Origin of the sequence: Cellulomonas sp. ES6, from assembly GCF_030053835.1 — a bacterium.
Lineage (GTDB): Bacteria > Actinomycetota > Actinomycetes > Actinomycetales > Cellulomonadaceae > Cellulomonas.
Genome location: NZ_CP125655.1, coordinates 1,307,762 through 1,365,432, shown reverse-complemented (window position 1 = coordinate 1,365,432; position 57,671 = coordinate 1,307,762). Strand labels below are relative to the sequence as shown.

Genomic DNA, 57,671 nt, shown 5'->3' with positions numbered 1-57,671 from the left:
CGCCGCGAAGGCCAGCACGCACCCGATGTAGTTCTTGTGCATGAGGAACGGCTCGTTGAGGTACACCGGCGCGGTGCTGCCGTGCGCGAGGTTCACCACGAACTGCGTCAGCGCGGCGAGCGTCACCACGACGGCCCCGGCCACGTAGAGCCCGAGCGCGAGCCGGGCGTGCCCGGCGGCGCCGATCGCCCAGCCGACCAGCAGGGCGCCCCCGACCAGCAGCCAGGAGTGCAGCCACTCGACGGCGTTCGCCACGTAGGGGTTCGCGATGACGGTGAACAGGACGGTGGCCTGGTAGAACGCGGTCGCCCACAGCACGCCGCGCATCGCGCCGGTCAGGGGTCGGCGGGCGAACAGCAGCGCCGGCCAGAACCCCGCGAACAGGACGAGGTCCGACAGGGACAGGGCCCCGCCCACCCGGTTCACCAGCAGCAGGAACGGCATGCCGAGCACCGGGATCGCCAGCGGCTCCCGCAGGGTGAGGCCGACCACCAGGACGAGCACGCCCGCGCCGAGCGTGAGCCAGGGCTGCACGGACGTGAGCAGCACCAGCACGACGCCCAGGGCGGCGAGCCCCGCGGCGAGCGCCACCCGGCGCGTCACCCCCGCGCCGGGGACGCGCTCGAGCACGCCCGGCGGCGGCGGAGCCCCGTGCGGCTCGACCCCGGGGGCGAGCGCGGAGCCGGGCGCCGAGGCGAGCGCCGAGCCGAGCGCCGCCGGGGGACCGGGCGGGGCGGGTGGCGTGGTCGTGGTCATGCGGCGGGCTCCCGCTCGTCGACGGACTCGGGCAGGGGGCGCGCGCCGGGACCCGGCGCAGCGGGCGGGACGGGCGCGGCGGCCCCGGCGGTCCCGCCGCCGCGCGGCGCGCGCAGGTCGCCCAGCGCCTGCTCGGCGCGCACCGGCCCGCCCAGGTAGAGCCGCAGCCGCAGCCGGGCGGCGCGGCCGCGGTCCCCGGGGAGCAGCGCGCGGGGCACGGCCCCGAGGGCGACGGCCGCGCGGGCGGACGCCCACCCGGTGGCGCCGTGGTGCCGGCGCAGGTAGCGCTCCTGGCCGGCGTGGAAGTGCGTCTCCCGGCGGGCCGGGTCGGAGCTGGTCCCGCCGCCGGCGTGCTGGGCGACGACCTCCGGGACGACCGCCGACCGCCACCCGGCGTCGTGCGCCCGGCGCTGCCAGTCGGTCTCCTCGGAGTACAGGAAGTACGACTCGTCGAACCCGCCGACCCGGGCGAGCGCCTCGGCGCGCAGCAGCAGCACGGAGCCGATCACGAAGCCGTCCCCGCGGTCCGGGCCGAGCCCGAGGCCCGCCGCCTGCCGCCAGGCGGCGCGGGGGGTGGGGAACGGCCACCGGACGCGGGCGGGCTCCCCATCCTCGTCGACCTGCGCGGGGCCGACGGCGGCCAGGTCGGGCTCGGCGCGCAGCCGCTCGTGCAGCGCGGCGATCCCGTCCGGGTCCACGCGCGCGTCCGGGTTGAGCAGCAGCACGTCCGCGCCGGGCAGCAGCCGGTGCGCGAGCGCGTGGTTGACGGCGGCCCCGAACCCGAGGTTGGCGCCGGGGTCGAGGTAGCGCGCGCCGGCCGCCTCGGCCACGGCGCGGACGTCGGGGTCCCCGGAGTTGTCGACCACGGTGACGGGCAGCGCGCCGGCGACGGGGGCGAGGGCGCGCCGGAGGAGGTCGGCCGCGCCGTACGCCACGACGACCACCTCGACGCCCCGGTCGGTGCCGGGCTCCGCGCCGGTGGCCCCGGCGTCCGCGGCGGACCCGGCGGGCAGCAGCCCGCGGTACAGGGCCTCGTACCGCTCGGCGATCGCGTCCCACGTGTACTCCGCGGCCCGCCGCAGCCCGGCCTCGCGCAGCCGCGCGGCGTGCTCGGGGTCGTCGAGCACCGTGCGCAGGGCACCGGCGAGGGCGGGGGCGTCGCTGGGCGGGACGAGCACGCCGGCCCCGCCGACGACGTCGCGCAGCGCGCCCGAGTCGGACGCCACGACGGGGACCCCGGCGGCCATCGCCTCGACGGCGACCCGGCCGAACTGCTCCAGCCAGCCGGGCGCGGCGACGGACGGCACGGCGAGCACGCCGATGCCGCGGTAGAACGCGGCGAGCTCCGCCCCGGCGAGGTGCCCGTGGAACGTGACGCGCCCGGCGAGGGCGGGGGAGGACGCCCGGCGCCGCAGGGCGGCCTCGTGCGGGCCGGCGCCGGCGATGGCGACGTGCAGGCCGGGGTCGGCCTCGGCGGCGTCGAGCAGCACGTCGAGGCCCTTGTGCGGCGCGAGGAGGCGGCCGACGTAGCCGGTGCGAGCGGGGGCAGCCGCACCGGCTACGCCGGCGTCCGTGGGCGCCGGGCCGGTCTGCTCGACGCCGAGCCCGATGACGTGCGCGGGGGCGGTCAGCCCCTTGGCGCGCAGCACGTCGCCGGCCTCGGTGTTGCAGACGCTGACGGCGCCGGCGTGGCGCAGGGCCCGGCGCTCCCACCACCGGAACGGCGGCGGGTAGCGCTTGGCGATGTTCTGCGCGGAGTACAGGACGTAGGGGACCCGGGACCGCCGCAGCGCGCGCAGCAGCAGCACCTCCGCCGTCGCGAGGGCGGCGGGCTCCTCGTGGATGTCGAGGACGTCCCACCGCTCGCCGAGGGCGCGCCAGATCGGCCGCGGGTCGTAGAGGAAGACGTTCGGGTGCCGGCCGACGGTGCGGACGCCGACGACGTCCTCGCCGGGCTGCGGGTCCAGGTCGACGTCCCGGCCGCCCTCCTCCCAGCGGCGGGCCGAGAGCGTGCGGACCTCGAGGCCGCGGGCGCGCAGGGCGGCCTCGCGACCGCGCCACGCCGTGACGACGGCGCTGTGGGAGATCCGCAGGACGCGCATGGTGACCATCGTGCCGGTCACCGGAACAAAACGGACAATTGGTGCAAGAGGTTCACCCGACCGGCGTGGGTGAAACACCGGCGACCTCCGCGAGCACGCCGTCGAGCACGCCGCGGGCCCAGCGCCAGTCGCGCGCCTCGGCCCGGCGGCGGCAGCGCGCGCCCACCTGCCGGCGCAGCGTCTCGTCGTCGGCCAGCGCCTCGAGCGCCGCCGCGAGGTCGTCCGGGTCGTCCGGCCGCACGGCCACGCCCGCGTCGCCCAGCACCTCCGGGATCCCGCCGGCCGCCGACGCCACCACGGGCACGCCCGAGGCCATGCCCTCCATGACGGTGAGCGCGAACGGCTCCGCCCACCGCGAGGGGACCACCACGACGTCGGCCTGCCGGTAGAGCTCCGCGACCTCGGCCCGCGCGGTGAACGGCAGCATCCGGACCCGGTCGCCGAGCGCCGCCGCCCGCTCCCGCAGGTCGCGCTCGTAGGGGGAGGGCCGGGCGCCCGCGTCGAAGTTCTGCGAGCCGACGAGCGTCAGCGCCACGTCGTCCCGGCCGAGGCGCTCGACCGCGGAGACCAGCACGTCCGCGCCCTTGTCGGGGATCATCCGGCCGACGAACAGCACGCGCAGCCGCTCGCCGCGCGCGGGGTCGGCCCGCGGGGCGAACCGTGCGGTGTCGACCCCGTTGGGCACCACCCGCAGCCGGTCGCGCAGCCGCGCGGGCAGGTGCGCCGCGGTCTGCTCGGCGAGCGCGGCGCTGACGCAGACGATCGCCGCCGCGCGCCCGAGCACCCGGTCCGCCTCGCGCGGGGAGTACGTGCGCAGCAGCAGGTTGTGCGCGTACAGCACGGCCGCGTGCCGCTCGTGCACCAGCGGCACGAGCTGCGGCGCGTTGTGCGCGAGCACCACGCCGGGGTCCCAGTCGTCCTGCGCCGCGAGGGTCGGGCGCAGCGTCCGGCGGACGCCCGGCCGGGGGAGGCCGAGCCGTCCCGCGGCGGCGTCCAGGTAGCGGTCCGTGCGGCGCGCCGCGGCCTGCGGGTAGCCCACCGCCTCGGCGCTCGGGTAGCGGTCGGGGTAGGTGCCGTCGGCGACCACGACGCGCGGGCGCGGGGTCGTGCCCGCGGGCAGGGCGGCGCACAGCCCGTCGACGACCGTCGGGATGGCCGACCCCGTCCGGGGCGAGAAGTGGTCCCCGGGCGTGAGGACGTGCACCTCCGGGACCCGGGCGGCCGGGACGCCACCCGGAGCCGCGTCCGCCGTCGCGCCTCCCGCCACCGCGCTCACCGCCGCGAGCTCCGCGGCTGCAGGCCCAGCGCCGCCCACACGTCCGCGGCGGGCCCGCGCCAGCGCGGCAGCGTCCACGCCACCGGGATCGTCGCCAGGCATCGGGCCGTCTCGGCGGCGTCCAGGGGCGAGGACAGCACGCCGCGCACCAGCTCGACGCTGACCTTCGTGTGGGGGAACGCGAACCGGACGGACGCCTTCGGGGCGTGCCACGCGATCTGCGCCTGGCCCTGCGCGGAGAACTGCTCGGCGTGCCGGCGCTGCAGGAACAGCTGTTCCGGGACCAGGGCGAACGGCCCGCGGCACGCCAGCTCCGCGAGGATCACGAGGTCGTTGCCGACCGTCGGCCGGATGCCGCGCGTGCTGCGCAGGGCCTCGGTGCGGTGCAGGCCGTAGAAGATGTGGGCGGCCTGCGCCCGCAGGAAGTGCGCCATCCGCTCGTGCGGCGTCGGCTCGTCGCAGGCCAGGTCGGCGTCGTTGAGGTCCTCGGTGACCAGGCCGCCGGCGTCGATGATCTGCGTGCGCGGGTAGACGAGCACCGTCGCGGGGTCGGAGTCGGCGAACACCTCCAGGCACCGGCGCACGAAGGCGGGGCGCCGGATGTCGTCCGCGGCGGCCCACGTGAAGTAGGGCGCCCGCGCGAGCTCGACGAGGTGGTTGAAGTTCCACCGCCCGCCGCGGTTCTCCGCCTGCCGGACGTACCGGATGCGCGGGTCCTCGGCGGCCGCCGCGCGGCAGATCTCCTCGGTGGCGTCGGTGGAGGCGTTATCGGAGATGACGATCTCGATGTCCTCCTCGTCCTGCGCGCGCACGGAGTCGAGGGCGGCGGGCAGGTACTTCTCCCCGTTGTAGACGGGGATCCCCACGGTGGCCCGGGGTGGCATGGCGACCTCCTGGTCGGCGGGAGCGGGTCGGACGGGGTCAGGGGCCGTACGCGGCGAGGCTGACGAGGGAGACCGGCCAGGTCGGTTCCGGCCGCACCGGCTCCCACGCGGGGAGCAGGCCGCCGGTCTGGCCGCCGTAGTTCGCGCTGGGGATGGTGACGTCGCGCTGCTCGGTGGTCGGGACGGTGACGCGCACGGCCGTCGCCTCGACCGGGTCGAACCGCACGACGTGGGTGCGCTCGAGGAACGCGCCCGTGACGCGGCCGACCTCGGTCCAGGCGCCGTCGGCGTCCTCGACCTCGACGACGGCGTCCTTGAGGCCCGCCGTGCAGCACCGGATGCCGGCCGAGCCGACCACCACCCGGTCGAGGGTCGTCGCCTCCGGCAGCGTCGCGGTGACCCACGGGCTGACGTCCGGCTCGCCGTCGGTCGTCGGGCCGGCCCGCCACGGGTCCGCCAGGGCGCCGGCGGCCGTGACGAGGGTCGCGACGTCGCCGGCGGAGGTGGACGACGCGGTGACGTCGGCGTCCGCGAGCAGGTTCGCCCCGCCGTCGAGCGCCGCCACCCGCAGCCCGGCGCCCGCCGGCGCGGACAGGTACTGCGGCGCGCCGGTGACGCGCAGGCGGGTCGACTCCCCGGCGGCGACGTCCACCGTGCGGGTGCCGCCGTACACGTCGGTGACGGTCACGGACGCGTCCTCGTCGGCGAGCAGGGCCACGTCGGTGACGGCGTCCAGCGTCCACACCGCGAGCAGCGGCTCGGCGGCCGGCCCGTCGTCCGCCCCGGGCACCGGTCCGACGGTCATCGCGCGCACCGTCGGGTCCTCCACGTCGGCCTGCTCGGCGGCGGGGCGCCCGGCCAGCAGGTCGCCGACCGTCGCCATCGCCAGCGCGCCCGGCTTCACGAACGAGCCGACCTGCACCAGCGACCAGGTGTTGTTGCCCTCGCCCCAGCCGCCCTCGCTGAAGAAGTACATCCACGCGTCGACGCCGAGCTCGCTCTGCCACAGCGACGTGCGGGCGACGTCGTACGCCTGGCCCCACTCGTTCGCCGGGCCGTCGGACCACCAGCCGGACTCCGTGTTCCACACCGGCACGTCGTCGCCGCACGCCGCGAGCACCTCGCGCAGCTGGGTGATCTGCCCGATCGGGCCCTGCTCGCCCTCCTCGTCCCACGACCGGTTGAAGCCGGTGTACGGGTGGATGCCCACGACGTCCCAGGAGTCGCAGGCACCGGCGTCCACGGCCTGCCGGTACCAGGGCACGACGACGTTCAGCGCGTTCCCGCCGATCACCCGAGCCTGCGGGTCGATCGCGTGCACCGCCGCGGCGAACGGCTCCAGCACCTGCTCGACGTAGGAGGCCCCGTCCCCGAACCCGGTGTTGTTCGGCTCGTTCCACGGCGCCCACAGGTGCACGTCCGGGGCGCCCTCGTGCACCGCCGTCACGATCGCGGTGACCCAGTCGCCCCAGGTGCCGTCCGCCACGGCCTGCTGGGCGCGCTCGTCCGCCTCGCCCACCTGCACGTACAGGTTCACGCCGCGCTCGGCCGCCTCGGTGGCCGCGGCCGCGAGCCCGGCGAACGGGTCGTCCTCGGTCGCGCCCGGGATGGCCGACAGGTTCAGCGCGCCGACGGACGGCGCCGCGTCCTCCGGCACCATGCCCGCGACGTCGAGCTGCACGCGGTGCGTCCCCAGGCCGAGCTCGTCGGCGAGCTGCACGCCGCGCAGCGGGCCGGCGCCGCCCCAGTCCGCGCCGTCCGCGAGGCCGTCCGGGTCGAACGTCGCGCCCGGCGCCCCGACCGCGTACCGCAGGCACGTCGCGGTGCGGACCTCGCCGGTGGCCTTCTCGACCAGCGTCGCGTGCACCTGGTACGGGCCCGGCCGGGCCGCCGGCAGGTCCAGGGGCACCTCGCCGCCGCCCTCGGGGATCGCGACGGTGCCGCTCACGGTCTCGACGGCGGGCTGCGCCCACGGGTCGCCGCTCACCTCGTAGCGGACCTCGTAGTCGTCCGCGACGGTGCCCCACCACGGGTCGAACTGCGCGTGCACGGCCGGGGTCTGCCCGTCCGCGAAGTAGTCGTACGTCGCGTCGGTGGCGAGCCCCGCGCCGTAGCCCAGCTTGTCGGTCGTCCCCGACACCGAGACGTTCCAGGTGATCGGCGCGTCCAGCAGGGTGCGCAGCCCCGTGGCGGACACGCGGCTGAGCTGCACCCCGCCGCTCTCGGCCGGGGAGAGGAAGTAGTAGTCGTCGCCCGCCCGGGTCAGGGGGGTGTGGTCCGCGAGCCGGAACGTCGACCCCTGGCCCTCGCCGGACAGCGCGATGCCGCGCCACATCCCGTCCGGCCCGATCTCGACGACGCGCCAGGTGGGGCCCGACACGAGGAACCCGTCGCCGTCCGGGGCCGGGGCCACGCCGGACGGGTGGTCGAGGGTCTGCGCGCGCCCGTTGCCGGAGTCGGTCGTCATGGTGCCGCCGACCTGCAGCAGCACGCCGCCCTCCGCGTCGTAGCGGGTCAGCGTCGTGTACGAGGACTCGCCGTCGGCGTCGCTCAGCACGAACAGCGAGCCGTCCGGCTGCGGGTAGAACCGCGGGTACCAGTCCCAGGCCAGCTCGGGCCCGTCGGCCACGGTGCCGTCGGCGTGCAGCAGCACCAGTGTGCGCGAGCGCTCGAACGCCACGGCGGCCACCGCGTCGTCGTCGCCCGCGGTGAACGGCAGGACGTCGATGACGCGGCCGTCGCCCGCGTCCGCGAGGTCCCACACCGTCGCCGGCTCGTCGCCCTCGGTCCACGACCCGACCTGCCGGCCGTCCGCGGAGCCGGTCGGGGCGATGACGTCGCCGTCGGGGGAGAGCGTGAACGTGTCCGGCGCGGAGCCCCCGCGCGGCGCCGTCACCGTGACCACGCGCTCGGCGTCGCCGTCCGGGGACCACACGGTCACGACGGCCGCGTCGCCGTCGTCCGCACGGGCCAGCGTCGCCACGTGGTCGCCCACGGCCTCGAGGCCCGCCGGCTCGCCGCCACCCGACGCGACCAGGTCCGGCACCAGCGCGGTCGGCTCCACCGACGGGGCGTCCGCCGCGAGCGCCGCGAACCGCCCCGGGTCCGCGACGCCGCACATCCGCGCGGCCGGGACGCCCGCGGGCGGGGCGTCCTCACCGGTCGCGGACACGGCGGCCTCCCGGTCGCGGGTCAGCGCCACCGTCGTGCCCGTCGCGACGACGGCGCCCGCGACGACGACCGCCGCCACCGCCCAGCGCGCGCGCCCACGGTCCCCGCCCGGCCTCGAGCCCACGGTGCTGGTCACGTCGTCCCCCTCGGAGCCGGCACGTCAGATCACGTCCGCGAAGCCACGTTCCATCTTCGAGAAGACGAGGGCGCCGCCGGCGAACACGACGACGCTGACGACGGCCGTGGCGACCATCTGCCACGGGGCCGGCTGGGCGAGGTCGAGCAGCGCCCAGCGGAAGCCCTCGAGCACCCACGTCAGCGGGTTGATGTCGAACAGCCAGCGGATGCTCTCGCCCACCTCGGACAGCGAGTACGCCAGCGGGCTCGCGTACAGCAGCGTCTGCAGCGCGAACGGCACCACGTACGCCACGTCGCGGAACTTCACCATGAGCGCCGAGCACGCCATGCCGAGACCGGAGCCCAGCAGGATGACCGCCAGCACCCACAGCGGCAGCGTCACGATCGCCCACCCGGGCTGCACGCCGTACACCAGCAGCAGCACCACCATGAGGGCGGACGCCACGAGGAAGTCCACCAGCACGGACAGCACCGACGACAGGGGCACCAGCATCCGGGGGAAGAACACCTTCGACACCAGCGCCTGGTTGTTCACCAGCGACGGCGCCGCCCGGGACACGATGCCGTTGAACAGCGTCCACGCGAGCATCCCGGCGAACGAGAACACGAAGTACGGCACGCCGTCGCTCGACAGGTTCGCGATCTGCCCGAAGACGACCGAGAAGATGCCGGCGCTCAGCAGCGGCTGCAGCACCACCCAGATGACGCCGAGCGCCGTCTGCCGGTAACGCAGCTTGAGGTCCCGGGTGCCGAACCGGGTGAAGACCTCGCGGGCCTCCCACAGCTCGCGGACGGACGGCAGCGGCAGCCGGCCGGGCGGGGTGATGACGATCGCGCGCGTGGCCATCGCGGTCACCGCCTCTCGTAGTCGAAGTCGGCGAGGACGAGGCCGGCGTCGAGCCCCTCGTCGGACACGGCCTGCGGGTAGGGCAGCACGGGGTGGATCTCGAACCGGCCGGCGCCCTCGAACGCGTCGAGCACACCCGAGGAGCACACGAACAGGTCGACGGAGTACTCGCCGGGCTTGAGCCAGGGCTCCTTGATCGTCAGCGCGATCTTCTGCTCCTGCGCCGGGTCCAGCCACAGGCCGCTGACCCGGGAGTCGCACTGCAGGATCGTGGTGCCGTGCCGGTCGTTGATGTGGCAGGACACGAAGTACTTGCCGATGTAGTCCGCGTTGGCGGAGACCAGGAACTCGATGGTCTTCGGCTCGGTGGTCCGGTACAGCGGGCTGGAGATCGTGGCCGACGTGATGCGCAGCTCGCCGGAGCCCGGGCGGCGCTCGATGTCCGTCTGGCTCAGCGCCGCGCGGTCCCGGCTGGTCTGGTACAGCTCGATCGCGTCGTCGACGTCCCCGTGCATCACGAGGTTGCCGTGCTCGAGGAACAGCGCCGACGTGCACAGCGCCTTGACCGTCTGGATCTGGTGCGACACGTACAGCACCGTGCGGCCCTCGGCGGCGACCGTCCGCATCCGCTCGATGCACTTCGCCTGGAACTCCGCGTCGCCGACCGCCAGCACCTCGTCGATCGCCAGGATCTCCGTGTCCAGGTGGGCCGCGACGGCGAACGCCAGCCGCACGTACATGCCGGACGAGTACCGCTTCACGGGGGTGTCGAGGAACTTCTCGACGCCGGAGAACGCCACGATCTCGTCGAACCGGGCCTTGATCTCCGACTTCCGCATGCCGAGCAGCGTCCCGTTGAGGAACACGTTCTCGCGGCCCGTCAGCTCGGGGTGGAACCCGGTGCCGACCTCCAGCAGCGACCCGACGCGGCCGCCCAGCTCGATGCGGCCGCGGGTCGGGGCCGCCACGCGGGTCAGCAGCTTGAGCAGCGTCGACTTGCCCGCGCCGTTGCGACCGAGGATGCCGATGGCCTCGCCCCACGGGACCTCGAACGACACGTCGTCCAGCGCGCGGAACTCCTCGAACTGCTGGCGCTCCATCGGGTGGCGCAGCCGGCGCACCACCGCCTCGGCGGCGGTCGTCGGGGCGTCCCCGCTGGTGGCGATCCGGTAGTGCTTGCCCACCCCGGTGGCGCGGATGGCGGCGTCGGTCATCGGGACTCTCCGTGCTGGGCGGTGGTGGTCTGGGGGGCGGGCGCCGTGCCGGCGGTGGTCCGGGCGGCGGTGGTCCGGCCGGCCGGAGCCCCGCCGCGGTACAGGCGCTCGTAGGCGTCGGCGACGGCGGTGAGCGAGAAGCTGCGGACGCGGTCCAGGCCGCGCGCGGTGAGGTCGGCGCGGCGGTCCGGGCTCTCGAGCAGGTCGGCGAGCGCCGCGCCCAGGCCGTCGAGCTCGGTCAGCACCGCGGCGCGGCCCTCGTCGCTGACGTAGCGGGCGCCGACGTTCGGCGTGGCGACCACGGGCAGCCCGCTGGCCATCGCCTCCGCGTACGGGATGCCGAAGCCCTCGTACGAGGACGGCAGGCAGAACACCCACGCGCGCCGGTAGGCGTCCGCGAGCTCGGCGTCGGACAGCCGCCCCAGCACCCGCACACCCGGCCCCGGGTCCTGCGGCGCGTCGCGGGTGACCATCCACAGCTCGGCGTCCGGCAGCCGGGGCAGCACGTCCCGCTGGAACGCCGCCGCCAGGTCCCGCCCGCGCTTGCGGCCGTGCCAGGTCCCGACGAACAGCACCACCGGGTGGTCGGCGCGCGCGCCGTCGTCCGCGGGGGTGAAGCGCGTCGTGTCGACGCCGTTCGGGACCACCGCGTGGGAGCGCGGCACCCAGCGGCGGGTCTGCGGCGACACGACCACCACCCGGTCGGCGACGTACGACGCGACCACCTCGCTGACGCCGAGCAGCAGCATCCGGAGCTTCTCCTTGGCGCCGCGGATGTGCCGGGCCTCCTCGAAGCACGAGCCGTGGACCGTCCGCACGTGCAGCGGCGCGCGGCGGCGCCACAGCCAGTAGTCGTCGCCGTGCGCGTGCAGGACGTCGAAGCCCGACAGGTCCTGCCGGCGCAGCGCGGTCGCGAACCGGAACGTGCGCAGGGACCCGGACATCGCGACGTGCCGGTGCTCGTACGGGGCACCGGGCACCGGCGGGCAGTCGCTGAACATCGCGACGTGGTGCCCGCGGCGGGCCAGCTCCGCGGCCAGCTCGTGCGCCTGGAAGCCGACGCCGATCTTGCTGCCGGAGGGGAGGTAGTAGGACACCATCGCGATGCGCAGGGGGCGGTCGGCGGTGGTGCCGGTGGTGGGGTCCGTGGTGGCCGCCGTCGTGACGGCGGCCGTCGTGGCGTCCGCGCGGGTGGGCTCAGCCATGCGCGCCCCCCTCCGCGACGGCGGCACGGGCCGGGACCGGCCGGGAGGCGGCGGCCGGCGCGGGGGTGCGGGTCGGCTCGGGGCTGCGCGCGGGCTCGGGGCTCCGGGCGGGCTCCGAGGCTCCGCCGTCCCGGGCTGCGGTCGGCACCGTCTGCCCGGGCGAGGTCCGTCCGGCCGCCGCCGGGTCGGTCAGCCCGTTCCGGAGCGCCTCGAGCCAGCCGTGGCCGTGCTCCAGGTCGGGCTCCAGGTAGTTGCCCTCCGCCCACTCGTTCCACGACTTGACCCACAGCAGCCGCTCGGCGGGGCGGCGGTCCTGCAGCGAGTCGGCGGCCTGCCGGACGTGGTGCGCGAACAGCTCCGGCGTCGACCCGGTGACCGCCAGCCCGCGCGCACCGGAGCGCGGCGTGTTGTCCCAGTTCGGGTACACGCACGGCTGCAGCCGGTCGGACAGCCCGGCGGGCGCCGGCTGGAAGTCGGGGGCGTGCGGGTACACCTCGGGGCGGCCGAGCTTGCGACCCACCCGCATCCGCAGCACGTCGGCCCGCGTCTGCCGCGCCGGGATCCGCATGTACACGCCGGCGTCGAACCCGGCGCCGTCCACGTCGGTGTAGCGCGGGCCGCGGCCCAGCAGGTCCGACACCTCCGCCACCAGGTACAGCCCGGGCAGGCCGGCCGCGCGGGCCATCGCCTGCCAGCGGTCGACGAACGCCGCGGCGTCCGGCAGCTCCTCCGGGCGGAACACGTAGAACACGGGCCGGTCGTCCACCCGCAGGTACCGCTCGTCGCGGAACGCCGGCAGCAGCGTGTCGAAGTGCCGCTGCTCGTCCTCCGGCCCGGGGTAGGTCTGCTCCATCAGGATGCGGTCGCTGGCGCCGTGCCAGATGCCGCTCCACGTCTGGTTGGCCCACGCCAGGCAGAACTTCACCGACGGCGCGCCGGACGCGAGCACCTCGGCGAACGGGCGCTCGAGGATCCGCCGGCCGCCGCCGAACCAGTAGTGCCAGTACACGAACGCCTCGACGCCGTACCGCCGGGCCAGGTCGCTCTGCGCCTCGCGGGCCTCGGGCATCCGCAGGTCGTAGAACCCGAGGTCCGCCGGCAGGTGCGGCTGGACGTGCCCGCGGAACAGCGGCCGGGCCTTCGCCGTGTTCGTCCACTCCGTGAACCCGGGTCCCCACCAGGCGTCGTTCTCGGGCACCGGGTGGAACTGGGGGAGGTAGAACGTCACGGCACGGGCGCGCAGCGCGGTGGGTGACACGGGCGTCGCGGGTGTCGCGGGCACAGCGGTCCCCTCTCTCGGCGTCGGACGGTGACTGGTCGGGGCGGGTGTCCCGGGCCCCCGTGCTGGCGAGTCTATGAGCGCATTTGTCCGATTTGTCCCGTCACCCCGGGTGAACTGCCTGGCATCCGGGTGACACCCCACCCGCACCCGCCGCCCACCCGAGCACCCGCACCCCGCTCGCGGCCCCGCTCACCGCCCCCCGGCTCACCGCCTCCCGCCCCCGCCCCCGCCCCCCCGCCCCTCGTTCCCCTCGGAGGCTCCGAACGTGCTCGGAGGCGTCGGCGTGCTCTCGGAGGTGTCCGCGGACCACCACGATGGCGCGCGCACCCCTCCGATTGCGTTCGGAGCCTCCGAACGTGCCGGGGTGGCGGGCCGCACTGGGGGAGTTGGGGTGGTTCCCGGGTGCCGCGCGCTCTCGCGGGTGCCGCGCGTTCTCGCGGGTGCCGCGCGCTCTCGCAGGTCCCGCGCGCTTTCGGAGAGGTCCGCGTGTGCTCGGAGGTGTCCGCGGACCACCACGATGGCGCGCGCACCCCTCCGAGCACGTTCGGAGCCTCCGAACGCGAGTCTGGCGCGGGGTCAGGTCAGGGCGGACTGGGCCTCGCGGAGGCGGTCGACCAGGCGGCCCTCGGGCAGCTCCACGTCGGCGTACGTCAGGGTGGCGTCCTTCGGCACGTCCCGGACCAGGCGGCACCCCTCCGCGACGCCCACCGGCAGCAGCTGCTCGGTGCGCGTGACGGACGCCTTCTCCGCCTGGCCGTAGTAGTGGTAGCCCCCCAGCGCGTCCAGCACGGTGCCCGCCGGCAGGTCCGTCTTGGCGGTGGTGACGACCTCGACGGTCGGCGCCCCGAGCGGCCGGATGGTCGCGTCGCCGAGCAGGAACGCCCGCGCGATGGTGGTCGGCACCTCGAAGTGGCACAGGTGGTACGGCTGGTAGAACGAGTAGAGCGGCCCGGTGCCGAGCTTGTACAGCTCCAGGTAGTGCCGCTGCTTCGGGTCGTCGTGGGTGGCCAGGATGTAGACGCCGGGCCCGGGGCGCGCCCCGACCACGTAGTCCACCGCCCCGCCGAGCGCCCGCAGCTCGTCCACGTCGTACCGGGTGGTGAGCTCGTCGACGTGCCCGTCGTGGTCCCGGCCGAGCATCCCGCGCCGGTGCACGGACATGCCGGTGGCGTTGGCGACGAGAGCCTGCTCGACGGACACCTTGGTGCCGTCGGCGAACGACGTGACCATGTGCGGGTCCTGCCCCCAGCGCTCCGCGAACGCCTTCTGCGTGGTGGGGGTGCGGTACTCGTCCTGCAGGCCCTTGATGTTGCCGGCCACCAGCGGCGTCAGCCCGAGCCCGGTGACGAACCGGTGCAGGTTCATCTGCACGCCCGGCTGGTCGCCGTCGCAGCCGGTGTAGACGACGCCGGCCTTGTCGGCGAGGCGCGCGAGCTCGGCGCCGACGGTCGCGTCGACCTCCGCGTTCATGAGCACCAGGTGCTTGCCGTGCTCGAAGCAGGCGAGCGCCACGTGGGCCCCGAACTCGACGGCGCCGGTGACGTCCACGACCACGTCGACCGCGTCGGACGCGATCGCGACCCGGTGGTCGGCGGTGACGGCGGGCGTGCCGGACGCGGCGGCCCGGGCCAGCGCGGCGGGGGAGTCGACCTCGACCACGCCGGTCAGGCCGGCCTCGGTGTAGGCACGCACGCCCTGCTCGGGGTGGCGGGCGGCGATCGCGACGACGTCCATGCCGGGCACGGAGTTGACGATCTGGTTGACGAGCCCGCGGCCCATGAACCCCGAGCCGACGAGCGCCACCCGGATCGGGGCGCCGTCGGCCTGCCGGGCGCGCAGCAGCGAGTCGACGACGATCACGGCGCCACCTCGGCCGACGCCGACGCCGGCGCGCCCGCGGACGCGGGCGTTCCGTCCGACCCGACCAGCGGCCACGACGCGTCCTTGTCCGAGATCACGGTGACGGGCACCGGCCACTCGATGCCGAACGCGGCGTCGTCGTACCGGAAGCCCTGCTCGCCCTCGGGCGCGTAGGGGCCGCTGACCTGGTAGACCACCTCGGCGTCGTCGGTGAGCGTCTGGTACCCGTGCGCGACGTACGGCGGGATGAACAGCGCGCGCCGGTTCGCGGCGGACAGCTCGACCATCACGTGCTTCCCGTAGGTGGGCGAGTCGGGCCGGACGTCCACGGCCACGTCGACGATCGCGCCGGCGGTGCAGCGCACGAGCTTGCCCTCGGCGTACGGGGGCACCTGCCGGTGCAGCCCGCGCAGCGTCCCCGCACGGTGGTTGTACGACAGGTTGCACTGCGCGACCGTCGTGTCGAGCCCGTGCGCCTCGAACTCGGTGGTGTCGAACGTCCGGGCGAAGAACCCGCGGTCGTCGCCGCGCGGCTCCAGGTCGACGATCGTCACGCCGTCGACGGCGGTGGGGGTGTACTTCACGGGTTCACCGTCCAGAAGAGCTGGGGGTCGAGCTGCCCGGTCTTGAGCAGGTGCTCGATCTGCGCGAGGCGCGTGTGCCCGCGCCCGGTGAACGTCTCGGTGTCGAGGGCGACCTGCTCGAACACCCGGTGCAGCTGCGCGGCGCCGGCCGCGGCGTCCCAGTCGGTGTCGAAGCCGGGCAGCACCTCGCGGATCTTCGCGAACGACACCCGGTAGGACCGGTTGTCCGCGCTGGGCGCGCCGAACGACACCTCGCACCCGGGGAACTCGGCGCCGACGGTCTCGGCGATCTCCCGCACGGTGTAGTTGTTGGCGTCCGCGCCGACGTTCAGCACCTGGGCGTGGACGGACTCGCGCGGGGCGTCGAGCACGGCGCGGATCGCCTTGGCGATGTCCAGGCCGTGCACGAGCGGCCGCCAGGGCGTGCCGTCCGACGTCATGGCGATGCGGTGCGTCGTCCACGCGAGGCCGGCGAGGTTGTTGAGCACGATGTCGAACCGCTGCCGCGGCGAGGCGCCGAACGCGGTCGCGTTGCGCAGGAACGTCGGGGAGAAGTCGTCGTCCGCGAGCGCGGTGACGTCCCGCTCGACCAGGGCCTTGCACCGGGCGTAGGCGGTCTGCGGGTCGACCGGGCTGGTCTCGTCGACGGTCCCGTCGGCGACGCCGTACACGGAGCACGACGACATGTAGACGAACCGGGACACCCCGGCGCGCTTCGCGGCGGACGCCAGCGCGACGGAGCCGTGGTGGTTGATGTCGTACGTGACCTCGCCGATGCGGTCCCCGATGGGGTCGTTCGACAGCTCGGCCATGTGCACCACGGCGTCGTACCCGGCGAGGTCGTCGGGCGTGACGTGCCGGATGTCCTTGACGAGCGTGTGCGGCGTCTCGTGGACCCCGTTGTAGAGCCAGCCGTTCTTGTAGTAGCCGGTGTCGAGGCCGGTGACCTCGTCCCCGCGGCCCAGCAGCGTCGGGGCGAGCAGGCTCCCGAGGTACCCCTCGGTGCCGGTGACCAGGATGCGCACGCGCTCAGTCCTCCCAGATCTTCCAGGGGGCGCGACCTGCGTCCCACAGTCCGTTCAGCTCCGTCCAGTCACGGAACGTGTCCATGCCCATCCAGAAGCCCTCGTGCTCGTACACGGAGAGCTGGCGGTCGCGGGCGAGCTGCTGCAGCGGTGCGCTCTCGAGCATCACGGTCGGGTCGTCGTCGAGGTACTTGTCGACGAACTCCCGCTCGAACAGGAAGAACCCGCCGTTGACCCAGCCGTCGGCGAGCGTCGGCTTCTCGTTGAACTCCACGACGGTGTCGCCGTCGACGCGCATCTCGCCGTACCGGCTGGACGGGTGGACGCCCGTGAGCGTGCCGAGCAGGCGGTGCTCCTCGTGGTGGCGTAGGGCGGCGGTGATGTCGACGTCCCCGATGCCGTCGCCGTACGTGAGGGCGAACCGCGGGGCGTCGAGGTGGTCGGCGACACGGCGGATGCGGGCGGCGGTCGCCGTCGTCAGGCCGGTCTCGACGAACGTGATCTCCCAGTCCTCCTTCGCGGCGGTGCCGTGGAAGACGGGCTCGGAGCCGGCGCCGTCCGCGCCGAGGTGCAGCGTGAAGTCCGACGTGAGGTGCCGGTAGTCGAGGAAGTACTGCTTGATCAGGTCGCTCTTGTAGCCGAGCGCCAGCACGAAGCGGCGGAACCCGTGCTCGCCGTAGGTCTTCATGATGTGCCAGAGGATCGGGCGGCCGCCGATGTCGACCAGCGGCTTCGGGAGCTTCTCGCTGGCCTCGCGCAGCCGCGTCCCCATGCCGCCGCAGAGGATCACCACCGGGATGTCGGCCGGGTCGGGCTCGCCTGCGGTCATGGCTCCTCCAGGGCGGGGGACGGGGGTGTGGTGGCCGCGTGGACTGCCGGCTCTGGCCCCGAGGCTAGTCGGGGCATTTCCACCCAGACAGGTATGAACGGGTGAAAGTCGGACATTTCGCCCGAACGGTCCTGCGGGCAGCCCGGCACGCGCGGACGAGGCTCAGGACGAGCGGACGGCCAGCGCCGGCTCGATCGCGGCCGCCCGCAGCGCAGGGCGGACCGCGGAGACGGTGCCGACGGCCGCACCCAGAGCAGGCCCGACGACGACCCACCACGCGTCGAGCCCTGCCGTCCACCCGCTCGCGGCCGCGGCAGCGGTGACCGACCACGCGGTCAGGGCCGCGCCCGTGAGGCCGCCGAGGGCTCCTGTCACGGCACCCTCCACCAGGAACACGGCCGCGACGGTGCCGCGCGAGGCGCCGAGCGCGCGCCGCAGGCCGATCTCCGGGGTCCGGGTCAGCACGCCGACGGCCATGGAACCCGAGATGAGCAGCACGGACAGTGCGAGCAGCAGCGCACCGACCCACCCGACGAGACGCCCCAGCCGGCTGGAGACCCCGGCACGGACGGTCGAGGTGTCGAGCACCGGTGACGCGGCGAGCGCGGCTGGGGCGTCGGGTCTGATCGCCAGACGGACCACGTCGGCGACGACGGCCCCCGCCCCCGGGACGCTGCGGATCAGCATCCGCGCCTCCCGGTCGCCGCCGACGCTCCTGACGGCACCGCGGTACGGGATCGCCACGACGCGCTCCAGGTCCGTGCGCCCTTCGTCCAGGAACCCGACGACGTCATGGCGTCGTCCGTCGACCCACACGCTCAGGCCCCGGGGGTCGTCGGTGACGGGCACGTGCAGGGCGGCCGCCGCGCGGACGCCCAGGAGCACGACGGGCTCCTCGTGGTCCAGCCACCGCGCACCCGGCCCGGCGTCCGCCTGCGCCGCCTCGAGGTAGCCCGACGTCATCCCCGAGACGAGCAGGCCTGCGTCCTGCGGGTCCGATCCGGCGACCGGCGCCCGTGTGACGGACGTCGCGCGCAGAGGCGACACGTCGATCCGCAGGCCCGCCCCGACGACGGGCGCCAGGGCCGTCACCCGGGCGGGCGCGTCGGAGGGGAACGTCGTCCCCTCCGCGTCGGTCCCCGACGCGTGGGCGACCGTGACCGTGACCATGTCGAGCGTCGCGGCGGCGAGGTCGGCGTCGACCTGGCGCGCCGCGGCGCGCGACAGCCCCACCGAGGCGAGCAGGGCACCGACGCTGAGAGCGACGGCGACCACGGCCAGGACCGATCGCGAGCGGCGCGCACCCATCTCCACGAGGACGTCGCGCAGCACGTCGCGCGTCCACGTCACGCGACCGCCCCGGACGAGACGACTCATGGACGGGCTCCGGCGGGCGGTGCCGTCGCGCGCAGCCGGCCGTCGGCGACCTCCAGCACACGGTGGGCCCAGGCGGCGACCCGGGCGGAGTGCGTGATGACGACGACCGCCACGCCGTCGTCGGCCTGCTCGCGGAACAGCCGCAGGACGTCGGCGGCGTTCTCGTCGTCGAGGTTCCCGGTCGGCTCGTCCGCGAGCAGCAGCCTCGGTCGGGTGACGACCGCCCGGGCGACGGCGAGCCGCTGCTTCTCGCCCCCGGAGAGCAGCCCGCTGCGCGCCTGGACGTGCGCCCCGAGGCCGACCCGCCGGAGCGCTGCGTCGACCAGGGTCGGCCGGTCCCGGTGCGGCACGCCGGACGCTGCGAGCGCGAGGTCGACGTTCTCGCCCACCGTCCGGTGCCCGAGGACGTGGTGCTCCTGGAAGACGAAGCCGATGGTGCCCGACCGCAGCCGGTCGCGGTCGCCGCGGCGGAGCCGTGACGTGTCGGACCCGAGCAGCCGGTACCGGCCGGAGGTGGGCACGTCGAGCAGACCCAGCAGGTTGAGGAGCGTCGACTTCCCCGCGCCGGACCGCCCGACCACCGCGAGGCGCTCCCCGGCCCGCACCGAGAGCCCCACGTCCCGCAGCACGGGGACCGGTTCGCGCCCGGGGTAGGACTTGGTCACCCCGTCGAGCTCGACGACGGTCATCCGATCTGCACCACGACGAGGTCGCCGACCTCGAGGTCCCGGCCCGAGACGACGGCCCATCCCTGCGCGGTGCCCTCCACGTCCACCTCGACCTTCCGCGGAGCAGCCCCTCCGCTGACGAGGACGTAGGCGCCGTGCTCGTCGTCGCGGATCGCGGTGAGCGGGACTGCGAGGCCCTCCAGCGCCGGCGTGCCCTCGAGGGGCACCAGCAGCACGTCGTCCTCGTGGGCGAACGAGTGGGCTGCGTCCAGCTCGAGCTGGAGGTCGTATCCCGGTGCCTGCCCGGCGTCCGTCGCGGTGGCCCGGAACTCCGAGACGGCGCTCACGGTCGCGACGGCGCGGGCCGTGCCGTCGACGCCGCGCACCTCCACCTCGGTCCCGACGCTGAAGGCGGACGCGTTCGTGACCCCCACGCGCGCCAGGACCTGCGGGACGCCCGCACGGAGCGTCGCGAGCGGGACCCCGCCGTCCGAGAGGTCGGTGCCGAGCGCGGCGATCTGCGTCACGACGGCCCCGCTCTCGGGCACCAGGGCGATCTCCCCGCGCGGCAGCGGCGTCGATGCCGCGAGCACCGCTGCGGCAGCCTCTCGGCGGGCGCGGTCGAGGTCCTGCGCCGCCTGCGTCGTCCCCGCGGTGGGCGACCCGTCCTCGGCGCGGGCAGCGGCGAGGGCCTCCGTCGCCGCCCGCACCTGGTCCTGAGTCCGCGCCGCCGCCTCGACCGCGTCCGCTTCCGGCGGAGGCGGTTCTGCCCCGACCGCGGCGTACAGCGCGTCCACGGCCCGGGCGGTCGCGGTGCCGTAGACGCCGTCGACGGCACCGCCGTAGTGACCCGAGCGGGTCAGCGCGGTCTGGATCTCACGGACGTCGGGACCCTCGTCCCCGGGGACGAGGTCCCGGTAGGGGCCGAACGGCAGCGTCCACGCGATGACGGGCCGGCCCGCGACGTCAGCGAGGGCGGCGCCGGCGTCGACCCGCTGCCCCGGCTCGACCCGCACCGCGGTCACCATGGCCACCGGCTCCGCGGCCGGCGCCGGGACGACGACGTCGGTGCCCAGCCGGACCTCGCCCCGTGTCGCCGCTGTGTCGAGGACCAGCGACCGGTGCTCGACGACGGCGGTGACCTCCGGGCGCGTCGCCCCCGCGTCGACGGCGTCGTCCCAGGGGGAGCGGACGAGTGCGCCCGCGGCGAACGCCAGGACGACCGCACCTGCCGCGGCGCCGGCCCAGACGGCGATCCAGCGACCCCGGCGTCGACCTGCCGCCCCGGCTCGTCCGGCCCGGGGAGTCACGACCCGGCACCGTGGTGGATGACGTCGGCGTTCTCGGCGAGCACCTCCCGCGCGCGCTGCACCGCCGCGTCGAGCTCGGCGCGCTGTGCCACCAGCTCGTCGGCGTGCTCCAGGACGACCGCGGCCTGCAGGCCCGCCTCGATGCCGGCGATCCGCCGGGTGAAGTCGACCTCGTCCTTGCACGTGACGATCTGCAGGGCGATGGTGACCTGCTCCTCGCTGATCTCCCAGGACCCGGCGGTCACGAGCCAGGGCTGCCCCGTCACGGGCTGGAGGCCCGCCGCCCGGTAGCAGGCGCCGAGCTCGCCGAGCAGCGTCTGCACGTCGTCGCGGTCCGGGAGGGAGTTCCAGATCGGCGCGATCTGCTCGTCCCAGGGGCCGTCGCCGACGCCGACCTGCTCGAAGTAGCGGTAGTCCTCCGAGTCGGTGCAGGACGACTCCACCGCGGCGCGCTGGTCGTCGGTCAGCTCGAAGTTCGGGTGGTAGCGGTCTGCGGCGGCGGATCCCGCCGGCACCAGCCCGTTCGCGACCTGGTCCGCGGGCGTCAGCGGCAGCGTGTTCGCGAACCGCTCGGCCTGGTCGACGGTCCACGGACCCCAGGCCATGTCCGAGCGGTACTCCTCGGGGTAGGAGTGCTCGATGCCGTAGTACGGGACCCCGAGCTCCTGGGCGCACCGGGCGACGAGCGCTTCCCGGGCGGCGTCGAACAGGGCCTCCTCCTCGCCGGACGCGATGAACCGCTCGAACGGCAGCGTCACGGCACCGCTCGCGCTGTCGAGCGTCGCGCCGAGGTCGAGACCGGGCGCCGTCGTCGGCGTCGGGGCGGCTCGGTCGCTCGCACCGCAGCCGACGAGGAGGGCGACCACGAGCAGCCCTGCGCCGGCTCCTGCCGCCGGTCGCCGGGTCTGGCGGGGCCTCACCCGCAGCTCGTGTGGACGAAGCCGCTGATCCGGTCGTTGAAGTCGCTCGTCACCGTCCAGGCGCCGTTGCGCAGGTCGGGGTCGCGGTTGAACGTCGAGGACCAGGTCCGGCTGTTGAGCGTGACGTAGGCGCCGTACGGCTGGCCGTTCGTGTCGGCTGCGTGCTCGTAGAAGCGCGTCTGCCGGCACTGCTTGCCGTTGGCGGAGATGTAGCCGGCGTTGCACGACCCGTCGCCGGCCTGGGCGGTGGCGCCGCCGGAGATGAGCAGGAGGGCTGTCGCCAGGGCTGCCAGGAGCGTTCGTCTCGTGTGCCGCACGTCTGTCCTCGAGGTCGATCCGTCGTCGGATGAGAGGCATGCGGCTGGCTGCCTGCGGGCACCGTACGAGGCGCCCCGCGGCGGCCCGTGGGGCCTTGGTCCCGCTCGGTCGCCCGGTTCTCACCCGGACACCCCTCCCGCGCGGACCCGCGGAGGGTGTAGGACTTCCCCGTCCGCCCGAGGAGCGAGCGGACGGACCCGGGGGAGGGGCGATGATCGTCGACGCGCGCACGCTGCGTCCGGGAGCTGTCCGCACGGCCGACGTCTGCGTCGTCGGCTCCGGCCCGGCCGGCGTGACGGTCGCCCTGGGGCTGCTCGCCCGGGGCCTGACCGTCGCGGTGCTGGAGTCCGGGGGCCCGGACCTGGACCCGGAGGCGGATCGGCTGCAGCTCGCCGCGGACGGGCTCGAGTTCGGGACGGTCGACCAGATCAGCGGCACGCGGCGGGTCGGCGGGAACGCGAACCTGTGGAGCGTCGACCTCGGCGGGGGGCGGCGCGGGCTGCGCCTGGTGCCGCTGTCGGACGCGGACCTGGAGGCCCGGCCGTGGCTGCCGGGGAGCGGCTGGCCGATCACGCCGGCCGACCTCGAGCCCGGCTTCCGGCGCGCGCAGGAGCTGTTCGGGCTGCGGCCCGAGGGGTACGCGGCCGACCCGTGGGAGCGCCCGGGTGCCACCCGCCTGCCGCTGGACGAGGCGGTGGTGACGACGGACGTGTTCCAGTTCGCCGACCGGCGGGAGTTCGCGGAACGCCACATCCGGACCGTCGCCGGCGACCCGTCCTGCACGGTGTTCCACCACGCGTACGTCGTGGAGCTGCGCACCGACCCGGGCGCGACGCGCGTCACGGAGGTCCGCACGATGAGCGTGCCGGGGCGCGAGGTGGTGTTCCGGGCGCCGACGGTCGTGCTCGCGGGCGGCGGGCTGGCGACCACCCAGCTCATGCTCGGCTCGACCGGCGTGCGGCGGGCGCTGGAGCGCGCGGGCGGGGCGCGCGGCACCGACCCGCTGGGCCGGAACTTCATGGACCACCCGCTGGTGGACGGCGGCGTGCTGGAGCCGGCGGACCGGTCGCTGGTGGACGAGATGGCGCTGTACGACCTGCGGACCATCGAGGGCGTGCCCGTGATGGGGCACCTGCGCCTCAGCGACGACGCCCTGCGGTCGGAGCCCGTGACGCAGCTGTCGACGATGTTCTTCCCGCGGCACGCCAGCCAGCGCGAGCCGGAGGCCGGCGACGACCGGGGTGCGGCGGCGCGGCGGTCGGCGGTCGCGGTGCGGGACGCGCTGCGGGCGCGCCGGCTGCCGGGCGCGGCGGACCTGTGGGGCGCGATCTCGGGCGGCGGGTCGGTGCTGCGCCAGGCCCTGCACTCCGGCGGGCGGCGCTCGACCTACGTGGGCCACGGCGGGTGGTCGACCTTCCGGCGGCCGTCGCGGCACTTCGACCACCTGCGGGTGCTGCACCAGGCGGAGCAGGCGCCGCACCCGGGCAACCGGGTGACGCTCGGGGACCAGACCGACGCGTTCGGGGTCCGGCGGCTGCGCGTCGACTGGCGGTGGACGCCCGAGGACGCCCGCGCCGCGGCGGGCGCGCACGCGCTGGTCGCCGAGGCGGTCCGGCGTGCGGGGCTGGGGGAGCTGCGCCCGGCGCTCGCGGGTGTGGACCCCGTGGTGCTCGGCTCCTCCACCAACCACTACCTGGGCACGACGCGGATGCACGCCGACCCGGCGCTCGGCGTCGTGGACCCGGACTGCCGGGTGCACGGGCTGGGCAACCTGTACGTGGCGAGCACGTCGGTGTTCCCGACGGGCGGCTTCGCGAACCCGACGCTGACCCTCGTGGCGCTGGCGTCGCGGCTCGCGGAGGAGGTCCTCGCCACGTTCGGGTGAACGACCCGCGTTCCGGCGATGGGGTGAAAAGCCGCAAATCGGACATCCAGGGCGCCCCCAGGCGGGCAGACTGGCCCGGCCAGCCCACCCCGCCGACGCACCGTGAGCGCGCCGCCCGGCGCCACCCGGCCCGGCCCGCCGCGCAGGAGGCCCCCATGCCGACACCTCTCGTCCCCCGCGAGCAGTCCGCCCCGCGGCTGCACCCCGGTCGGGGGCGCGTCGTGCTGCGCCGCGACATGGGGGAGTTCGGGGACCCCGCGCCGCGGCCGCTGCCCCGGCGCGCGGTCGTCGAGCTGGCGCGGCCCGTCCTGCAGCCGCTCGCGGCGCTCGTCGGCGTCGAGACGCTCGACCGGGTGGTGGCGCTGACGTTCGACGACGGCCCCGACCCGCACCACACGCCGCGCCTGCTCGACGTGCTGGGCGAGCGCGGCGCGCACGCCACGTTCTTCGTCCTCAGCGAGGCCGCGGAGCAGCACCCCGACCTCGTGCGGCGCATCGTCGCCGAGGGGCACGAGCTCGCGCTGCACAGCCGCGACCACCGCCGCCGGCTCGCGCAGGTGCCGTACGAGGAGTCCATGCGCGTGGTGGCGGAGTCGCGCGCCGTCGTCGAGCAGATCGCCGGGCGGCCGATCCACCTGTTCCGGCCCCCGTACGGCTCGCACACCGTGCGGCAGCGCCGCGGGTGGGCGCGCCAGGGCCTGCGGGTGGTGCTGTGGTCGTCCTCCGTGGAGGACTGGTACCACGGCGAGCAGGACGAGATGGTGCGCCGGGCGTACGCCTCGCTGCACCCCGGGGCGCTCGTGCTCATGCACGACACCCGGGCCGACCCGGAGACCGCGTCCGACCCGTCGGAGCTGCCCCGCCACGACCGCGCCGCCGTGCTCGACGCGCTGCTGCGGCGGATCGCGGCGGACGGCTACCGCACGCGCACCGCGGGGGAGCTGCTCTCCGAGTACCCGCCCGTGCGGGCGATGATGCGCGACATGATGCGCTGACCAGCGCGTCCACCGACCGGCGCCGGGCCCCTCCCTCCATCAGGGGCCCGGCGTCTGCGCGTGCAGACGCCGATGGGCTCAGGCGCACTCGGCGCAGCGCATTCAGCGCACTCGGCACATTCAGCGCACGCGGCACATCCGGCGCACTCGGCACATCCGGCGCACTCAGGCGGCCAGCGTCGTCCCGCCCGCCGCGCTGAGCGCGACCCGCAGGATCGCGGCGGCCACCACGCTCTGGTCGAACGCCGGCTGCGCCGCGTGCGCCCGGCCGGCGGCGGCGACGCGGGCGTACCGCGCCGGGTCCGCGAGCAGGCCCTCGACGGCGCCGGCCCACGTCCGCGGGCCCGCGGACGGTTCCACGAGCACGCCACCGGGGCCGACCGCCTCGGGCAGCCCGCCGGCGCGCGTCGCGACCACGGGGATGCCGTTGGCCGCGGCCTCGAGCGCCACGCGCCCGAACGTCTCGACCACCCGGGACGGCGCGAGCAGGACCGCGGTGCGCCGGTAGACCTCCGCCATGCGGTCGGTCACCGGGGCGAGCCGCACGTTCGGCAGCGTGCGCAGCCGGGCGAGCAGGGCGTCGCGCTCCTCCGGGTCGAGCGCCCACGCCTCCTGCAGCAGGAACTGCCGGTGCGGCAGCAGCGCGGCGACCGCGAGCGTGGTGTCGATGCCCTTGACGTCCCGGGGGTTGACCATCGTGACGTGCACGGGGTCGTGCCCGGTCGTGCGGCAGTCGCCGAGGTCGATCGGCGGGTAGACCACGGGGGTCTCCAGGCCGAGCGCGTCCCGGACCCGGCCGGCGACGTAGCGGGAGTTGCTGACCACGCGCACCCGCGGGTCGCGCAGCACGGCGGCGAAGCGCGGGTCGGCGGCGCTGCGCCGCGCGAGCTCGTCGACCTCCTGCATCGCGACGATGCGGATCAGCAGGGGGATCCCGCGGCGGTGCACCGGCTCGACCAGGTCGAACGTGGCCACGTCCTGCAGGGCGACCACGTCCCAGTCGCCGTGGTCCAGCCGCCGCTCGACGCCGGCCCGCATCGACCACGGGCCGTAGCGCGTGGTCCGGTACCCCTGGGCGTCGTCCGCCCAGGCGGCCGGGTGGTGCGGCCGCAGCCGCTGCAGGGCGCGGCGGGGCAGCAGCCGTCGTCCGCCGTACTTCGTCGCGACGACCTCCGGCACGTGGCCCGCGCGCACGAGCTCCCGGGCCAGGTGGTGCAGGTCGAGGATGCCGCCGGCGGTCACCTCCGGCAGCACGGGGTGCCGGACGATCAGGGCGATGCGCATCGTGGTCTCCTTCGACCAGGTACTCGCTGCCGGGGTCGCCGTGGGCAGGCTCACGCGGCGTGCTCCAGGGGGAGGGTGGCGTCGAGCTGCTCGACGATGTGGCGCGCGATCTCCAGCGACGCCGTGGCCGCGGGGGACGGCGCGTTGAGGACGTGCACCTGGCGCGCGGTGGTCTGCACGAGGAAGTCGTCGACCAGCCCGCCGTCGCGGCGCAGCGCCTGCGCGCGGACGCCTGCCGGGGCCGGCACGAGGTCCCCGGCGGTGATGCCGGGCACCAGGCGCGACAGGCTCCGGGCGAACGCGTGCGTGGACAGCGAGCGGCCGACCTCGGCCGCACCCGGCACGAGGTTGCGGGCGGCGAGCCGCCAGAGCCCGGGCCAGCCCAGCGCGTCGGCCATGTCGCCCGGCGACACGTCGCGCCAGGTGTAGCCCTCCCGGGCGAGCGCGAGCACGGCGTTCGGGCCGGCGTGGACGTGCCCCTCGATGCCGCGCGTGAGGTGCACGCCGAGGAACGGGAACCGCGGGTCCGGCACGGGGTAGATCAGCCCGCGCACCTGCTCGCCGGCCTCGGGGGTGAGCTCGAAGTACTCCCCGCGGAACGGCACGATCCGCGCTTCCGGCTCCAGCCCGCACGCGCGTGCGATGCGGTCGGCGTGCAGCCCGGCGCAGACGACGAGCGCGTCGACCTCGCGGTCCGCCTTGTCGGTGCGCACCTCGACGCGGCCGCGGGCACCGGGCCGGTCGGGCACGGTGCGCGCGGCGAGCACCTCCTCGCCGAGCACGACGCTGCCGCCCGCCGCCTCCACGTCCGCGGCGAGCGCGCGGCACACGCCGGGGTAGTCGACGATGCCGGTCGACTCGACGCGCAGCGCGCCGACCGCCCGCACGTGCGGCTCGTACTCGCGGGCCTCGGCCGGCGTGAGGCGGCGGGCCGGCACCCCGTTGGCGACGGCGCGGTCCGCGAGCTTCTCGAGGCCGGGCAGCTCGCGCTCGGAGGTGGCGACGACGAGCTTCCCGCAGATCTCGACCGGGACGCCGCGCTCGCGGGCGTAGGCGGTGAGCGACCGGGTGCCCGCGGCGGCCATCGTCGCCTTGAGGCTGCCCGGCGGGTAGTACAGGCCGGAGTGCACGACACCGGAGTTGCGACCGGTCTGGTGCAGGGCCAGCCCGTCCTCCTTATCCAGGACGGTGACCTGGTCGCCGCGCGCGGCGAGGCGGGCGGCGACCGCCAGCCCGACGATGCCGCTGCCGACGACGAGGACGTGGCTCATGCCGTGCTCCTTCCGGGTGGCCCCGTCGGGCCGCTGGCCGCCGCGACCGGGCGGTGGGCGGACCCCCTGTCCGCACCGCGAGGCTAGCCGTCCGCGATGCCCGCTATGTCCGCTTTCGCCGGAATTCACCCTGGAGGCGGTGCCGCCTCCGGGGGACCCCCACCTACGCTCGACGCCATGACCTCCCCGGGCACCGTGAGCGCCGTCGTGTACTCCCGAGACGAGGCCGACCTGCTGCGCGACTGCCTGCCGCGGCTGGCCGGCTTCGACGAGGTGCTCGTCTGCGACATGGGGTCGCGCGACGACACCTCCGCGGTCGCCGCGGAGCACGGGGCGCGCCTGGTGCCGGTCCCGGACGCGCCCGTCGTGGAGCAGGTGCGCCAGCTCGGGCTCGACGCGGCGACCAGCGACTGGGTGCTGTTCGTGGACGCGGACGAGCACCTCCCGGCGGGGTTCCGCGCGGCCCTGCAGCCCGTGCTCGACGGTCCCGACGACGTCGCCGGCGTGCGCCTGCGGTACGACAACGTGGCGTTCGGCCGGCTGCTGGAGCACTCGCTGCGAGGGAGCGCCAAGTTCGCCCTGCTGCGGCGCGGGCGGGCGCACTACGCCGAGCCCGCGCTCGCCCACGTCCCGCCGGTGCTCGACGGCCGCGGCATCGACGCGCCGGAGTCCGTGCCGGCCATCGCCCACCTGAACTTCCGCTCCGTCGCCCAGACGACCGAGAAGATCCTGCGGTACGCCGCGAACAACCCCGGACGGTTCACCCGGTTGGACGACCCCGTGGCCCTGCTGCGCGAGCTGCTGCGGTCCACCGTCTACTCCGGCGTCTGGCGCGACGGCCGCGCGGGGTTCGCCGTCGCCGCGCTGCACACCTTCGGGCACCTGTACGGCTCGCTGCTGGAGGACGAGCGCACCGGCCGGCTGACGCAGGACGTGCCGCGGCGCCGCACGCGGCTGCTGGGCGCCGTCGAGGGCGTCCAGCGCGCCGCCGTCGGGGTCCGGGACGGCGTGCGCGGCGCGGCCCGCGGCGGTTCGCGGGGAGCCCGGTGACGGCGGCCCCCGCGGGGCTGCGGCTCGTGCACGTCACGCGCCTGCCGCCCAGCCCGAGCGGCGTCGCGGCCTACGCCCAGGCGTTCCGCCCCGTGCTGGAGGAGCTCGGGGAGGTGGACGTCGAGCAGCTGCCGCCCGAGCCGGGGGCGTCGCAGTCGGCGGTGCTGGCCGTGCGGCTCGCCCGGCGGCTCGCGCGCCGCGACCCCGCCGACGTCCTCGTGGTCGAGCAGGCCGGGCGGGGGCTCGCCGAGTTCTGGGCGGCCTGGTGGCTGGCCCGGCGCGGGCGGCGCGTCTGGCTGATGGTGCACGACGTGCCGGAGCTCTCCGGCGGCGCCTTCTTCACCACCCTGCTCGACCGTCGCGGGGGGCGCCGCGTCGCCGCGGCCCTCTCGGCCGTGCTCGGGCGGCGGGCGGAGCGGGACCTGCTGCAGCGCGCGGAGCGGGTGCTGTGCCTGTCGCCGGCCGGCGCCCGGGCCCTCGAGCACGCGCACCGGCTCACCCGCCCGGTGCAGGACGTGCCGCACGTCGGTGCCGTCGCCGAGGCGCCGGTCGAGGGGCGGACCGAGGTGCTCGTCCCGGGCTACGTCGCGGACGCGGCCGACGTGCTGCCGCTGGTCCGGGCGGCGGGGGACCTGCCCGCCGGCTGGACGCTCGTCGTCGGGGCGGCCTCGCCGGCCACCGAGGAGCGGCTGCGCCAGGAGGCGGCGGCGCGGGGCGTGCCCGACCGCGTCCGGCTGCTGGGGTTCCTGCCGGAGGCCGACGTCCGGGCCGCGTTCGCGCGCGCCGCCGTCGTCGTGCGGTGGCGGCGCGACGGGTGGGGCGGTGGCGGCGCCTTCGCGGTGAGCGGCCCGCTGGTCGCCGCGCTGGGCCACGGCTGCGCGGTCGTCACCAACGACTCCCGCGGCGCGTCGCACCTGTTCGACGAGGCCCGGGTGGTGGTGGTCGGCGACGGCGAGCCGGGCGAGCGGGCGCTGCTGGCCGCCGTGCAGGCGCTCGTGGCGGACCCGGCGGACCGGCTGGACCGGGCGCAGGCCGGGCGCGACCTGGTGCGCCGGGAGCACGTGCCGGGGGCGATCGCCGCGCGGCTGGGCGGTGCGCGGGACCCGGAGCGCGCGGGCGCGGCCCGCGGGAAGGAGGCCTGAGGTGGGACGACGGGGCGAGCTGGTCTTCAACCGGGTCATCACGCACGTGCCGAGCAACGCGCTGCGCATCGCGACGCTGCGCCGGCTCGGGGCGGACCTCGGCGAGCACGTGTACCTGTTCGGAGGCTCCGAGGTGCTGGAGCCGGGCAACCTCCGGATCGCGGGGCGCTGCCACGTCGGGCGGTTCTGCCAGGTGGACGCGCGCGGCGGCATCGACATCGGGCACGACGTCGTCATCGCCAGCCACGTGCTGCTGGTGACGGCGGACCACGACCTGCGCGACCCCGGGTTCGCGGGGCGGCTCGGCCCGATCGTCATCGGGGACCGGGCGTGGCTGGCGAGCCGGTCCACGGTGGTGCGGGGCGTGACGATCGGCGAGGGCGCCGTGGTGGCGGCCGGCGCGGTGGTCACGCAGGACGTGCCGCCGTGGACGGTCGTCGGGGGCGTGCCGGCGAAGCCGATCGGCGAGCGCCCGCGCGAGCAGCACTACCGGATCGACTACGGGCCCGAGCGGTACTGACCGGGTCCCCCGGGGGCCGGGGGCGGGGCCGAGACGGACGGGGCGCCGGGTCGCGTGGCCCGCGGTGCCACGGCGTGCGGGCCGGACAGGTGCGTGCTTCGATGGGTGAAATGTCATGATTTGACCCAGAGGGGGACCATGCGCGCGTCCGACCGCCACGCCGATCCCGACCCCGTCACCGTCTCCGTGGTGATCGCCGCGCGCGACGCCGCCGCCACCCTCCCGGACCAGCTCCGCGCCCTCGCGGCCCAGCGCGCCGAGCGGTCCTGGGAGGTCATCGTGGCCGACAACGGCTCCACCGACGGCACCCGCGACGTCGTCGAGGACGCACGCTCCTGGCTGCCGCAGGCACGCCTCGTGGACGCCTCCGGGACGCCGGGCGCGGGAGCGGCGCGCAACGCGGCGGCCGAGGTGGCGCGCGGCGGCACGCTGCTGTTCTGCGACGCGGACGACGTCGTCGCCCCCGGGTGGATCGACGCCCTCGGCGCCGCGGTCGACCGCACGGGCGTGGTCGCCGGGCGCCTCGAGTGGCACCGCCTCAACGACCGGTCGGCCCGCCGGTCGCGCGCCCTGCCGCAGGTCGAGGGGCTCCAGTACACCGAGCCGCTGCCGTGGCTCCCGTGCGCGGCGGCGAGCAACCTCGGCATCGGCCGCGAGCTGTTCCACCGCATCGGGCGCTTCGACCCCCGCGCGCGGTGGCTGCAGGACACCGACCTGTGCTGGCGGGCGCAGCTCGCCGGCAGCCGGCTGGAGTTCGAGCCGGCGGCGGTCGTGCACATGCGGCTGCGGCACGGGCTGCGCGACACCTGGGACCAGGGCCGGCACAGCGGCATGGGGCAGCGCTGGCTGGCGGCGCGCTACGGCGACGTCCGCGAGGCGCTCGCGGTGCACCACGAGCCCGCGCCGCCGGCGGACGTCACCGCGCCGGTCGTCCCGGCGCCCCGGCGGCAGCTGCTGCGCAGCAGGCCGGTCCGCGTCGCGCGCCGCGCCGGGACGGTCGCGGGGGAGCTCGCGCGCGTGCGGTCGAGGGGCGACGTGGCGCGCCTGTCCTGGTCGACGGGGTTCGGGCTCGGGTACGCGCTCGGCGGGCTGCCGGACCCCGAGCCGTTCCCGCCCGCGGAGGTCGCGGGGCTCGCGGCCGACGGCCGGGGTGGCCCGGACGGCCTGGCTGGCACTGACGGCCCGGGTGGCCCCGATGCTCCGGGTGGCACCGGCGGCCCGGGCGCCGCGGCTGCACCGGAGCCGTCCGGGACGCGGGAGCGCCACCCGGACGAGTGACCCGCCTCGACCGCGCCTGTCCGGTTTGGGAGGGTATGAGCCCATCCCCGGTGCCCGTGCCGGGAGCCGTGCCGCCGGAGGTGAGCGTGCCCGAAGCCGTGCCGGGGCGCGTCGACGTCTCCGTGGTGGTCGTGGCCCGCGGCGCGGAGCCGGGTCTCCCGGAGACGCTGCGGGGCGTGCTCGCGTCGCTCGACGTCGCGGCCCGCGGACCCGACGGATCCGCAGGCGCCGGTGCGGTCGCGCCCGCGGTGCGGCTGCGGGGCCACCGCCTCGGCGGCGAGGTCGTGCTGGTCGTCGGGGACGTCGCCGCGCTGCCGCCGGGCCTGGGCATGGACCGTCGGGTCCGGGTCGTCGCCGCGCCCGGCGTGGGGCCCGCGCGGGCCCGCAACCTCGGCGTCGCGGCCTCCCGGGGGCGGTACCTGCTCTTCACGTTGGCGGAGGTGCGGGTCCCCGCCGCCTGGGTGTCCGCGCTGACGGCGCCGCTGCGCGCCGGGCGGGCCGACCTCGTCGCGGGCGCCGTCCACCCCCCGGGTCGCGCGCCGTCCGCCGCGCGCGCGGACCGCCTGCTGGGCGTGGTGGCCGACCCGCCGCCGCCGGGTGCCTGGCCGGCCGCCGCCGGCGCGGCGACGCGGGCGGTGCTGGAGTCGGTCGGGTTCGACGAGGGGCTGCGGGCGGACGAGGAGGGCGCGGCCGTCGTGTTCCGCCGCGACGCCGTGGGGGCGGGCTTCCGCGAGGCGCCGGTCGCCGGGCAGCCGGTGCTCCTCGCACGCGACCCCGCCCGCGCGGGCCGGCGGTCGGTCGCGGCCCGTGCCCGGACCCGCGGCCGGGTCGACGCCTACGTGGCGCGGCACCTCGGCCGCGGCGCACCCGCGCTGCTCCCCGCGGTGGTCGCCGTCGTGCGGCACGGCCTCGCGGTGCTGCTGCTCACCGCCCGGCGTGCGCCGGCTGAGCGCCTGCTGCCCGCCCGCGCGGCCCGCGCCCGCGCGACGGCGCTGCTGCGGCTGCGGCGTGCGCCCGACCGTGTCGCGCCGCGGTCCGCCGCCGGCGACGTGCCCGGCGGCGCCGGTGCGCCCCGGGCGGCGTCCCCGGTCGCCCTGGTCACGCGCCCCCGGCCCGCGCCGAGGAGGCCCGGCCGGGGCCGGTCGTCCCGCGGGTCGTGCCGGTCGTCCCCGCCCGCGGGCCCCGCGGGACGGCGGGCGACTTCTGGGGCCGCGGACGCGGCGGGCGCGCTGCCCCGGCCGCGCTGCCGGACCGCACGGCGTCCTGACGCGCGCCGCCCGTCCCGGCGAGCCCCGCAGCGGGACGACCCCGCCGGGTGCGCCCGTCAGAGCAGGGGCGCGTCGTCGGCCGGGGCGGCGCCCGTCGACGCGGCGGAACCGGGAGACGACACCGGGCCGGGGGGCGGCGGCGGTGCCCACGGCCGCACGCGCACCGGCACGGGCGGAGGCGTGCGCGGCGCGGCGGGAGGGCGCCAGCCGGGTGCGCCGGGCGACGGGGGGCCCGCCCACCGGGCGTCGTCGGCGGAGGGGACCGGGGGGATGGACGCGGCCGGTGCCGCCGGTGCGGTGGACCCACCCGGCGCTGCGGGCGTCCCGAACCCGCCGAGGGTCGCCGAGGTGGCGGCCGGACCGGTGTCCGGACCCGGGGCGGCCGGGCCCGGTGCGGTGGGTCCGACGGCCGAGCCCGGTGCGGCAAGGCCGACCGACGAGCCCCCTGCGCCGTGGCCGACCGCCGAGCCGAGCGCCGCAGCGCCCGCGGGCGGTGCCGCGACGGCGAGCGCGACCGCCGGACCTGCCGTGGCGGGCACGGGGAACGACCACGCCGCGGAGCGGGGGCGCGAGTGCCGCGGGCGACGCTCCGCGGGCGAGTGGGCGGCGGCGCCGAGCTCGGCGAGCGAGGGCCGCGGCTGCCGCGAGCCGGCGAGCAGCCGGGCGCGCACGGGGATCTCGACGCCGCGGTACAGGCCGAACGCCAGCGCGGCGGACACGACGAGCACCAGCGGGATCGTCCCAGGCCCGCGCAGCGGGGTCACGAGCACCATCTTGATGACGAGCTCGTGCAGCAGGTAGAAGGAGAACGACAGCGCCCCCGCGACGACGACAGCGGGGTGCCGCGCCCAGCGGTTGCCGCCGTGGATGTCGCCCCACGCGCAGCGGGCGGCCAGCGGCGCGAAGACGACGGCGAGCGCGGCGGTCAGCACCGTGGGGTGCACGGTGACGGCGGCCGCGCCGAGGATGCCCACGGCGAGCAGGCCGAGCAGCACCGGTGCGGGTACCCGGGGCCGCCACCCCTCCTGCACCGCCATCGCGGTGACCATGCCGAGCACGAACTCCGGGAGCCGCGCCGGCGGCAGGTGGAACAGCAGCGGGATCGTCGCGGGCCACAGCACGCCCACGAGCGGGGGGACGGCCAGCGCGCCGACCGCGACGGCCGTGCGGGTGCGGGGGCGCAGGCGCCGCAGGCCCCACAGCAGCAGCGGGAACGCCACGTAGAACGCGATCTCGCACGACAGCGACCACGTGACGCCGTTGACCGCGAAGACGAGTTGGGCGTCCGGCGACCAGGCCTGCAGCAGCAGCAGGCCGACCAGCGCGGTGGTGGGGTCGAGCACCTGCTCCAGCAGGACCACGGCGATCGCGAGGCCGAGCAGCCAGGTGACGACGTGGTTCGGGAGGATGCGCGCGAGCCGCCGGCGGTAGAACGTGCCGACGGTGGTGCCGGGCCGGGCGGTCCACGTCAGGACGAACCCGGACAGGACGAAGAACAGCCCGACCCCCGTGAACCCGGCGCTGGAGCCGCGCACCACCTGCAGGTTCCAGGAGTTGATGTGGTACAGCATCACGAGCAGCGCGCCGACGGCCCGCAGGCCGTTGAGGCTCCACAGCACGGGCAGCAGCGTGGCGGCGCCGTCGGGCGCGGCCGGTGCCGGACCGGCGGGGGCCGGGGGTGCCGCCGGTGGCGCGCCGGGCGCGGGTGCGGTTCCCGTCATGTCGTCTCCCGGTGGGTCGGCGGCAGGGGTGGCCGGTGCTGTCCCGGGCGGGCCCGGGGGCGGGTGCGGCGCGGGTGGGTGCACGCCGTCGGCGGGCCCGGCGGGCCGGGCTGGTGAACCGGGTCCTGCCCGACCGGGTCCGTTGAAGGCGAAACCTCCTGGGCAAATTAGGACAAACTGGGTGAGATCGTGTCAAGGATCTGCTCCCGGGTGAGCCTGTCGGTGGGCGCTCGTAGAGTGGTGCACCCACCCCGGATCCCCTGGATCCGGGGTTCTCGTGCTGTGCGCCCCCGTGGCGGAAGGAACCCATGAACGTCGCCGGTCTGCTGCCCGTCCTGCTCACCGACCCCGCGGTGGCGCGCGCCGTCGAGCTGGTGCCCGCCCGCGGCGCGGTCGACGTCGTGGGGCCGGCCGGCGTGCGGCCGCCGCTGCTCGCCGCCCTCGCCGGCGCCCGCGCGACGGCCGGCGAGGCGGTGCCGCCGTCGGACCGCCCCCGCTCGGCGGCCGGCCGGCCCCTCGTCGTCGTGACGGCGACCGGGCGCGACGCCGACGAGACGGCAGCCGCGCTGCGCTGCTACCTGCCCGACGACGACGTGGCCGTGCTGCCGTCCTGGGAGACGCTGCCGCACGAGCGGCTGTCCCCGCGGGCCGACACCGTGGCCCGGCGGCTCGCGGTGTTCCGCCGGCTGGCGCACCCCGAGCCGGAGCCCGGCCACGCGGGGGCGATCCGGGTGCTCGTGATGCCGGTGCGCGCGCTGCTGCAGCCCGTCGTCGACGGCCTGGGCGAGCTCGAGCCCGTCGCGCTGGCGCCCGGCGACCGCGCCGACCTCACCGACGTCGCCGAGCGGCTCGTCGCGGCGGCGTACAGCCGGGTCGACATGGTGGAGCGCCGCGGCGAGTTCGCGGTCCGCGGCGGCATCCTCGACGTGTTCCCGCCGACCGAGGACCACCCGCTGCGCATCGAGCTGTGGGGCGACACGGTCGAGGAGATCCGCTGGTTCTCCGTCGCCGACCAGCGCAGCCTCGAGATCGCGGACCACGGGCTGTGGGCACCGCCCTGCCGGGAGATCCTGCTGACCGACGACGTGCGCGAGCGCGCCGCCTCCCTCGTCGAGCGGCTGCCGGGTGCCGTGGACATGCTCGACAAGCTCGCCCAGGGCATCGCCGTCGAGGGGATGGAGTCGCTCGCCCCCGCCCTGGTGGACCGCATGGTCCCGGTGCTCGACCTGGTGCCCGACGACGCGCTGCTCGTGCTGGCCGACCCCGAGCGCGTCCGCCGGCGGGCGCACGACCTGGTCGCCACCACGGAGGAGTTCCTCCAGGCGGCGTGGACGTCGGCCGCGGCCGGTGCGGCGACGCCGCTGGACCTGTCCGCCGCGTCGTTCGCCTCGTTCGCGGAGGTCCGGGCGCTCGCCGCCGTGCGCGGGCTCGGCTGGTGGACCCTCAGCCCGTTCACGCTCGACGCCGACGCCGCGGAGGGGGACCCGGACGGGCTGCGCGCCGCGGACGGCGTCGAGACGCTCGTCGTCGCCGCCCGCGACGTCGAGCGCTACCGCGGCGAGGTCGACCGCGCCGTCGCGGACGTGCGGCGGCTCCAGCAGGACGGCTGGCGCCTGGTCCTGGCGACCGAGGGGCACGGCCCCGCGCAGCGCATGACGGAGCAGCTGCGCGCCGCCGACGTCCCCGCGCGCCTGGTGCCGGCGCTCGAGGCCGAGCCCGAGGGCGGCGTCGTGCTGGTCACCCCGGCGCAGGTCGGCCCCGGCTTCGTGGCCGAGGGGCTGCGCCTGGCGGTGTTCTCCGAGTCCGACCTCACCGGCCGCCCCGGGGCGAGCACGCGCGACATGCGCCGCATGCCCAGCCGCCGGCGCAACGTCGTCGACCCGCTGCAGCTGCGGCCCGGCGACTTCGTCGTGCACGAGCAGCACGGCGTCGGCCGGTTCGTCGAGCTGGTGTCCCGGACCATCGGCTCGGGCGCGGCCGCGGCGACCCGCGAGTACATGGTCATCGAGTACGCGTCGTCGAAGCGGGGCCAGCCGGGGGACCGGCTGTTCGTGCCGACCGACCAGCTCGACCAGGTGACCAAGTACGTCGGCGGCGAGGCCCCGAGCCTCAACAAGATGGGCGGCTCCGACTGGGCGAAGACCAAGGGGCGCGCCCGCAAGGCGGTCAAGGAGATCGCCGGGGAGCTCATCCGGCTCTACAGCGCCCGCATGGCGACCCCGGGCCACGCGTTCGGCCCGGACACCCCGTGGCAGCGCGAGCTGGAGGACGCGTTCGCGTACGTGGAGACCCCGGACCAGCTCGCGACGATCGACGAGGTCAAGCAGGACATGGAGAAGCCGATCCCCATGGACCGGCTGATCTGCGGCGACGTCGGCTACGGCAAGACGGAGATCGCGGTGCGCGCGGCGTTCAAGGCCGTGCAGGACGGCAAGCAGGTGGCGGTGCTCGTGCCCACCACGCTGCTGGTCCAGCAGCACCTCGACACGTTCACCGAGCGGTACGCGGGCTTCCCGGTGACGGTCAAGGCGCTGTCGCGGTTCCAGACGAAGGCGGAGTCCGAGGCGGTCGTCGACGGCCTGCGCGACGGCTCGGTCGACATCGTGATCGGCACGCACCGGCTCATCACCGGCGAGATCCGGTTCAAGGACCTCGGCCTGGTCGTCATCGACGAGGAGCAGCGCTTCGGCGTCGAGCACAAGGAGACGCTCAAGGCCCTGCGGACCAACGTCGACGTGCTCGCGATGTCCGCGACCCCGATCCCGCGGACCCTGGAGATGGCGGTCACGGGCATCCGCGAGATGTCGACGCTCGCCACGCCGCCGGAGGAGCGCCACCCGGTGCTGACCTTCGTCGGCGCGTACGAGGAGAAGCAGATCGCCGCCGCCGTCCGCCGCGAGCTGCTGCGCGAGGGCCAGGTGTTCTACGTCCACAACAAGGTCGAGTCCATCGAGCGCACGGCGTCCCGGCTGAACGAGCTCGTCCCGGAGGCCCGCGTCGCCGTCGCGCACGGGAAGATGAACGAGCACCAGCTCGAGCAGGTGATCGTCGACTTCTGGGAGAAGAGGTTCGACGTCCTGGTCTGCACGACGATCGTCGAGACCGGCCTGGACATCTCCAACGCGAACACCCTCATCCTGGAGCGCGCCGACCGGCTCGGGCTGTCGCAGCTCCACCAGCTCCGCGGGCGCGTGGGCCGCGGGCGCGAGCGCGCGTACGCGTACTTCCTGTACCCGCCGGAGAAGCCCCTGACGGAGACCGCCCACGACCGGCTCGCGACGATCGCCGCGAACACGGACCTCGGCGCGGGCATGGCCGTGGCGATGAAGGACCTCGAGATCCGCGGCGCGGGCAACCTGCTGGGCGGCGAGCAGTCGGGCCACATCGAGGGCGTCGGGTTCGACCTGTACATCCGCATGGTCGGCGAGGCCGTGGCGTCCTACCGCGGCGACCAGCCGGAGGAGCTGCCGGACGTCACCGTGGAGCTGCCGGTGGACGCGCACATCCCGCACGACTACATCGCGCACGAGCGGCTGCGGCTCGAGGCGTACCGCAAGCTCGCGGCGGCGGCCGACGAGGCGGCGCTGACGGAGATCTCCGAGGAGCTGGTGGACCGGTACGGCCCGATCCCCGAGCCGGTGACGAACCTCTTCGCGGTCGCGCGGTTCCGGCTGCACGCCCGCGCGGCCGGCCTGAGCGACGTCACCGCGCAGGGCAGGTTCGTGCGGTTCGCGCCGGTGGAGCTGCCGGAGTCCGCGCAGCTGCGGCTCAAGCGCCTCTACCCGGGCTCGGTGCTCAAGCCGGCCCTGCGCACGGTGCTGGTGCCGTTCCCGACGACCGCGCGCATCGGCGGCAAGCCGCTGCACGGCGAGGCGGTGCTGACCTGGGCGCGCCAGCTCATCGACGCGGTGGTGCTCGGGGACGTGGCCGCGGCGGCGGGTGTCGGCACGGCCGGGCGCTGACCGGCGCGCCCGGGCCGCCCGGGGCCGTCCGCGCGCGTGGCGTCCCGGGCTGCCAGGCGCGGCCTCTACGATGGCCCGGTCGGGCGAGGGTGCGACCAGGAGAAGGCAAGGTGAGCGTGCGGTGACGCGGAGGTCCAGCAGGCGGTTGCTGACGGTGACGGGCGCCGCGGCGCTGGTGGCGGCGCTCGCCGCGTGTAGCGGGGGTCAGCCCGGCGCGGCGGCGGTGGTCGGTGACCGCGTCGTGTCGGCGGCCGACGTCGACAGCGCCACGCGCGAGCTCGCCGACGTGCTCCAGGGCGTGACGCAGTCCGCGATCGTGGGCGTCCTCGTGCAGGAGCCGCTCGTCGTGGGTGCGGCGAAGGACGCGGGCGTGGGCGTGTCGCCGGAGCAGGCGGGCGAGGCGCTCCAGCAGCAGGTCGCCGCGGCCGGCGGCACCGAGGACCGCGAGTTCTCCGAGCCCGCCGTCGACGTGATGCGCTACGTGCTCTCGCTGCAGGCGCTCCAGGGCGCCTCGGACGCCGACGCGCGGCTGACGGCGCTCCAGGAGGACCTGTCGTCGCTCGACTTCACGATCAACCCGCGCTACGGCACGCGGACCGACGAGGGCACGATCGGGTCCACCACCTACCCGTGGCTCGTCGCCCAGGACGCCGCGGCGGACGCGACGCCGTGACCGCCGCGCCCGGCACCTCGCGGCCGGGCGGGCCCGGCGACGGGCACCCGGGTGCCGGGGGCGACGCCGGGGCCGGGGACCCGCTGCGCCGGCTCGTCGCCGTCATGGACCGGCTGCGCTCGCCGGGCGGCTGCCCGTGGGACGCCGAGCAGACGCACGCGTCGCTGGTGCCGTACGTGCTGGAGGAGGCCTACGAGGTCGCCGAGGCCGTGGAGCGCGGCGACCGGGCGAACCTGCGCGAGGAGCTGGGGGACCTGCTGCTGCAGGTGGTCTTCCACGCCCGCATCGCGCAGGAGGACCCGGACGACCCGTTCGACGTCGACGACGTCGCGGCGGACCTCGTCGCGAAGCTGGTCCGCCGGCACCCGCACGTCTTCGCGGGCGCGGAGGTCGACGGCGCCGACGGCGTGCACCGGCAGTGGGAGCGCATCAAGCGGGTCGAGAAGCAGCGCGAGTCGGTGCTCGACGGCGTCCCGCTGGCGATGGGCGCGCTGGCCCGGGCGCAGAAGGTCGCCTCGCGTGCGGCCCGCGCGGGCCTCGACACGGCCGCCGGTGCGACCGGGGACGGGACCGCCGACGGCGCCGACCTCGGCGCGCGGCTGCTGGCGCTGGTGCAGGAGGCCCGCCGCGAGGGGCTCGACGCGGAGGGCGAGCTGCGGCGCGCGACGGCGGCGTGGGAGGCCCGGCTGCGGGCCGCGGAGGCCGCGGGCGTCCAGCAGGCGGACTGACCGGGCCCGCCGCGAGGTTTGTCACACCGCCCCCAGCAGCAGGAAAGCGGTTGCCGGGCCGAAGGTCCGGCACGCCCCGCCCCCGGGCTGGGCAGGATGGTCGCGGCCACGCCCCCGCGCGGCCGGTCCAGCGCACCCCCGGGTGCGCGTCCACGGATGAGGAGGGGTCGATGAGGATCGGCGTCCCGAAGGAGAGCCGGCCCGGCGAGCGCCTGGTCGCCGCGACGCCCGCCACCGTCGCCCAGCTCGCGAAGCTCGGGTACGAGGTGGTGGTCGAGCACGGCGCGGGTGCCGCGGCGAGCTTCCCCGACGCGGCCTACGCCGAGGCCGGCGCGGCCCTCGCCGACGCCGCCGAGGTCTGGGCCAGCGACGTGGTCACCGCCGTGAACGCCCCGGGTGACGCCGAGATCGCCGCCCTGACCCCCGGCGCCACGCTGGTGTCGATGATGGCCCCGGCCGCCCACCCCGAGCTCGTGGCGTCCCTCGCGGCCCGTGGCGTCTCGGCCCTGGCCCTCGACGCGGTCCCGCGCATCTCGCGCGCGCAGGCGCTCGACGTCCTGAGCACCATGTCCAACGTCGCCGGCTACCGCGCCGTCATCGAGGCCGCCGAGGAGTTCGGCGGGATGTTCACCGGCCAGGTGACCGCCGCGGGCAAGACGCGCCCGGCCACGGTGTTCGTGATCGGAGCCGGCGTCGCGGGGCTCGCGGCCATCGGCGCCGCCGGCAGCCTCGGCGCCCAGGTGCGCGCCTACGACGTGCGCCCGGAGGTCGGCGAGCAGATCGAGTCCATGGGCGCGACGTTCGTCCAGGCCGAGGCCGCCCAGCAGGAGGTCAGCGCCGACGGCTACGCGAGCGCGCTGACCGAGGAGCAGGAGCGGCTCACCGCGGAGATGTACGCGGCGGAGACGGCCAAGGCGGACATCGTCGTCACGACGGCCCTCGTGCGCGGCACCGCGCCCCGCACGATCAGCGCCGAGATGGTCGCCGCGATGCGGCCGGGCAGCGTGATCGTCGACCTGGCGGCGTCCGGCGGCGGCAACTGCGAGCTCACCGTCCCGGGGGAGAAGGTCGTCACCGCGAACGGCGTGACGATCCTCGGGTACACCGACCTCACCAGCCGGATGGCGCGGCACACCTCGCAGCTCTTCGGCACCAACGTGGTGAACCTGCTCAAGCTCCTCACGCCGGGCAAGGACGGCGCGCTGGTGCTCGACGTGGACGACGTCGTGCAGCGCGGCATGACCGTGACGAGGGCCGGGGAGGTGATGTGGCCGCCCCCGCCGGTGCAGGTCTCCGCGGCGCCCGCCGCGGACGCGGTGCCCGCCGTCGCGCCGGTCGACCCGGCCGAGAAGGCCCGGCTCGCCCGCGAGGCCGCGGCGCGCAAGGGCCGGCGGCAGATGGTCGGGCTCGCGCTCGGCGCCGTGCTGCTCGCGCTGGCGATCACGTTCTCGCCGGCCGCGTTCCTCGGGCACTTCACCGTGTTCGTGCTCGCGGTGTTCGTCGGCTACTACGTCATCTCCAACGTCAGCCACTCGCTGCACACCCCGCTGATGGCCCAGACGAACGCCATCTCCGGGATCATCCTCGTCGGCGCCCTGCTGCAGATCGGCAGCGACGACTGGGTGGTGTCGGCGCTCGCGTTCGCGGCGGCGAGCGTCGCCTCCATCAACATCTTCGGTGGCTTCCTCGTGGCCTACCGCATGATCGGGATGTTCCGGAAGGAGGAGGCCTGAGATGCTCACCTCCGCTGTCCAGGGCGTGTACCTCGTCGCCGCCGTCCTGTTCGTCCTGAGCCTCGCGGGGCTGTCCAAGCAGGAGACCGCCCGGCGCGGCAACCTGCTCGGCATGGTCGGCATGGGCCTCGCCCTCGCCGCCACCGTCGTGCTCAGCCTCGACCAGTCCGAGCGCAGCCCGCTGGTCACGCTGCTGCTCATCGCCCTCGTGCTCGTCATCGGCATCGCCGTCGGCACGTGGCGGGCGCGCAGCGTCGAGATGACGCAGATGCCCGAGATGATCGCGATGCTGCACTCGTTCGTCGGCATCGCGGCCGTGCTCGTCGGCTTCAACTCCTACCTGACCGAGACGCACGCGGACGCCGTGCACCTGGTCGAGGTGTTCCTCGGCGTGCTCATCGGTGCCGTGACCTTCACCGGGTCCGTCGTCGCGTACCTCAAGCTGTCGGCGAAGATGAAGTCCGCCCCGCTGACGCTGCCGGGCCGCAACTGGCTGAACCTCGGCGCGCTCGTCGTCTCCGGCGGCCTCATGGCGTGGTTCCTGGCGAGCCCGTCGCTCGTGCCGCTGGTCGGCATGACGGTCGTCGCGCTGGCGCTCGGGTGGCACCTGGTCGCCGCGATCGGCGGCGGCGACATGCCCGTCGTGGTGTCGATGCTCAACTCGTACTCCGGGTGGGCCGCGGCGGCCGCCGGCTTCATGCTGAGCAACAACCTGCTCATCGTCACCGGCGCTCTCGTCGGGTCCTCCGGTGCGATCCTGTCGTACATCATGTGCCGCGCGATGAACCGCTCGTTCATCAGCGTGATCCTGGGCGGCTTCGGCGCCGAGGGCGGCACGGTGAGCGCGTCCGCGCAGGACTACGGCGAGCACCGCGAGATCCAGGCGGCCGAGGTCGCCGAGCTGCTCAAGAACGCCGGCTCGGTCGTCATCACCCCCGGCTACGGGATGGCCGTGGCCAAGGCGCAGTACCCGGTCGCGGACCTCGTCGCGCGGCTGCGGGCCTCCGGCGTCGACGTGAAGTTCGGCGTGCACCCCGTCGCCGGCCGCCTGCCCGGGCACATGAACGTGCTGCTCGCCGAGGCCAAGGTGCCGTACGACATCGTGCTCGAGATGGACGAGATCAACGACGACCTGGCGGACACCGACGTGGTGCTCGTCATCGGCGCGAACGACACGGTGAACCCCGCGGCCCTCGAGGACCCGGGCTCGCCGATCGCCGGGATGCCGGTGCTCGAGGTCTGGCACGCCAAGCAGGTGATCGTGTTCAAGCGGTCGATGGCCACCGGGTACGCCGGCGTGCAGAACCCGCTGTTCTTCCGCGAGAACACCGCCATGCTGTTCGGCGACGCGAAGGACCAGGTGGAGCGCATCGTCGCCGCGCTCTGACGCCCCCGCACGACGGGTCCCGGGCCCGGCCGCCACGGCCGCCCGGGGCCCGTCGTCGCGTGTTCACCGGCCGCTCGCCGAAGGTCCCACCGACGCACGCGGCGGACGGCACTAGGCTGAGGACGCATCCCCACCCGAACTGTCGAAGGAGCACGTATGGCCAGCATCGAGGCCGTCGGCGCCCGCGAGATCCTGGACTCGCGCGGCAACCCCACTGTCGAGGTCGAGGTCGCTCTCGACGACGGCACGATCGCCCGTGCCGGTGTGCCCTCGGGTGCCTCGACCGGTGCCTTCGAGGCCGTCGAGCGCCGTGACGGCGACAAGTCCCGCTACCTGGGCAAGGGCGTCGAGGACGCGGTCAACGCCGTCATCGACGAGATCGCCCCGGAGCTCATCGGCTTCGAGGCCACCGAGCAGCGCCTGGTCGACCAGGCCCTGATCGACCTCGACGGCACCCCGAACAAGGGCAAGCTCGGCGCCAACGCGATCCTCGGCGTCTCGCTCGCCGTCGCGAAGGCCGCGGCCGACTCGGCCGACCTGCCGCTGTTCCGCTACGTCGGCGGCCCGAACGCCCACGTGCTGCCCGTCCCGATGATGAACATCCTCAACGGTGGGTCGCACGCCGACTCCAACGTCGACATCCAGGAGTTCATGGTCGCCCCGATCGGCGCGCCGACCTTCCGCGAGGCCCTGCGCACCGGCGCCGAGGTCTACCACTCGCTGAAGTCCGTGCTGAAGAGCAAGGGCCTGTCGACCGGTCTCGGCGACGAGGGCGGCTTCGCGCCGAACCTCGAGTCGAACCGCGCCGCGCTCGACCTCATCCTCGTCGCGATCGAGAAGGCCGGCTTCGTGCCGGGCAAGGACGTCGCGCTGGCCCTGGACGTCGCCTCCACCGAGTTCTTCAAGGACGGCGCGTACCAGTTCGAGGGCAAGGCCACCACGCCGGCCGAGATGGTCGCGTTCTACGAGGGCCTCGTCGCCGACTACCCGCTGGTCTCCATCGAGGACCCGCTGTCCGAGGACGAGTGGGACTCCTGGGCCGAGCTCATGGTCAAGGTCGGCGACAAGGTGCAGATCGTCGGCGACGACCTGTTCGTCACCAACCCGGAGCGCCTGGCCAAGGGCATCGAGCTCAAGGCCGCGAACGCCCTCCTGGTCAAGCTGAACCAGATCGGCACCCTGACCGAGACGCTGGACGCCGTCACCCTGGCCCAGCGCAACGGCTTCACGACGATGACCTCGCACCGCTCCGGCGAGACCGAGGACGTCACCATCGCCGACCTGTCCGTCGCGACCAACGCCGGCCAGATCAAGACCGGCGCCCCGGCGCGCGGCGAGCGCATCAACAAGTACAACCAGCTGCTCCGCATCGAGGAGGAGCTGGACGACGCCGGCCGCTACGCCGGCGCGTCGGCCTTCCCGCGCTGGAAGGCCTGAGCCCTCACGCTCACACCGGAGGCCGGCAGCCCTGACGGGGCTGCCGGCCTCCGGCGCGTCCACCCCCGTCGCCCCCTCCTGGTCCGCGAGGTCGGCAGTCCCGGTGCGAGGTCGGCACCTGGAGCTGCCGACCTCGCCTGGACGTGCCGACCTCGCGGGGTCGGGGGATGTGCGGATCGTGTGCGTGGCGGCGGACACGGCCGGGCCACCTGCGGGGCGGGCGGGGCCGGGCGGGGCACAATCGGGTCCATGCCCGCCCCTCGTCGTCCCGCCGCGCCCCGCACCGGGGCCGGGGACGACGTGAGCCGCGAGGCGGCGCGCCGCACCGACGCCGCCCGCGGGCAGGCACCCGCGCCGGCGAGAGGGGCTGCGGGCAGGGGAGCTGCCGGCGCGAGCCGCACCGGGAAGCCCCGTCCCGCGACGGCGCCGCGCACGCCGGCCCGGACCCCGGGGGCGCCCAGCACCGCGGCCGTGCCGCGCTCACCCGCGCCCGGCACCGTCGGCACCGCGGGCAGCCCCCGCCCGGGCGTGCCGCAGCAGTCCGTCCCGCGTCCCGCGGCCCCGCGTCCCACGGCGTCCCGCGCGCGCTCCGCGCCGCCACGCCCCGCGGCGGGTCGCCCCAGCAGCTCCCGCCCGGGCGCGCGCACGGGCGGCGCCGACCGCCGGGGTCCCCGCGCCGAGACCGTCCAGCAGCGGCTGCCGCGGCTGTTCACCGTCCGCGCGCTGGTGATGCTCGTCGTGCTCTCGATCGCGTTCGTGCTGGTCTTCCCGACGTTGCGGCAGTACCTCGACCAGCAGGTGCAGCTGGAGCAGCTCCGCGCCGAGGTCGCCGCCGCCGAGCAGGCGAACGACGACCTGCAGGCGGAGCTGGACCGCTGGTCGGACCCGGCGTACGTGGAGGCGCAGGCCCGGTCGCGGCTGGCGTTCGTGATGCCGGGGGAGCGGGCGCTGCGCGTGGCGGACCCGGAGGTCGTGCCGGAGGAGCAGCCCGCGGACGAGGCGCCGGCCGGGCCCGCGACCTCGGCGGACTCCGACGACCCGACGCGGCCCTGGTACGCGCGGCTCTGGGACTCCGTGCAGGTCGCGGGTGTCGCCGGGACCGGTGAGGCCGGCGGGTCCGCGCAGGACCCGGAGGCGGGGGACAATGGGTCGGCGCCGGCCGACGGGACCCCGAGCCCGGGCGACGGCGCCCCCGACGCGGAGCCGACGCCCTGAGGTCTGCCCCGACCGCCGCCGACCAGCCCGACCCGAGGAACGCCGTGACCGACCTGCCCCCGACCACCGTGGGCGCCCTGCCCGACCCCGCCGAGGTGCCGCGCGCCCGGCACGACGCGCCCGACGTGACCGACGCCGACCTCGCGGTGCTGCGGGAGCAGCTCGGCCGGCCGGCGCGCGGCGTGGTGGGGGTCGCCGCCCGGTGCGCGTGCGGACGGCCGCTGGTGGTGCGCACCGCGCCCCGGCTGGACGACGGCACCCCGTTCCCGACGACGTACTACCTGACGTGCCCGCCCGCCGTCGGTGCGGTCAGCACGCTCGAGGCCGGCGGCCTGATGAAGGAGCTGACGGCCCGGGTCCAGAGCGAGCCGGAGCTGGGTGCGGCGTACCGGGCCGCCCACGAGGCGTACCTGGCGGACCGGGCGGCGCTCGGCGACGTGCCGGAGATCGCGGGGGTCTCCGCCGGGGGGATGCCGACGCGGGTGAAGTGCCTGCACGTGGTCGTGGGGCACGCCCTGGCGGCCGGTCCCGGTGTGAACCCGGTCGGCGACGAGGTCCTGCTGATGCTGCGCGACGTGTGGCGGCCGGACCGCTGCACCTGCTGAGCCGCCGGGCGCACCCGCCGGGGGATGGGAGGATGGCACGCGTGACGCGTGTGGCTGCCATCGACTGCGGGACCAACTCCATCCGGCTCCTGGTGGCCGACGTCGACCCGTCCGCGGGGACTCTCGTGGACCTCGACCGCCGCATGGAGGTCGTGCGGCTCGGGCAGGGCGTCGACCGCACGGGACGCATCGCACCGGAGGCGCTCGCGCGGACCCTGGACGCCACCCGCCGCTACGCGCAGGTGTGCGCGGGCCTCGGCGTCGAGGCGGTCCGGTTCGTCGCGACCAGCGCGTCGCGCGACGCGGAGAACCGCGACGAGTTCGTCGCGGGTGTGCGCGAGGCGCTCGGCGTCGAGCCGGAGGTCATCGGCGGCGTCGAGGAGGCCGCGCTCTCGTTCCGGGGCGCGACCGGGGTGCTGGGTGCGCGGCACGACGCGCCGTACCTGGTGGTCGACCTCGGCGGCGGCTCCACCGAGGTGGTGCTGGGGGACGGCGCCCCGGAGGCCGCGTACTCGATGGACGTCGGCTGCGTGCGCATCACCGAGCGCCACCTGCGGTCGGACCCGCCCGCGGCGGACGAGGTCGGGGCCGCGGTCCGCGACGTCCGCGCGGCGCTCGACGTGGCGGCGGCAGAGGTGCCGTTCGGTCGCACCGCCACCCTCGTGGGGCTCGCCGGGTCCGTCACCACCGTCACCGCGCACGCGCTGGGCCTGCCCGCGTACGACCCCGCGGCGATCGACGGCTCCGTGCTCCCGGTCGACGCCGTGGTCGCGGCCTGCGACGACCTGCTCGCACGGGACCGGGCGTCGCGCGCGGCGCTGGGGTTCATGCACCCCGGCCGGGTGGACGTCATCGGCGCCGGCGCCCTGGTGTGGCGCGAGGTCGTGCAGCGGGTCCGTGCCGAGGTCGCGGCCGCCGGCGGCGAGCTCACCGAGGTCGTCACCTCGGAGCACGACATCCTCGACGGCATCGCCTGGAGCGTCGCCGAGCGGCTGGCGTCCCGCCGGGGCTGACCGCCCGGCCTGGCGTCCCGCCGGGGCTGACCGCCCGGCCTGGCGTCCCGCCGGGGCCGTCCGCGTCGCACGTGCTGCGACATGCGGACTATCCGTTTCTGCCCGGTACTGCGCGAACTGTAGTACCGTGTGACCTGCGGGAGTCGAGGAGGGTCGACTCCCGCGCCAGCAGCCCGGGGTGCGGCGGACAGGGGGCGCCGCACCCCGGGACGGACGGACCGGCCGCAGGGCCGGCGGTGATGCGGGAGGCGCGGTGGACACGACCCAGCTGCTCAAGGGGGTGCTCGACGTCGCGGTGCTGGCCGTGGTCGCGGACGAGGACGGCTACGGCTACGACGTCGTCCGCCGGCTGCGGTCCGCGGGCCTCGCCGAGGTGGGCGACGCCTCCGTCTACGGGACGCTGCGGCGCCTGTACTCCCAGGGCGCGCTGACGTCCTACGTGGTGCCGAGCGACGAGGGGCCGCACCGCAAGTACTACGGGATCAACGCGCAGGGCAGGGCGATGCTCGCCGCCCAGCGCAAGGACTGGCGCGAGTTCGCGGGCACGATGTCCCGCCTGCTCGAGGAGGAGGCAGCGTGACCGGGACCGCCCACGCCGCGCCCGCGTCCGGGCCGGTGCAGGACGTCGGGGAGTACGCCGCCCGGGTCCGCGCCCACCTGACGGGGCTGCCGCAGGACCAGGTCGACGACCTGACCGACGGGCTCGAGGCCGACCTGGCGGACGCGCTGGCCGACGAGTCGCAGGCTGCTCCCGGGGGCGACGCGGCCGACCTGCGGGTGCGCTTCGGGGACCCGCGGGACTACGCGCGCGAGCTGCGCCTGGCGGCCGGGCTGCCGGAGCCGGCGGACGCGGTGCCCGACCTCCGGTCGCCCGCCCGGCGCGCGTGGGCCCGGCTGCGGCTCGGCCTCGCGCGGATGGGGTCCGAGCTGGGCGCGCAGCCGTGGTGGCCGCCCCTGCGCGACTTCCTCGTCTCGCTGCGCCCGGTGTGGTGGCTCGCGCGCGCGTGGGTCGTGTACCAGGCGATCGCGTTCGTGTTCGGCTTCACCCAGGGCTGGCTGCCGCGCAACCCCGTGACGATGCTGGTGCTCGCGGTGCTGGCGGTCGTGAGCGTGCAGTGGGGTCGCGGGCGCTGGGTGCCGCGGCGCGGGCGGGTGGTCCCCGTCGTGGTGTCGGCTGCCGCGGCGGTCCTCCTGGTGCCGGTGGTCGCCGTCGCGAGCGACTGGGAGGTCACCCGGGTGCGGTACTCGACGGAGTACGTCGAGACCCAGCCGCAGGACGGCGTGTGGGTGGACGGGATGCAGGTCAGCAACCTGTTCGTCTACGACGCCGAAGGCGACGCGCTGACCGACGTGCAGGTGTACGACGACCGCGGCAGGCCCGTGCGCACGGTCACCGACGGCGGCTGGGGCTGGTGGTCGCTGCCGGGGGTCGCGGGGGAGTGGTCGTTCCTGCCCGTGCAGGACGAGGACGGTCGCGAGCGGTGGAACGTCTACCCGCTGCGCGGCGCACCGTCGGCGGAGTTCGCCTGGGAGCGCGGTGACGGTTCGGAGACCACGACCGAGGGGCTGCTGACGACCGAGCCGCAGCAGCCGCCGCGGCCGTTCGCCAAGGCCCCGGCGATCGTCGACGACGGGACGACCACCACGGAGGAGTCCGCCGGCGAGGAGCCCGCCGGCCAGGACGAACGTCCCGGGTCGGAGCCGTCGGCGAGCCCCGAGCCGGGGGCCACCGCCACACCGTGACGGGTCCTCCCGGGACTTTGTGCCCAGGATCACGTGGGGTCGGGTCGCTTTCAACAAGTCATGGGACGTACCGTTGACGTATGTCTGAGGCCACCGTCACGACCCCCGCGCGCGCGTCGGGGAAGCCCCGCAAGGTGCCGCGCATCCTCATCCTCGGCGGCGGTTCCGTGGGGCTGTACTCCGCCCGGCGGCTGCGCCGGCGTCTCGGGAACCGGGAGGCCGCGATCGTCGTGGTCGACCCGCGTCCCTACATGACCTACGCCCCCTTCCTCCCGGAGGCCGCGGCCGGGTCGATCGACGCCCGCCACGTGGTGGCGCCGCACCGGCGCGCCCTCAAGGGCATCGACGTGCTCCAGGGCAAGGTCTCGGCGATCAAGCACGCCGAGCGCACCGTCGAGGTCACGCCCGAGGAGGGCGACCCGTACTGGATCACCTACGACCACCTCATCGTCGGCCTCGGGTCGGTCGCCCGCACGCTGCCCATCCCCGGGCTCGCGGAGCAGGCCATCGGCTTCAAGAACGTCGAGGAGGCCATCGCCGTCCGCAACCACGTGCTCGGGCGGATCGACCTGGCGTCGTCCACCTGGGACCCGGAGCTGCGCCGGCGGATGCTCACGTTCACGTTCGTGGGCGGCGGCTTCGCGGGCGTCGAGGCCATCGCCGAGGTCGAGGACATGGCGCGCGACGCGGTCAAGCAGTACCGCTCGCTCGACCAGGAGGACCTGCGGTTCGTGCTCGTCGAGGGCTCGCGCCGGATCCTCCCCGAGGTGTCCGAGGAGCTGGGCGGCTACACGCTCGAGCAGCTCCGCAAGCGCCGCATCGAGGTGTTCCTGTCGACGTTCCTCAGCTCGTGCGTCGACGGCCACGTGGTGCTGTCCGACGGCACGGAGTTCGACTCCGAGACCATCGTGTGGACCGCGGGCGTCAAGGCGAACCCGGTGCTGCAGAACTCGGACCTGCCGCTCGACAAGCTCGGCCGCGTCATCACCCTGCCGACGCTCCAGGTCGCCGACGCCGACGGGAACATCGTGGCGGACGCCTACGCGGCCGGCGACTGCGCCGCCGTGCCGGACCTGACCCAGCCCGGCCAGTTCTGCCCGCCGAACGCCCAGCACGCCATCCGGCAGGCCACGCACCTCGCGGACAACCTCGCCCGGGTGCTGCGCAGCGCGGAGCCGACCGACTACAAGCACAAGAACATCGGCGCCGTCGCGTCGCTCGGCATGTACAAGGGCGTCGCGCAGTTCATGGGCCGCATCAAGGTCCGCGGGTTCCTCGCGTGGGTCATGCACCGCACGTACCACGTGTTCGCCATGCCGACGCTGAACCGCAAGCTCAGCATCATGGCCGGCTGGACCGCGAACCTGCTGTGGCGCCGCGAGGTCGTGCCGCTCGGCTCGCTGCACGACCCGCGCGCGGAGTTCCGCGCCGCGTCGGTCCCGCCCCGCCCGAAGGCCGAGCCCGCCGCCGAGGACCACAGCCCGGTCGCGAGCACGGAGGCGAAGCCCGCCGCCGAGCCGAAGCCCACGGCAGGCGCCACGGCCTGACGGGCCAACCCCGCCCCCGGCCCCCGCGGCCGCCGGCGCAGCCACCGCACCACCCGCCGTCCGCCGCCCCCCGCCCGCCCACCGACCCCGTCGGAGGCTCCGAACGCGTACGGAGACCTCTGCGCGTCATCGGAGACCTCCCCGGACACCTCCGATGACGCGTGGAGGTCTCCGACCACGTCGGGAGCCTCCGAACGGGGCCGTGGGCGGGCGGTGTCGTGCCCAGGGCCGAGTGCCGAGGGCCGAGTGCCGAGGGCCGAGGGCCGAGGGGCGACCGGGCGCGGGGTCGACGGGGGCCCGGGGGCGGAAATCGCTGGCGTCCGTGTCGGTGCCGGGTGGCACCATGGCGCAGTCGCCGGCGTCCGACCGGCGGACACCCGGAATGCCCGTCCCCCGGCGGGGGTTCCAGGTCGACGACGTACCGCTGCCCTGCGCCCGGCGCCCCCGCGCCCGCGAGCGGCCCCTGCACCCCCAGGTGGACGACCACCCGACCGAGGGAGACCCATGACTGCTCGCACCGGCACCCTGCCGCCGTCTCCTCCGCCCGCGCCGCGCGGAGCCGCGGACCAGCCGCCCGCGCCCGCCGAGCCGCAGGCCGCGCCAGCGCCGGTGCGGCTCGACCCGGCCGACCGCACCGTCATCGCGCTGCTGCTGGTCGCCGGCTTCGTCGTCATCCTCAACGAGACCGCGATGGGCGTCGCCCTGCCGGTGCTCATGGAGGAGCTCGGCGTCTCCGCGGCGACGGGCCAGTGGCTGACCACCGGGTTCATGCTGACGATGGCCGTGGTCATCCCCGCGACCGGCTGGGTCATGGACCGGTTCCGCACCCGGCAGGTGTTCGTCGCGGCCATGTCGCTGTTCACCGCCGGCACGACGATCGCCGCGGTGGCGCCCGGGTTCGGCGTGCTGCTGGCCGGCCGCGTGGTGCAGGCGAGCGGGACCGCGGTGATGATCCCGCTGCTGATGACGACGGTGCTGACGCTGGTGCCGCCGGCGATCCGCGGCCGCGTCATGGGCACGATCTCCATCGTCATCTCCGTGGCGCCCGCGGTCGGCCCGACGATGTCCGGCCTGGTGCTGTCGCAGCTGTCCTGGCGGTGGGTGTTCCTCGTGATGCTGCCGATCGCGCTCGTCGCGCTGGGCCTCGGGGTGTGGCGGGTCCGCGACGTGACGACCCCGCGGGACGCCCGCCTCGACGTCGTCTCGCTGGCGCTGTCCGCCGTGGGCTTCGGCGCGCTGATCTTCGGGCTGTCGAGCATCGGGGAGTCGGCGGGCGGCCACGCGCCGGTCGCACCCTGGATCCCGCTGACCGTCGGGGTGGTGGCGCTCGCCGTGTTCGTCCGGCGGCAGCTCGCCCTGCAGCGGACGACGGGCGCGCTGCTCGACCTGCGCGTCTTCACGCACCGCTCCTACACGGTGTCGACCCTCGTGCTGGTCATCTCGTTCATGGCGATGTTCGGCGCGCTCATCGTGCTGCCGATCTTCCTGCAGGGCGTGCTGGGCCGCGGCACCCTCCAGACCGGGCTCCTGCTGCTGCCCGGCGGCGTCGTCATGGGTGCGCTGTCCCCGCTCGTGGGGCGGCTGTTCGACCGGTTCGGGCCGCGTCCGCTCGTCACGCCGGGCGCCGTCGCGCTCAGCGCCGCGCTGTGGCTGATGTCGACGCTGCACCCGGGGACCTCGGCGGCGGCCGTCGTCGCGGTGCACACGCTGCTGTCCGCCGGGCTCGCGTTCATGATCACGCCGCTGTTCACGTCCGCGCTCGGCACCCTGCCGCGCGAGCTGTACGGGCACGGCAGCGCGATCGTCAACACCGTCCAGCAGCTCGCGGGCGCCGCGGGCACCGCGCTGTTCATCACGGTGCTGTCCACCACCACGGCCGGGCGGCTCGCGGCGGGCGCGGACGTGCTCGACGCGACGACGGCCGGCGTGCAGGACGCGTTCCTGTGGGGCGGCGTCGTGTCGGTCGTCGCGGTCGGGGCGTCGCTGCTGGTGCGCCGGCCGCCGGCCGGGGAACGGCCTGCGGTGCACTGAGCCGCGGAGGAGGGCCCGGGCGCGTCCGACGACGCCCCGGGCCCGTTCCGTCCTCGTGCACCCGCGCCCGTCCCTCCCCGCGGGTCCGGACGTCCGGCGTGGGTGGCAGGATGGCCCCGGCCCCCGTAGCCCAACCGGCAGAGGCAGCCGGCTTAAACCCGGCACAGTGCGGGTTCGACCCCCGCCGGGGGCACCTCGACCTCGATCCGGAGCCCCCGGTGTCCTCGTGCCGACGCAAGCCCGGACGGCCGCCGGGGCGTGCAGCCGGGATCCGGCGGCGCCCTCCGGTGGCGCACCGCGCCGGAGAGCGCCATCCTGACCCCCTGTGCAGCGGCGCGCAGGCCGGCGCGAGCTCGCGGGGGGACCCGATGCCCGGTCACGACGAGGCTGTCCGGCTGCACGCCGACGCCTCGCTGGACGCACTCATCCAGACGCTCACCGACCAGGCGGGTCGCACCGCCGGGGCGGTGGACGCGCACGCCTGCGCCGCCGCGACGGTGCGGGGAGTGGACCGCTGGCTGGCGGCGTCCTCGGTCGGCGCGGCCCGCTGCGACGGCGCGCAGGACCGGCCGCGCCGGGGCCCGCGGTACCAGGTGCGGCTGACCGGGGACCCGGTGCTGCTGCCGGACCTGGCGGACCCCGACGTGCAGAGGCGGTGGCCGGTGTGGGCGCACGCCTGCCGGGTGCAGGGCTTCCGGTCGGCCGCGGTGGTCGCGGGGGTCCACCGTGACGTGACCGTGCACCTGTCGCTGTACGGGCGCCGCCCGGCCCGCTGGGACGAGGTCGCGGAGCGGGCCGCGGGCATCGCGGAGGGCATCGCGTCGGTGGTGCGGGCCCGCGACGAGGTGATCGCGCTCGCGCACACGATGGACGACCTGCTGGCGTGCAGCCGGTCCCAGCCGCTCATCGACCGGGCGGTCGGGGTGGTGATGGCGCAGCGCCGGTGCGACGCGGCCGAGGCGCTGGCGTACCTGCGGGACGCGGCCACCCACCGGGACGCCCGCGAGGTGGCCGCCGGGCTGGTCGCCGGGGCCGTGCCGGCGCCGGGCGTGGTCCCCGCCCCGCGCGACGTGGCGTGAGCCGCCGCCTGCCCGACCGCTGACCGCCGCCGCCGTGCGCCGCCCGGCCCGCGGGATGACACTCGCGGAGTCGCCGGGTCCGTCGGGGACCCGGGTGCAGAAGGAGGTGCGACGTGGCCGGACCCGGGGCTCACCGCCCGCGGTTCTTCACCGCGTACTCGTTCGCGATCGTCACCGGCACGCTGTTCCTGCTCTCGTGGGTGGGGCAGTTCGCGTTCCAGCTCGTCGAGTTCCGCAACGACGCGGCCGAGCACCAGCAGGCGTTCGCGTGGCCGGAGTTCTTCCCGGCGTTCCTGTCGTCGACGTTCGAGAACTGGCAGTCCGAGTTCCTCCAGCTCGTGTGGCAGGCCGCCGGGCTCGCCGTCTTCTACTACTGGGGCTCCTCCCAGTCGAAGGAGGGCGACGAGCGGCTGGAGGCGAAGATCGACCGCCTGCTGGTGGAGCGCGGCATCGACCCGGCGGAGTTCGAGTACCGCGAGGAGCAGGATGCGGAGCGCCAGGAGGGTCAGCGCTGACGGCACGGCCGGCCCGCGGGTGTTGGTACGGTCACGCCTCGTGACGGTGCACATCGACGGCGGCGACCTGGGCTGCGCCCGCCTCCTGGTCCTGCTGCGCGACCGCGCGCGCGAGCTGCCGGCCGGCACGGTCGTGCACCTGACGACGTCCGACCCGGTCGCGCCGGTCGACCTGCCGGCGTGGTGCCGGCTCACGGGGCACGAGTACCTGGGGCCGGTGCCGGACGGCCCGCCGCCGGCGACCTACGCGGTGCGGCTGGCCGCGGACCCGCGGGCGACGGACCCGGCGCGTCCGTGGCACCTGGCGCCGGGCGCCTGACCGCGGTCCCGCGGGCTCCGGGGCCCCGCGGGAGCCCCGGGGCGCCGGCGGGGGGTCAGTCGAGGCCCTCGGCCGACTCCGACTCCTCGATGCCCCGCAGCCAGTCGCGCTTCGCGGCGCGCCAGCCCTCGTCGTCGGTCCCCAGGCGCCAGTAGCCGGAGATCGACAGGTCGGCGGCGGGCAGGCGGCGCTCGACCCGCAGGTACCGCCGCAGGTCGCGCACCGCCCCGGCCTCCCCGTGCACGAACGCGTGCACCCGGCCGTCCGGCCACGGCAGCTCGCGCACGGCCTCCACCAGGCGCGCGCCGGGTGCGGCGTCGCCGGTGTGCACCCAGCGCAGCGCGACGCCGTCGGGCACGTGCAGCGCGACCTCCTCGCCGCGGTCGGCCACCTCGAGCACGGCGAGCCCGGACGCGGCGTCGCCGAGCCGCTCGAGCGCGACCGCGACGGCGGGCAGCGCGGACGCGTCGCCGACGAGCAGGTGGTGGTCGGCGCCCAGGTCCGGGCTGTACCCGCCGCCCGGCCCGACGACCGCGACCTCGTCCCCGGGAGCGGCGGTCGCGGCCCACGGACCCGCGAGGCCGGCGGTGCCGTGGACGACGACGTCGAGCGTCAGCGTGAGCTCCATGTCGTCCCACGCCCGCACCGTGTACGTGCGCAGGCGGGGCTGGTGCTCGGGCGGCAGGGCCTCCCGGGCGGCCGCCAGGTCGACGACGCCCTCGGGCGTGGTCCACAGCGCGAGGGCGTCCGCGCCGGTGACCGTGCGGCCGACGCCGGGCAGGAACACGAGCTTCACGTAGGAGTCCGCGGCCGCGGACGGCCGGAAGCCCGCGAGGCCCGGTCCGCCCAGGGTCACGCGGACCATCGCGGGCGTGAGGTGCTGGGTGCGCAGCACGACGGCGCGCAGCGCGGTGCGGCCCTTGCGGGGAGGGCCCGCGGGCGCGGCTGCGAGGTCGGGAGAGGTCACGGGGCACTTCCGGTCGGGGTGCCGGACGCCGGGCGGCGCCGGGGGAGGCGGCCCCGGGGTGTCGACCGCCGGTGACGAGCGTAGGTGCTGGTGCGGGGCCCCGTCACGTGCCCGGCCCGTGTCCGGTCACGTGCCCGGGCCCGCGTCCGGGCTCCGCCCGCCGGTGCGCCCTCAGCGCGCCGGGTGCGCCCGGCCCCAGGTGTCGATGTCCGCGTTGAGGCGGGTCAGCAGCCGCGCCAGCTCCGCGCGGTCGTCCTCGGGCCAGCCGTCGAGCACCTCGGCGTACACGCGCGCCCGGACGTCCCGCGTCGTCGCGAGGGCCTCGAGCCCGGCGTCGGTGGGGGCGACCAGCGTCACGCGGCCGTCGCCCGGGTCGGCGGTGCGTCGGACCTGCCCGGCCTGCTCCATCGCGAGCACCTGGCGCGTGACGGTCGAGGGGTCGAGGCGCAGGGCGTCGGCGATCGCGTTGACGCTGGCGGTGCCCTCGACGGCCAGGACGGAGAGCACGAGGTACGCGGACCGCTCGATCTCGCCGCGGGCGCGCGCCCCGGCCCGGCGGGTCCGGTCTGCGAGGCGCAGCAGCATCGCCACCTGGGCCTCGATCGTGCGCACCGCGTCGGCGGGCTGCTCCATGGTCACCTCGGGTCCTCGTCGTCGGCGTCGGCAGTCTGCCACGCGGTGCTGTGGCCGATGGCTGTATAGTACAGATAAACCCCCGACGACGAGCTTCCCCAGGAGACGTATGCCCAGCCGCCACCACGAACCGCACCGCACGGCGATCTACGCCACGGCCCTCACGGCGTTCTTCGCCATCGCGGGCATCGCCGTGGTGGACCCGATCCTGCCCGTCATCGGCACGGAGATCGGCGCCTCCACCTGGCAGATCGAGCTGCTGTTCACGGCGTACCTGGTCGTCATGGCGGTGGGGATGATCCCCGCGGTGATCGCCACCGGCCGGTTCGGGTACCGGGCCGTGCTCGCCACCGGCGTCAGCGTCGTCGCGGTCGCCTCGGTGCTCGCCTCGCTGTCCGGCTCGATCACCCAGCTCGCCGTCCTGCGCGGGCTGTGGGGCCTCGGCAACGCCATGTTCTTCGCGACGGCGATGGTGCTGCTGGTCGCGCTCGCGACGGACCGGGAGTGGGTCGTCGAGCTGTTCGAGACCTGCGTGGGCCTGGGCTTCGCCGTCGGCCCGCTGCTCGGCGGGCTGCTCGGCCAGATCTCCTGGCGCGTGCCCTTCGCGGCCTGCGGCGTGCTCATGCTGCTGGCGCTCGCGATGTCCGTCACCCGGCTGCGCGACCCGCAGGACCCGCCGACCCCGCTGCGGCTGCGCGACGTCCTGCAGCCCTACCGCCGGCCCGCGTTCCGCGCGCTGTGCGTCGTGACCGCGGCCTACAACTTCGTGTTCTTCGTGGTGCTCGGCTACACGCCGGTGTTCCTCGGCCTCGGCGTCATCCCGCTCGGCCTGGTGTTCACCGCCTGGGGCGTGGGCCTGGCCGTCGGCATCCTCGTGGTCGGGCACCGGCTCGCGCACCGTGTCGGCGCCGTCGCCACCGTGGGGGTCGCGGTCGGCGGGCTGCTCGTCGCGCTCGTCCTGCTGGCCACGAGCGCCGGGACCGCGGAGTCCGTCGTCGTCCTCGTGCTCGCGGGCGTGTGCATGGGCATCGCCAACGCCAACCTGACGGACCTGGCGCTCGGCATCGGCGGTGCCGAGCGGCGCACCACGACCGCGGCGTTCAACCTCGTGCGCTGGGGCTTCGCGGCACCCGCGCCGGTCATCGCCGGCCTGCTGCACCCCGTCAGCCCGACCGCCCCCTACTGGGTGGGCGCCGGCGTGCTGCTGCTCGGTGCCGTGGTGTTCGCCTGGAAGGGGCAGTCGATGGCGACCGCGGTGGGGGAGCGGCTGACGTGGCGCGCCTGGGACCGTGCGGCGCGCGCCGTGGAGGGCACGCCGGAGGAGGCCGTCGGCGAGGCCTGAGGCGTCAGCGCCCGACCAGGCCCGACTCGTACGCGAACACCACGGCCTGCACCCGGTCCCGCACGCCCAGCTTCGCCAGGATGCGGCCGACGTGCGTCTTGACGGTGGCCTCCGACAGGAACAGCCGCTGCGCGACCTCCGCGTTCGACAGCCCCTCGGCCACGGCCAGCAGCACCTCGCGCTCGCGCTGGGTCAGCTCGGCCAGCCGGGCGTCGTCGCGCGGCGGGGCGGCGTCCGCCGCGGCGCCCGGCAGCTCCTCGGCGAACAGCTCGAGCATCCGGCGCGTGACCCGCGGGGAGACCACGGCGTCCCCGGTCGCCACCGCCCGGATCGCGTCGGTGAGCTCCGCCGGCCGCGCGTCCTTGAGCAGGAACCCGCTGGCGCCGGCCCGCAGCGCGGCGAACGCGTACTCGTCCAGGTCGAACGTCGTGAGGATGAGCACGCGCGACGGCGACCCGGACGCGACGATCCGCTGCGTCGCCTCGATGCCGTTCGTCCCGGGCATCCGGACGTCCATGAGCACGACGTCGGGCTGCAGGGCGGCGACCTGGCGCAGCGCCTC

At 75.9% G+C, this 57,671-nt stretch carries 47 protein-coding genes, 1 tRNA gene and 1 pseudogene (2 of these 49 running past the window's edge); 25 read left to right on the top strand and 24 right to left on the bottom strand.

Features of this window, described 5'->3' with window-relative positions; genetic code table 11:
• From P9841_RS06405 to P9841_RS06320, 18 genes are all read right to left on the bottom strand, one after another.
• Positions 1 to 756 carry the 5' end (the start) of an O-antigen ligase family protein gene (locus tag P9841_RS06405; RefSeq protein ID WP_283321201.1) on the bottom strand. 798 nt of this gene lie to the left of the window's left edge, so the window shows 756 of its 1,554 coding nt (coding positions 1–756); it begins with the start codon at positions 754 to 756; the stop codon falls past the left edge of the window.
• The gene (locus P9841_RS06400) at positions 753 to 2,858 is read right to left on the bottom strand and encodes a glycosyltransferase (RefSeq protein ID WP_283321200.1); all 2,106 of its coding nucleotides are present in this window, start codon (positions 2,856 to 2,858) and stop codon (positions 753 to 755) included. The genes P9841_RS06405 and P9841_RS06400 overlap by 4 nt, the downstream gene beginning before the upstream one ends.
• 52 nt (positions 2,859 to 2,910) lie before the next feature.
• Positions 2,911 to 4,134 (bottom strand): glycosyltransferase family 4 protein, encoded by a 1,224-nt coding sequence (locus tag P9841_RS06395; protein WP_283321199.1) that lies wholly within the window; start codon positions 4,132 to 4,134, stop codon positions 2,911 to 2,913.
• A complete protein-coding gene (locus P9841_RS06390; protein WP_283321198.1) occupies positions 4,131 to 5,018 on the bottom strand; it encodes a glycosyltransferase family 2 protein in 888 nt (295 codons plus the stop codon). The genes P9841_RS06395 and P9841_RS06390 overlap by 4 nt, the downstream gene beginning before the upstream one ends.
• A gap of 37 nt (positions 5,019 to 5,055) precedes the next feature.
• Entirely contained in the window at positions 5,056 to 8,325 is a 3,270-nt protein-coding gene (locus P9841_RS06385; RefSeq protein WP_283321197.1) for a galactose-binding domain-containing protein, read from the bottom strand.
• Between the two features lie 24 nt (positions 8,326 to 8,349).
• On the bottom strand, positions 8,350 to 9,174 hold the full coding sequence (locus P9841_RS06380) for an ABC transporter permease (protein WP_283321196.1): 825 nt from the start codon (positions 9,172 to 9,174) through the stop codon (positions 8,350 to 8,352).
• Positions 9,175 to 9,179: 5 nt separating this feature from the next.
• On the bottom strand, positions 9,180 to 10,388 hold the full coding sequence (locus tag P9841_RS06375; protein ID WP_283321194.1) for an ABC transporter ATP-binding protein: 1,209 nt from the start codon (positions 10,386 to 10,388) through the stop codon (positions 9,180 to 9,182).
• Positions 10,385 to 11,593 (bottom strand): glycosyltransferase family 4 protein, encoded by a 1,209-nt coding sequence (locus P9841_RS06370; protein WP_283321193.1) that lies wholly within the window; start codon positions 11,591 to 11,593, stop codon positions 10,385 to 10,387. The genes P9841_RS06375 and P9841_RS06370 overlap by 4 nt, the downstream gene beginning before the upstream one ends.
• Positions 11,586 to 12,875 carry a glycosyltransferase WbsX family protein gene (locus P9841_RS06365; RefSeq protein WP_283321192.1) on the bottom strand — a complete coding sequence of 430 codons (1,290 nt, stop codon included), beginning with the start codon at positions 12,873 to 12,875 and terminating at the stop codon, positions 11,586 to 11,588. Before P9841_RS06365 ends, P9841_RS06370 begins: the two co-directional genes overlap by 8 nt.
• A 576-nt stretch (positions 12,876 to 13,451) precedes the next feature.
• The gene (locus P9841_RS06360) at positions 13,452 to 14,735 is read right to left on the bottom strand and encodes an NAD(P)H-dependent oxidoreductase (protein WP_283321191.1); all 1,284 of its coding nucleotides are present in this window, start codon (positions 14,733 to 14,735) and stop codon (positions 13,452 to 13,454) included.
• Positions 14,732 to 15,319 carry a dTDP-4-dehydrorhamnose 3,5-epimerase gene (gene rfbC / locus P9841_RS06355; RefSeq protein WP_283321190.1) on the bottom strand — a complete coding sequence of 196 codons (588 nt, stop codon included), beginning with the start codon at positions 15,317 to 15,319 and terminating at the stop codon, positions 14,732 to 14,734. The genes P9841_RS06360 and rfbC overlap by 4 nt, the downstream gene beginning before the upstream one ends.
• Positions 15,316 to 16,344 carry an NAD-dependent epimerase/dehydratase family protein gene (locus tag P9841_RS06350; RefSeq protein WP_283321189.1) on the bottom strand — a complete coding sequence of 343 codons (1,029 nt, stop codon included), beginning with the start codon at positions 16,342 to 16,344 and terminating at the stop codon, positions 15,316 to 15,318. Before P9841_RS06350 ends, rfbC begins: the two co-directional genes overlap by 4 nt.
• A gap of 4 nt (positions 16,345 to 16,348) precedes the next feature.
• Positions 16,349 to 17,173 carry a glucose-1-phosphate cytidylyltransferase gene (locus P9841_RS06345; protein WP_283321188.1) on the bottom strand — a complete coding sequence of 275 codons (825 nt, stop codon included), beginning with the start codon at positions 17,171 to 17,173 and terminating at the stop codon, positions 16,349 to 16,351.
• 162 nt (positions 17,174 to 17,335) lie between these two features.
• Positions 17,336 to 18,550, bottom strand: coding sequence for an ABC transporter permease (locus P9841_RS06340; RefSeq protein WP_283321187.1), 1,215 nt, complete (start codon positions 18,548 to 18,550; stop codon positions 17,336 to 17,338).
• A complete protein-coding gene (locus P9841_RS06335) occupies positions 18,547 to 19,239 on the bottom strand; it encodes an ABC transporter ATP-binding protein (RefSeq protein WP_283321186.1) in 693 nt (230 codons plus the stop codon). The genes P9841_RS06340 and P9841_RS06335 overlap by 4 nt, the downstream gene beginning before the upstream one ends.
• Positions 19,236 to 20,528 (bottom strand): peptidoglycan-binding domain-containing protein, encoded by a 1,293-nt coding sequence (locus tag P9841_RS06330; protein ID WP_283321185.1) that lies wholly within the window; start codon positions 20,526 to 20,528, stop codon positions 19,236 to 19,238. Before P9841_RS06330 ends, P9841_RS06335 begins: the two co-directional genes overlap by 4 nt.
• Positions 20,525 to 21,448 (bottom strand): hypothetical protein, encoded by a 924-nt coding sequence (locus P9841_RS06325; RefSeq protein ID WP_283321184.1) that lies wholly within the window; start codon positions 21,446 to 21,448, stop codon positions 20,525 to 20,527. Before P9841_RS06325 ends, P9841_RS06330 begins: the two co-directional genes overlap by 4 nt.
• Positions 21,445 to 21,765, bottom strand: coding sequence for a hypothetical protein (locus P9841_RS06320; RefSeq protein WP_283321183.1), 321 nt, complete (start codon positions 21,763 to 21,765; stop codon positions 21,445 to 21,447). The genes P9841_RS06325 and P9841_RS06320 overlap by 4 nt, the downstream gene beginning before the upstream one ends.
• A 212-nt stretch (positions 21,766 to 21,977) precedes the next feature.
• Here P9841_RS06320 and P9841_RS06315 point away from each other — a divergent pair, with 212 nt between their 5' ends.
• Complete coding sequence (locus P9841_RS06315; protein WP_283321182.1) at positions 21,978 to 23,651, top strand: GMC oxidoreductase; 1,674 nt, start codon at positions 21,978 to 21,980, stop codon at positions 23,649 to 23,651.
• Between the two features lie 155 nt (positions 23,652 to 23,806).
• A complete protein-coding gene (locus P9841_RS06310; protein WP_283321181.1) occupies positions 23,807 to 24,646 on the top strand; it encodes a polysaccharide deacetylase family protein in 840 nt (279 codons plus the stop codon).
• Between the two features lie 165 nt (positions 24,647 to 24,811).
• Here the strand turns inward: P9841_RS06310 and P9841_RS06305 are convergent, their stop codons facing one another.
• Together P9841_RS06305 and lhgD are read right to left on the bottom strand one after the other, a co-directional pair.
• Positions 24,812 to 25,930 (bottom strand): glycosyltransferase, encoded by a 1,119-nt coding sequence (locus P9841_RS06305; RefSeq protein WP_283321180.1) that lies wholly within the window; start codon positions 25,928 to 25,930, stop codon positions 24,812 to 24,814.
• Between the two features lie 50 nt (positions 25,931 to 25,980).
• Complete coding sequence (gene lhgD, locus P9841_RS06300; RefSeq protein ID WP_283321179.1) at positions 25,981 to 27,201, bottom strand: L-2-hydroxyglutarate dehydrogenase; 1,221 nt, start codon at positions 27,199 to 27,201, stop codon at positions 25,981 to 25,983.
• Positions 27,202 to 27,378: 177 nt separating this feature from the next.
• Here lhgD and P9841_RS06295 point away from each other — a divergent pair, with 177 nt between their 5' ends.
• The 5 genes and pseudogenes from P9841_RS06295 to P9841_RS19075 all read left to right on the top strand — a co-directional run.
• On the top strand, positions 27,379 to 28,251 hold the full coding sequence (locus P9841_RS06295; RefSeq protein WP_283321178.1) for a glycosyltransferase: 873 nt from the start codon (positions 27,379 to 27,381) through the stop codon (positions 28,249 to 28,251).
• A complete protein-coding gene (locus tag P9841_RS06290; RefSeq protein WP_283321177.1) occupies positions 28,248 to 29,393 on the top strand; it encodes a glycosyltransferase family protein in 1,146 nt (381 codons plus the stop codon). Before P9841_RS06295 ends, P9841_RS06290 begins: the two co-directional genes overlap by 4 nt.
• 1 nt (position 29,394) lies before the next feature.
• Positions 29,395 to 29,913 carry an acyltransferase gene (locus P9841_RS06285; protein ID WP_283321176.1) on the top strand — a complete coding sequence of 173 codons (519 nt, stop codon included), beginning with the start codon at positions 29,395 to 29,397 and terminating at the stop codon, positions 29,911 to 29,913.
• A gap of 138 nt (positions 29,914 to 30,051) precedes the next feature.
• Positions 30,052 to 31,191, top strand: coding sequence for a glycosyltransferase family 2 protein (locus P9841_RS06280; protein ID WP_283321175.1), 1,140 nt, complete (start codon positions 30,052 to 30,054; stop codon positions 31,189 to 31,191).
• A 35-nt stretch (positions 31,192 to 31,226) separates the two neighbouring features.
• A pseudogene (locus tag P9841_RS19075) lies at positions 31,227 to 31,703 on the top strand (hypothetical protein); the annotation flags it as partial.
• An 812-nt stretch (positions 31,704 to 32,515) separates the two neighbouring features.
• Here the strand turns inward: P9841_RS19075 and P9841_RS06275 are convergent.
• Positions 32,516 to 34,180, bottom strand: coding sequence for an acyltransferase family protein (locus P9841_RS06275; RefSeq protein WP_283321174.1), 1,665 nt, complete (start codon positions 34,178 to 34,180; stop codon positions 32,516 to 32,518).
• Between the two features lie 308 nt (positions 34,181 to 34,488).
• Here P9841_RS06275 and mfd point away from each other — a divergent pair, with 308 nt between their 5' ends.
• The 17 genes from mfd (at position 34,489) to P9841_RS06190 (ending at position 54,167) form a co-directional block, all read left to right on the top strand.
• Positions 34,489 to 38,142: a transcription-repair coupling factor gene (gene mfd / locus P9841_RS06270; protein WP_283321173.1), complete on the top strand. Its 3,654-nt coding sequence runs from the start codon at positions 34,489 to 34,491 to the stop codon at positions 38,140 to 38,142.
• A 121-nt stretch (positions 38,143 to 38,263) separates the two neighbouring features.
• Positions 38,264 to 38,815, top strand: coding sequence for a SurA N-terminal domain-containing protein (locus tag P9841_RS06265; RefSeq protein WP_283321171.1), 552 nt, complete (start codon positions 38,264 to 38,266; stop codon positions 38,813 to 38,815).
• Positions 38,812 to 39,543: a MazG family protein gene (locus P9841_RS06260; protein WP_283321170.1), complete on the top strand. Its 732-nt coding sequence runs from the start codon at positions 38,812 to 38,814 to the stop codon at positions 39,541 to 39,543. Before P9841_RS06265 ends, P9841_RS06260 begins: the two co-directional genes overlap by 4 nt.
• Positions 39,544 to 39,713: 170 nt before the next feature.
• Positions 39,714 to 41,276: a Re/Si-specific NAD(P)(+) transhydrogenase subunit alpha gene (locus P9841_RS06255; protein WP_283321169.1), complete on the top strand. Its 1,563-nt coding sequence runs from the start codon at positions 39,714 to 39,716 to the stop codon at positions 41,274 to 41,276.
• 1 nt (position 41,277) lies between these two features.
• Complete coding sequence (pntB, locus tag P9841_RS06250; RefSeq protein WP_283321168.1) at positions 41,278 to 42,663, top strand: Re/Si-specific NAD(P)(+) transhydrogenase subunit beta; 1,386 nt, start codon at positions 41,278 to 41,280, stop codon at positions 42,661 to 42,663.
• Between the two features lie 156 nt (positions 42,664 to 42,819).
• Positions 42,820 to 44,100 (top strand): phosphopyruvate hydratase, encoded by a 1,281-nt coding sequence (gene eno, locus P9841_RS06245; RefSeq protein ID WP_283321166.1) that lies wholly within the window; start codon positions 42,820 to 42,822, stop codon positions 44,098 to 44,100.
• Between the two features lie 471 nt (positions 44,101 to 44,571).
• Positions 44,572 to 45,315 carry a septum formation initiator family protein gene (locus P9841_RS06240; protein ID WP_283321165.1) on the top strand — a complete coding sequence of 248 codons (744 nt, stop codon included), beginning with the start codon at positions 44,572 to 44,574 and terminating at the stop codon, positions 45,313 to 45,315.
• A gap of 95 nt (positions 45,316 to 45,410) precedes the next feature.
• Complete coding sequence (locus tag P9841_RS06235) at positions 45,411 to 45,920, top strand: DUF501 domain-containing protein (RefSeq protein WP_283321881.1); 510 nt, start codon at positions 45,411 to 45,413, stop codon at positions 45,918 to 45,920.
• 41 nt (positions 45,921 to 45,961) lie between these two features.
• On the top strand, positions 45,962 to 46,933 hold the full coding sequence (locus P9841_RS06230) for a Ppx/GppA phosphatase family protein (RefSeq protein WP_283321164.1): 972 nt from the start codon (positions 45,962 to 45,964) through the stop codon (positions 46,931 to 46,933).
• Between the two features lie 253 nt (positions 46,934 to 47,186).
• Positions 47,187 to 47,513 (top strand): PadR family transcriptional regulator, encoded by a 327-nt coding sequence (locus tag P9841_RS06225; RefSeq protein WP_222171552.1) that lies wholly within the window; start codon positions 47,187 to 47,189, stop codon positions 47,511 to 47,513.
• On the top strand, positions 47,510 to 48,676 hold the full coding sequence (locus P9841_RS06220) for an HAAS signaling domain-containing protein (RefSeq protein ID WP_283321163.1): 1,167 nt from the start codon (positions 47,510 to 47,512) through the stop codon (positions 48,674 to 48,676). The genes P9841_RS06225 and P9841_RS06220 overlap by 4 nt, the downstream gene beginning before the upstream one ends.
• A gap of 80 nt (positions 48,677 to 48,756) precedes the next feature.
• A complete protein-coding gene (locus P9841_RS06215; RefSeq protein ID WP_283321162.1) occupies positions 48,757 to 50,223 on the top strand; it encodes an NAD(P)/FAD-dependent oxidoreductase in 1,467 nt (488 codons plus the stop codon).
• Positions 50,224 to 50,727: 504 nt separating this feature from the next.
• Positions 50,728 to 52,254, top strand: a complete 1,527-nt coding sequence (locus tag P9841_RS06210; RefSeq protein WP_283321161.1) for an MDR family MFS transporter — start codon at positions 50,728 to 50,730, stop codon at positions 52,252 to 52,254.
• Positions 52,255 to 52,373: 119 nt separating this feature from the next.
• A tRNA-Leu gene (locus P9841_RS06205) sits at positions 52,374 to 52,447 on the top strand.
• Between the two features lie 175 nt (positions 52,448 to 52,622).
• The gene (locus P9841_RS06200) at positions 52,623 to 53,333 is read left to right on the top strand and encodes an ANTAR domain-containing protein (protein ID WP_283321160.1); all 711 of its coding nucleotides are present in this window, start codon (positions 52,623 to 52,625) and stop codon (positions 53,331 to 53,333) included.
• A 113-nt stretch (positions 53,334 to 53,446) separates the two neighbouring features.
• Positions 53,447 to 53,848 (top strand): DUF6766 family protein, encoded by a 402-nt coding sequence (locus P9841_RS06195; protein WP_283321159.1) that lies wholly within the window; start codon positions 53,447 to 53,449, stop codon positions 53,846 to 53,848.
• A gap of 40 nt (positions 53,849 to 53,888) precedes the next feature.
• Complete coding sequence (locus P9841_RS06190) at positions 53,889 to 54,167, top strand: sulfurtransferase TusA family protein (RefSeq protein WP_283321158.1); 279 nt, start codon at positions 53,889 to 53,891, stop codon at positions 54,165 to 54,167.
• A gap of 55 nt (positions 54,168 to 54,222) precedes the next feature.
• Here P9841_RS06190 and P9841_RS06185 read toward each other — a convergent pair whose 3' ends face one another.
• Both P9841_RS06185 and P9841_RS06180 read right to left on the bottom strand, forming a co-directional pair.
• Complete coding sequence (locus tag P9841_RS06185; RefSeq protein WP_283321157.1) at positions 54,223 to 55,134, bottom strand: siderophore-interacting protein; 912 nt, start codon at positions 55,132 to 55,134, stop codon at positions 54,223 to 54,225.
• Positions 55,135 to 55,305: 171 nt separating this feature from the next.
• A complete protein-coding gene (locus P9841_RS06180) occupies positions 55,306 to 55,767 on the bottom strand; it encodes a MarR family winged helix-turn-helix transcriptional regulator (protein ID WP_283321880.1) in 462 nt (153 codons plus the stop codon).
• Between the two features lie 109 nt (positions 55,768 to 55,876).
• Here P9841_RS06180 and P9841_RS06175 point away from each other — a divergent pair, with 109 nt between their 5' ends.
• On the top strand, positions 55,877 to 57,109 hold the full coding sequence (locus tag P9841_RS06175; RefSeq protein ID WP_283321156.1) for an MFS transporter: 1,233 nt from the start codon (positions 55,877 to 55,879) through the stop codon (positions 57,107 to 57,109).
• A 4-nt stretch (positions 57,110 to 57,113) separates the two neighbouring features.
• Here the strand turns inward: P9841_RS06175 and P9841_RS06170 are convergent, their stop codons facing one another.
• A protein-coding gene (locus P9841_RS06170) for a response regulator (RefSeq protein WP_502848865.1) crosses the window boundary here: on the bottom strand, positions 57,114 to 57,671 show its 3' portion. 69 nt of this gene lie beyond the right edge of the window; only the last 558 of its 627 coding nucleotides appear in the window; its start codon lies off the right edge, out of view; it ends in the stop codon at positions 57,114 to 57,116.

Excerpts from the sequence above, each read along its gene's own strand:
- P9841_RS06335 (WP_283321186.1), bottom strand. The coding sequence starts at position 19,239 with ATGACCGTCGTCGAGCTCGACGGGGTGACCAAGTCCTACCCCGGGCGC.
- P9841_RS06210 (WP_283321161.1), top strand. The coding sequence starts at position 50,728 with ATGACTGCTCGCACCGGCACCCTGCCGCCGTCTCCTCCGCCCGCGCCG.
- P9841_RS06200 (WP_283321160.1), top strand. The coding sequence starts at position 52,623 with ATGCCCGGTCACGACGAGGCTGTCCGGCTGCACGCCGACGCCTCGCTG.
- P9841_RS06375 (WP_283321194.1), bottom strand. The coding sequence starts at position 10,388 with ATGACCGACGCCGCCATCCGCGCCACCGGGGTGGGCAAGCACTACCGG.
- P9841_RS06275 (WP_283321174.1), bottom strand. The coding sequence starts at position 34,180 with ATGACGGGAACCGCACCCGCGCCCGGCGCGCCACCGGCGGCACCCCCG.
- eno (WP_283321166.1), top strand. The coding sequence starts at position 42,820 with ATGGCCAGCATCGAGGCCGTCGGCGCCCGCGAGATCCTGGACTCGCGC.
- P9841_RS06340 (WP_283321187.1), bottom strand. The coding sequence starts at position 18,550 with ATGAGTCGTCTCGTCCGGGGCGGTCGCGTGACGTGGACGCGCGACGTG.
- P9841_RS06295 (WP_283321178.1), top strand. The coding sequence starts at position 27,379 with ATGACCTCCCCGGGCACCGTGAGCGCCGTCGTGTACTCCCGAGACGAG.
- P9841_RS06180 (WP_283321880.1), bottom strand. The coding sequence starts at position 55,767 with ATGGAGCAGCCCGCCGACGCGGTGCGCACGATCGAGGCCCAGGTGGCG.
- P9841_RS06310 (WP_283321181.1), top strand. The coding sequence starts at position 23,807 with ATGCCGACACCTCTCGTCCCCCGCGAGCAGTCCGCCCCGCGGCTGCAC.
- P9841_RS06370 (WP_283321193.1), bottom strand. The coding sequence starts at position 11,593 with ATGGCTGAGCCCACCCGCGCGGACGCCACGACGGCCGCCGTCACGACG.
- P9841_RS06345 (WP_283321188.1), bottom strand. The coding sequence starts at position 17,173 with ATGACCGCAGGCGAGCCCGACCCGGCCGACATCCCGGTGGTGATCCTC.
- P9841_RS06215 (WP_283321162.1), top strand. The coding sequence starts at position 48,757 with ATGTCTGAGGCCACCGTCACGACCCCCGCGCGCGCGTCGGGGAAGCCC.
- mfd (WP_283321173.1), top strand. The coding sequence starts at position 34,489 with ATGAACGTCGCCGGTCTGCTGCCCGTCCTGCTCACCGACCCCGCGGTG.
- P9841_RS06315 (WP_283321182.1), top strand. The coding sequence starts at position 21,978 with ATGATCGTCGACGCGCGCACGCTGCGTCCGGGAGCTGTCCGCACGGCC.
- P9841_RS06280 (WP_283321175.1), top strand. The coding sequence starts at position 30,052 with ATGCGCGCGTCCGACCGCCACGCCGATCCCGACCCCGTCACCGTCTCC.
- pntB (WP_283321168.1), top strand. The coding sequence starts at position 41,278 with ATGCTCACCTCCGCTGTCCAGGGCGTGTACCTCGTCGCCGCCGTCCTG.
- P9841_RS06255 (WP_283321169.1), top strand. The coding sequence starts at position 39,714 with ATGAGGATCGGCGTCCCGAAGGAGAGCCGGCCCGGCGAGCGCCTGGTC.
- P9841_RS06175 (WP_283321156.1), top strand. The coding sequence starts at position 55,877 with ATGCCCAGCCGCCACCACGAACCGCACCGCACGGCGATCTACGCCACG.
- P9841_RS06400 (WP_283321200.1), bottom strand. The coding sequence starts at position 2,858 with ATGCGCGTCCTGCGGATCTCCCACAGCGCCGTCGTCACGGCGTGGCGC.
- P9841_RS06305 (WP_283321180.1), bottom strand. The coding sequence starts at position 25,930 with ATGCGCATCGCCCTGATCGTCCGGCACCCCGTGCTGCCGGAGGTGACC.
- lhgD (WP_283321179.1), bottom strand. The coding sequence starts at position 27,201 with ATGAGCCACGTCCTCGTCGTCGGCAGCGGCATCGTCGGGCTGGCGGTC.
- P9841_RS06390 (WP_283321198.1), bottom strand. The coding sequence starts at position 5,018 with ATGCCACCCCGGGCCACCGTGGGGATCCCCGTCTACAACGGGGAGAAG.
- P9841_RS06380 (WP_283321196.1), bottom strand. The coding sequence starts at position 9,174 with ATGGCCACGCGCGCGATCGTCATCACCCCGCCCGGCCGGCTGCCGCTG.